A 57164-nucleotide genomic window follows, 5' to 3' on the forward strand; every position below is an offset into this window, starting at 1 on the left:
AGGCTTCCATTGCCCGCCGCGAACGGCTTCCGGCGCAGGAACGCGCTCATGTTGACGCCTAGACCGCCCCTCGAGCTGCAACTCGAAGCGTGGTCTACAAGGCAGCTTAGGACCGGCGGGAGCCGACCCAGCTCAGCGCTTGGTGCGGATCACGTAGTCCTTGGGATCGGCGTATCCAAGGAGCGAACGCGCACGTTCCTCCAGAAGATCGGCCGACAAGCTGCCGCTGCGTAATAGACGAGCCCGGGCCTCCAGGTCCATCCTCTCAGCGCGGATCTTCTTAAGTTCCATCGTCTTGGCGGCCAAGTCCGCGTTGCGTTGAGACGAGGAAAGCAGGCCTCTCTCGCCCGTCAGAGCGTGAAAGACGAAGTACGTGATCAGGAGAAGAAGCGCCGCGGTCGGCAGGTAGGGTTGCAGTCGAGCGAACATCGGCGAATCCCGGACAGGGAGCTTCAGACTGTCAGAACGTGCTTAACACGGTCTAAATCCCCAACGCCGCAAAGGGCTTGCAAGTGCCTCGCGACCGGCGGGAAAATACTTTCAAGTGAGACCGTTTCAGGGGCATCGAGATACCGCATCGCGGCATTTCCTTCGCACCCGCGAGAGCAGTGAAAACCTATGTTTTTCTAAGTGCGGCCACGCTTATAGAAAAAATGTGGTCGAACTTTTTTGGCCAAGGACCGGACAAGCCTGTTTTCCGGGCGCCCACGCCTCAGAATCGCCGCCGTCGCGGCGGTCGAATGCTCCGCATCGGTTGATCGACAGGCGCGATACTCGCTAAGCATGCCGAAAATCGACGCACCTCGGGGGAGGAAAAGACATGCTTCGACGCACTATCCTGGCCGGCCTGGCGGGAACCGCCCTCGCCTCTCCGGCGGGCGCCGAACCGCGCGGCGACAGCGGGATCGTGAAAGGACGCCGAGGTGGCCCGAACATGATCAAGGGCGACCCGCCCCGGCTCGACTTCGGCGGCGGACTGATCATCCCCATGAACGCCTCGATCTTCCGCACGCTGTGGGAGGGCGAGGATCGTTGGGTGACCTACGGCCGCGCGGTGTCGCGGCTGGAGGTCAAGGCCATGCAGCAGGCCGAGATCGCGGCCACGGGCACGATGAAGCTGATGCTGCTGACCCAGGCCTTCGCGCCCGAGCGCCTGGTGCGCTTCGAGACCTGCGGCTGGCGCAACCGCACCAGCGACGCCAACGACCTGGTGCTGGGCGAGATCGCCCTGCCCGGCAAGCCGGTCATGCCGACCACGGACCGGGTCACGGGCTCGGTCACCGACGGTGACACTGGCGGGGTCGGCGAGGACGGCTGGCACGCCGTGACCGGCTACATGGTCATGAAGAAGGACATCACCCTGGCCGATGTGAAGGCCCGGGCTCAGTTGCTGAAGAGCTGATTGGGGCGGACCCGGGAAAGGCGGCGAGGATGAGCTCGAACTGGAACAGGCGACGGCTGCTGGCCGCCAGCGGCGCGATGGCGGTGGCGGGCGCGACGTCGGTCAGGGCCGAGGCCGAGCCGGAGACCCTGGAGCTGTGGCCGGGCGGCGCGCCGGGCGGCGAGCGCGTCGGCGTCGAGGAGCGCCGCGTGGCCTATAACTGGCCGGACGGCCGGGTGGACTATTCGATCGAGGGCGTCAGGCGCCCTACCCTGGCGCTCTATCCGCCGGCGAAGGGGCGTCGGCCCAAGGCGGCGGTGCTGGTGGCGCCTGGCGGCGGCTTCAGCAAGGTCGTGATCGGCAAGGAGGGCGACGAGATCGCCCGCTGGCTGGCGGCCAACGGCGTTCTTGCGGGCGTGCTGCTCTATCGCCTGCCGCGCGACGGCTGGGCGGCCGGGGCCGACGCTCCGCTGCAGGACGCCCAGCGCGCCCTGCGGCTGCTGCGCAGCAGGGCCGGCGGAGCCAGGACCGGGGCCCTGGGCTTTTCGGCCGGCGGCACGATCGCCGCGGCCCTGGCCTCGCGAGGCGGCGGCGCCCTCTACCCGATCGTCGACGAACTGGACACGCGCCCCACCCTGCCCGACTTCGTCGGACTGGGCTATCCGTGGCTGACCCATCCGCAGGCGCCGCCGCGCGCCACGCCGTTCCACGGCTTCAACGGTCCGACCAAGGCCTTCCTGTTCCATGCCGAGGACGATCCCAAGGTCGACGTCCGCAACAGCCGCGAGGCGGCGACGGCCATTATCGCGGCCGGTGGCAAAGCCGAGCTGAAGATCTTCCCGACGGGCGGCCACGGCTTCGCGCTGCGCTCGCGCCCGCCGGCGCCGGAGGCGGCCTGGTCCGAGGACTTCCTGCGCTGGCTGGACCAGCTGGACGGCTGAGCCCAAACAAAAAGCGCGCCGGGCGAACCCGGCGCGCTCTTGTTCATCCGAAGATGATGAGGATCAGCGGCCCTTGAGGGCGGCGCGACCGGCGTAGACGCCCTGGTCTTCCAGCTGCTGCTCGATGCGCAGGAGCTGGTTGTACTTGGCGAGCCGGTCCGAACGGGCCAGCGAGCCGGTCTTGATCTGACCGCAGTTCAGGGCCACGGCCAGGTCGGCGATGGTGCTGTCCTCGGTCTCGCCCGAGCGGTGGCTCATGACGCTGGTGTAGCCGTGACGGTGAGCCAGTTCGACGGCGTCGATGGTTTCCGACAGCGTGCCGATCTGGTTGACCTTCACCAGGATCGAGTTGGCCAGCCCCTTGTCGAGGCCCATCTGCAGGCGGGCCGGGTTGGTCACGAACAGGTCGTCGCCGACCAGCTGGACCTTCTTGCCCAGGGTGTCGGTCAGGAGCTTCCAGCCGTCGAAGTCGTCTTCGGCCATACCGTCTTCGATCGAGGCGATCGGGAACTTGGCGACCAGGCCGGCCAGGTAGTCGACCATCTGGGCCGGGTCGAGCGACTTGCCCTCGCCTTCCAGCTCGTACTTGCCGTTCTTGAAGAACTCGGTCGAGGCGACGTCGAGGCCGAGCAGGAAGTCGTCACCGGCCTTGTAGCCCGCGGCTTCACCGGCCTTGACGATGAACTCGAGCGCGGCTTCGGCCGAGGCGAGGTTGGGAGCAAAGCCGCCTTCGTCGCCGACGTTGGTGTTGTGGCCGGCGTCCTTCAGGGCCTTCTTCAGGCCGTGGAAGATCTCGGCGCCCATGCGCAGGGCTTCGGAGAAGCTGGCCGCGCCGGTCGGCAGGATCATGAATTCCTGGATGTCGATCGGGTTGTCGGCGTGGGCGCCGCCGTTGATGATGTTCATCATCGGGGTCGGCAGGACGCGGGCGTTCACGCCGCCGATGTAGCGGTGCAGCGGCAGGCCGGCCGACTCGGCGGCGGCCTTGGCGACGGCCAGCGAGACGCCGAGGATGGCGTTGGCGCCCAGGCGCGACTTGTTGGGCGTGCCGTCCAGGCCGATCAGCAGGCTGTCGATGCGGCGCTGGTCTTCGGCGTCGACGCCCGACAGGGCGTCGAAGATCTCGGTGTTGACGGCGTCGACGGCCTGACGGACGCCCTTGCCCAGGTAGCGCGACTTGTCGCCGTCACGCTTTTCCACGGCTTCGTGGGCGCCGGTCGAGGCGCCCGACGGCACCGCGGCGCGACCAAAGGCGCCGTCCTCGAGGACGACGTCGACCTCGACCGTCGGATTGCCGCGGCTGTCGAGGATTTCGCGGGCGATGATGTCGACGATCTCGGTCATGGGAGCTCCCGAAAGAAAAGGCGCTTCCCCTTAGCCGCGCCGCCGCGCCGCCGCAACCGCGACCGACGTTCGTCGAGGCTGAAGTTCCGTGACGTCAGGCCTGCAGCGTCGGCCTTTCCGCGCCCAGCCGGAAAAGCAGCTGGTCGGAACCGAAGTCCAGCTCGACCCGGGCGAACAGCTTGAGCACGTCGACGCCCAGCAGAATCGCGGGTTTGTCGCTGATCTTCCAGTGATCGAAGATGTGAAGGTCGGCGAAGACCACGGCCAGGTTGGTCATCCGCAGGTCGCCCATGCTCATCGACTTGAGGATCCGGTACTCGCCGATCGTCTCACTGCCGGCGACGCCCAGCAGTCGCACCGCCAGCGCCGGATCGGCGCCCTTGCGGGCCTTGGCCTGAATGGCGCGCGACAGGGCCATGTTGCCGATCGACGAGCCCGCCCCGGAATCGATGAAGGCCAGGGTGCGGATGTTGTTGATCCGGCAGTTGACGATGGTCAGGCGGCCGAACTTCTGATCGGCGACGACCTGCACCTCCTGCGGCCGGCGGAACATGCGGTATTCGGGCGTGCTCTGGCGCAGTTCGAGCTTCTTATGCTTGAAGTCCATGACCACGGCGCGGTTCTGGAGGATGTCGACCCCCAGCAGTCCGTCGCCGCCGACCCGGTCCGGCGGCAGGACCGGAAGCTCGACGCCGCTGAGCCGGGCATCCCCGGAGATCAGATGGTCGATATGGGCGGTCGGGGTCACCGCCGAGCCGCCGATGCCGTGCACCATGACGTCGCGCCCCCGGGGCAAGGCCAGGCTGGTGGCGAGGGTCTCGGAGACGACGGAGCGGTCGGCGCCCGAATCGACGATGAAGCGATAGGGCCCGCGGCCGTTGATCATGGTCTCGACGGTCATCCGCTCGGACTCGTCCATCGCCGTGTCGATGACGTAGAGCGGCAGGGTCGGATCGGTCGGCGGCGGGGGCTGGGCGGCCGGCGCGCCCTGAGGAACCGGTCCTGGCGAGAAGGCGTGCGCCGGGAACGGCGCGGCGCCAAGGGCCAGAGACGCGCCCAGGCCGGACGCAAGCGCACGACGCGTGAACATGGCGAACCTCCCAGTCCGCCGGAGTCTCGATCGCGCCTTATGGGCGCTGACCGCGCTCCTGGCTTTGTTGGGATCGTCCCTATGGCGACCCGGCGGTCATTCTAGCACCGCCCGGACCCCGAAACGACGAAAAGCGCCGCCCGGGCGAACCGAGCGGCGCTTTCGAAACGTCATACGCGAATCCCGGCACGGCGGACCGTGCGCGGAAGAAAGACCTTAGTCTTCCTTCGGGGTCAGGATCTGCTTGCCGTTGTACAGGCCGGTCTTCAGGTCGACGTGGTGCGGACGACGCAGTTCGCCCGAGTCCTTGTCTTCCACGAAGGAGTTGGCGCCCAGGGCGTGGTGCGACCGGCGCATGTTCCGGCGAGAAGGCGAAGTTTTTCTTTTAGGAACGGCCATCGGAGTGACTCTGCTCGCTGAGCGTGAAAATCGAAAGCGGCGACTCGGGTTCGACCCTAGCCGCCGCGTGAGGGCGCGCTTATGCCTGAATCTCTCCAGACATGCAACTCGCCAGTTCAGACCAGTCGTCCGTGCTCCTTGGCCGCCGCGATGAAGCTGGCGAACAGGGGGTGCGGAGCGAACGGACGGCTCTTCAGTTCCGGGTGGAACTGAACGCCGATGAACCACGGATGGTCGTCGCGTTCGACGATCTCGGGCAGCACGCCGTCCGGAGAGCGGCCGGTCAGCTTGAGACCCGCCTCCTCCATCTTGTGGCTGTAGCCGATGTTGACCTCGTAGCGGTGACGGTGACGCTCGACGATGTCGGTGTCGCCGTAGATCTCGGCGACCTTCGATCCCGGCTGCAGCACGGCGTCGTAGGCGCCCAGGCGCATGGTGCCGCCCAGGTCGTCGCCGGCCTTGCGCGAGACCGTCTCGTTGCCCTTGATCCACTCGGTCATCAGGCCCACGACCGGACGATCGGTGGGGCCGAACTCGCTGGAGCTGGCGTCGGCGATGCCGGCGACGTTGCGCAGGGTCTCGATGACGGCCATCTGCATGCCGAAGCAGATGCCGAAGTACGGCACCTTGCGCTCGCGGGCGAACTGGGCCGCGCGGATCTTGCCTTCCGCGCCGCGCTCGCCGAAGCCGCCCGGCACCATGATGGCGTGGGCGTTCTCGAGACGGGCCGCGGCAGCGTTCTCGTCGCCCTCGAAGGTCTCGCTCTCGACCCAGTCCAGGTTGACCTTGACCTTGTTGGCCAGGCCGCCGTGGTGCAGGGCCTCGATGAGGGACTTATAGGCGTCCTTCAGCACGGTGTACTTGCCGACGACCGCGATCGTGACCTCGCCGTCCGGATGCTGGACGGTGTTGTCGATGGCTTCCCAGCGCGACAGGTCGGGCTTGGGCGCGTCGTGCATGCCGAAGACGTCGAGCACTTCGGCGTCGAGGCCTTCCTTGTGATAGTCGATCGGCACCGCGTAGATCGACGAGCTGTCCAGCGCCTGAATCACGGCGCTCGGGCGCACGTTGCAGAACTGGGCGATCTTGCGCTTTTCCTCGACCGGGATTTCCTGCTCGCAACGGCACAGCAGGATGTCCGGCTGGATGCCGATGGAGCGCAGTTCCTTGACCGAGTGCTGGGTCGGCTTGGTCTTCATCTCGCCGGCCGTCTTGATGAACGGCAGCAAGGTGAGGTGCACGTAGCAGCTCTGGCCGCGCGGCAGGTCCTGGCGCAGCTGGCGGATGGCTTCGAAGAACGGCAGGCCTTCGATGTCGCCGACGGTGCCGCCGATCTCGACCAGCACGAAGTCGACCGGCTTCTGGCCCGTCTCGTCCATGGCGGGCGAGAGGACGAAGTCCTTGATCTCGTTGGTGACGTGCGGAATCACCTGGACGGTCGCGCCCAGATAGTCGCCGCGGCGTTCCTTCTCGATGATCGTCTTGTAGATCTGGCCGGTCGTGATGTTGTCGGCCTTCTTGGCCGACACGCCGGTGAAGCGCTCGTAGTGCCCCAGATCCAGGTCGGTTTCGGCCCCGTCATCGGTGACGAACACCTCGCCGTGCTGATACGGGCTCATGGTGCCCGGATCGACGTTGAGATAGGGGTCGAGCTTACGCAGGCGAACCGTGTAGCCACGAGCCTGCAGGAGAGCGCCCAGCGCTGCGGAGGCGAGGCCTTTTCCCAAAGAGGAAACCACGCCGCCGGTGATGAAGATGTACCGCGTCATGGGCGCTCAGATTACCCGCGATTCGGCGATCGCGGCGAAAAGACCGATGTTCATAAACAAGTTTCGATCCCCGCCCTTACTGAGCGGGGGTCTGGGCCGGAGCCGCCGGCGCCGGAGCGGCCGGAGCCGGAACGCTGAGTTGCGGAGCCGGAACGGCGCTCGGAGCGGTCGAGCCGGGGGCCGGAACGGCCGAGCCCGGCGCCGGGACGGTCGGCGCGGCGGGCGCGCTCAGGGTCTTGGTGTCGAGGTTGTCGATCTTCAGCTTGTCGACCACCGAGTCGGCGCCGCCGATGCGGCCGGTCAGGACGGTCAGCACCAGGCTGATGACCAGGAACACCGAGAACAGGATCCAGGTCATGCGGGTCATGAAGTCGCCCGCGCCGCGCGCGGTCATGAAGCTGCCGGCGCCGCCGCCGCCCATGCCCAGGGCTCCGCCCTCCGAACGCTGGAGCAGCACGAAGCCGATCAGCGCGATGCAGACGATGATGTTGATGGCCAGCAGGATGCCGATGAGCATGACGAAACAGTTCTCGATCCGGGCAGCCGGCGAACCGACTGTGAAAAACGAAGCGGCCCCTCTACCACTACCGGCGCGCGCACGCCATAGGTGGGGCGACGGCCGGCCAACTCAAGTTCCCAATTCAAGTTCCCTCATCCAGGTTTTAGGGCGCGCATGATTCTCGAGACCGAACGCCTGACGCTGAAGCCGCTGGTCGCCGAAGACGCTCCGCTCATCTATCCGTTCCTCAGTGATCCGGAGCTGATGGCCCACTGGGACCGCGCGCCGCTGGAGGATCCCGACGAGGTCGCCGCCTGCGTCGTCGGCCAGGTCGAGGACATGCAGGCCGGCGCGGCGCTCTATTGGACCATCCGGCTGACCGCGACCGGCGACTTCGTCGGCGCCTGCGAGTTCGTCGAGATCGACGAGCGCCGCCACCGGGCCGAGCTGCGCTTCATCGTCGCCCGCGACAGCTGGGGCCGCGGCTACGCCCACGAAGCGGTCACCGCCCTCCTCGCCCACGCCGCCGCCAGCGAGCTCAAGCACATCATCGCCCGCACCCAGGTCGGCGACGCCCGCGCCGAGAAGCTGCTGGAGCGGCTTGGCTTCAAGGGCGCGGCCTATCTGAAGGGCCAGGTCGACCGCGACGGCGAGCGCCGGGATGGACGGCTGTTCGACCTGGAGCTTTGAGTCCTTCTCCCCTTGCGGGAGAAGGTGGCGGCCGAAGGCCGACGGATGAGGGGTCTCTCAGAAATGAAAGACCGCAGCCGGTCGGACCGCTGCCGCGCGGACGGTTCTGAGAGACCCCTCACCCGACCTGCTTCGCAGGCCCCCCTCTCCCGCAAGGGGAGAGGGAACAGGTTTGCGATCTCACGCGGCTTGCCGCTGAGTTGATGGAGAGGGCGCGGGGCGTCCGGGCTTCGCCCGGATGTGTGAGTTTCAAATACCGTTTCGACGAAGCTTAAACGCCCCGCGCGATCGTTTGTCCTCAGGCCGGGGCGCGCAGGCCTCTTCCGCCTTTTGCCCCTTCCCCATGCAGTGCGCCCCGTTTCTTGGCGGCCAGGCGTGCATGGCGGCGCGGCCCCTTGGACGGGCGGGAAGCCATAGGTCGGCAGCTTCCCGATGGATGGGTTTACGTCCCCCATCCTCATTTAAGCCTTCAGGCCCGGCTCACGCCGCTCCTTCAGCCCCGCTCGATCGCATCCACGTCGCCGCTTCGGGCCGGATCCTTGCGCCCTCTCCCTGCGACGGGACAGCTGTGATTATGCGGCGGGATTCAGCGCGTCTGATCCAGGCGCGTGAGAAAGTTGCAAGCGGTTGAGTTTGTGGGACTCTTTTCGGGAAGCGCCGGGGATACGCGATGCTCTATCCCCGCCCGGCTGTCTTCTCCCTTCCCCCTCGATGGGGGAAGGGCCGGGGTTGAGGGTGGTTGCGGCGGTCGGACTTGAAGCGGCGGTGCAAGCGGAACGGCCAGCGTCACCCCCATCCCAACCCTTCCCCCATCGAGGGGGAAGGGCTTTGAGACCTCTAAGCCGCCGCGATGATGGCCAGGAAGTCCTTGGCCTTCAGCGAGGCGCCGCCGACCAGGGCGCCGCCAACCTCGGGCGTGGCCAGGATCTCGGCGGCGTTCTCGGGCTTCACCGAACCGCCGTAGAGAATCGGGATCGTCGCGCCGTGGTCGCCGAAGCGCTCGACCAGCACGGCGCGGATCGCCGCGTGGATAGCGCCGATGTCGGCGATGGTGGGCGTGTGGCCCGTACCGATGGCCCACACGGGCTCATAGGCCACCGCGAAGGCCTGGCCGGCCAGTTCGTCGGGCAGGGAGTTGCGGGCCTGGCCGGTGACGATCGCTTCGGCCTGGCCGGCCTCGCGCTGGGCCAGGGTCTCGCCCAGGCAGATCACCGGTTCGAGCCCGGCGGCCAGGGCGGCCAGAACCTTGGCCGACACTTCCTCGCAGGTCTCGTCATAACTGCCGCGACGCTCGGAGTGACCGAGAATCACCAGGGTGGCGCCGGCGTCGGCCAGCATGGGCGCCGAGATGTCGCCGGTGTAGGCCCCTTGCGGCGCGGCGTGACAGTCCTGGCCGCCGACGATCACCGACTCGCCCGAGAGCGCCTCGGACATGCGGTGCAGCAAGGTGGCGGGCGGACAGATGGCGACACGCGCCGCGGGCGGGGCTTGCGCCACCGCGGCGGCCACGGCTCTGGCCTCGTCCAGCGAGGCCTCAAGGCCGAACATCTTCCAGTTCCCGGCGATCAACGGCCGGGGCGTCGTAAGAGAAACGGTCATGAGGTTGGCTTTGGGGACGCGCTCCCTTGGTAAGTCAAGTCCGCTTCGGCTTGCTCACGCACCTTGGCCTCTACTATACCCGCTTGCTCGCACTGGATGCGTCGCCCCTGAGCGGCCGTGCAGGCGCACGCAATCGGGCGGAATCGAAGAAGGTAGTCTCAAACGTCATGCTCGCCGGCTTTCGCTCTTTCGCCAAATCGCCCTTCGCGATCGTCCTTTTCGGTCTGCTGATCGTCAGCTTCGCCGTCTTCGGCATCAGCGACGTCTTCAGTCAGCCCAGCAGCAGCAAGGTGATCGTCGTCGGTTCGCGCTCGCTGTCGCCCGAGGACTTCAAGGCCCGCTTCGACAATTACCGCGAGCAGATGCAGAAGCAGGGCGAGACCCTGACCCCCGACGGCGCGGTCGCCGCCGGCGTGGATCGCGGCATGCTGCAGGAACTGGCCCTGCAGGAATCGATGGCCGAGCTGATCAAGAAGATGGGCGTGCGCCCGTCGGAAGCCCTGGTCGGCGAAGTGCTGCACAAGCAGCTGAGCGCCCTGCCCGCCGGCGTGCGCCCGTTCGATCCGGTCACCGGCAAGTTCGACAAGCAGATGTACCAGGCCCTGCTGGCGCAGAACAACCTGACCCCGGCCTCGTACGAAGCCTCGCTGCGCGACGAGATCGCCCAGTCGCAATACTTCGCCAGCGTCGCCAACGGCCTGCGCACCCCGCGCATCTATTCGGCCCTGCAGGCCGTCTACGGCTATGAGAACCGCGACCTGTCGGCCTTCCTCCTGACCCCGGCCAACGTCGCCCAGCCGGCCCTGCCGACCGACGCCCAGCTGCAGGCGTTCATGACCGAGAACGCCGCCCGCCTGACCCTGCCCGAGACCCGGGTCCTGTCGGTCGTGCGTTTCAGCGCCAAGGCCCTGGAGTCCTCGGTGACCGTCGATCCGGCCGAGGTTCAGAAGACCTTCGACTTCCGCAAGGACACCCTGGCCCAGCCGGAAACCCGTTCGCTGGTGCAGATCGTCGCCCCGGACGCCAAGGCCGCCGCCGCCATCGCCGAGCGCCTGCGCAAGGGCGAGGCCCCGGCCGACGTGGCCAAGGCCTACGGCAAGCAGCCGGTGATGATCCTCGACAAGCCCAAGACCGCCCTGCCCGACCGCAAGGTGGCCGACGCCGCCTTCGGCCTGGGCGAAGGCCAGGTCAGCGCGCCGATCGCCGGCGAGCTGGGCCAGTCGGTCATCAAGGTTCTGAAGATCAACGCCGCCAAGGCCGCCTCGCTGGAAGCCGCCCGTCCGCAGATCGAAGCCGACCTGCGCGTGCAGGCCGCCCAGACCAAGGCCTATGACCAGACCCAGGCCTTCCAGGACGCCCGTGACGCCGGCGCCAACGTCGTCGACGCCGCCGGCAAGGCCGGCGCCCTGGTGGTCACGACCGCCCCGCTGACGGCCCAGGGCACGGACCTCGGCGGCCAGCCGGCCGCGGGCCTGACCCCCGACGTGCTGAAGGCCGCCTTCGCCCTGCCGGCCGGCGGCGAGAGCGAGCTGATCGAAGCGGGCAAGGGCGAATACTTCGCCGTCCGCGTCGAGAAGGTGAACAAGGCCGCCCTGCCGCCGCTGGCCGAGGTCAAGCCGATGCTGACCCAGCAGTGGATGCTCAACGAGATGGTCAAGCGCCTCAAGGCCAAGGCCGACGAACTGGTCGCCCGCGTCCGCAAGGGCGAATCGATCGACGCCGTGGCCGCCTCGGTGAACACCAAGGTCGAGAAGGTCGCGGGCCTGTCGCGCGAAAACGCCCAGCAGCACCAGGCCCTGGGCCGAGACCTGCTGATCGCCTCGTTCAACGCCAAGCCCGGCGAAACCTTCGCCGCCCGCGCCCCGCAGATCGGCTACTTCGTCGGCCGCATCGACACCGTCCGCCCCGGCGACACGGCCGAGATCGCCCGCGCCGCCGAAGGCATGCGCCCGCAGACCAGCATGGCCTACATGCGCGATATCGGTCAGGCCGGCCGCGCCGCCGCCCGCGACAAGCTGAAGCCGAAGCTGAACCTCAACCTGGCCCGCCAGGCGATCGGCGTCGACACCGAAGCCCTGGCCAAGGCCGAGAAGGACGCCGGCGCCAAGGGCGGCGCCAAGAAGGCCGCGGCTCAATGAGCCTGGAGCCTGGCTACGACGCCTTCGCGGCCGGCTACGACGCCGGCCTCCCGCAGCTGGTCTGGACGCGGCTGATCGACGACCTGGAAACCCCGGTCTCGGCCTATCTGAAGATCGGCCACGGCCGTCCGTACGCCTTCCTGTTCGAAAGCGTCGAGGGCGGCGCCTGGCGCGGCCGCTATTCGATCGTGGCCATGAAGCCCGACGTCGTCTGGCGCTGCCGCGGCGACAAGGCCGAGATCGCGCGCGGCGACGACATCGCCGCCGGCAAGTTCGCTCCGCTGGACGGCGGCGCGCTGGATAGCCTGCGCGACCTGATCGCCCAATCGAAGATGGACCTGCCCGCCGGCCTGCCGCCGATGGCGGCGGGGATCTTCGGCGCGCTTGGCTACGACACCGTGCGCCTGGTCGAGAAGCTGCCGGACATCAATCCGGACGCCCTGGGCCTGCCCGACGGCATCATGACCCGTCCGTCGATCGTGGCGGTGTTCGACGCCATCGCCCAGGAGATCATCCTGACCACGACGGCGCGTCCGACGCCCGGCGTGTCGGCCAAGGAAGCCTATGCGGCGGCCCGCGAGCGCATCGAGACGGTGATGGCCGACCTGCGTCGTCCGCTGGCTCACGACGCCCCCCGCGCGCCCCAGGGGCCGATGGAGTTCACCACCCCGGTCAGCCGCGAGGACTATCGGGACGTCGTCGAGAAGGCCAAGGAGTACATCCGGGCCGGCGATATCTTCCAGGTGGTGCCCAGCCACCGCTTCCGCGCGCCTTTCGGCCTGGACGCCTTCGCCCTCTACCGCTCGCTGCGCCGGACCAACCCGTCGCCGTTCCTGTTCTTCCTGGACCTGGACGGCTTCAACCTGGTGGGCTCCAGCCCCGAGATCCTGGTGCGCCTGCGCGACGGCAAGATCACCATCCGCCCGATCGCCGGCACCCGCCCGCGCGGCGCCACGCCGGAAGAAGACCTGGCGCTGGAAAAAGAGCTGCTGGCCGATCCGAAGGAACGGTCCGAGCACCTGATGCTGCTGGATCTGGGCCGCAACGACGTGGGCCGGGTGGCCATGCTGGGCCAGACGGGTTCGAACGAGAAGCCCAAGGCCGGCAAGCACGCCAATGTGCGGGTCACCGACAGCTTCACGATCGAGCGCTACAGCCACGTGATGCACATCGTCTCGAACGTCGAGGGCGACGCGCCGCAGAACGTCGATCCGGTGGACGTGCTGATGGCCGCCCTGCCCGCCGGCACGCTGTCGGGCGCGCCGAAGGTGCGGGCGATGGAGATCATCGACGAGCTGGAAGTCGAAAAGCGCGGCATCGGCTACGCCGGCGCGGTGGGCTATATCGGCGCCGACGGCTCGGTGGACACCTGCATCGTGCTGCGCACCGCCCTGGTCAAGGACGGCATGATGTACGTCCAGGCCGGCGGCGGCGTGGTGGCCGACAGCGACCCGGACGCCGAATACGACGAGACCCTGCACAAGTCCCGCGCCCTCAAGCGCGCCGCCGAGGAAGCCTGGCGCTTCGCCTGATCGGCGGCTTTTGCGGAAAAGAGGAAGGGGCGGCCCATCGGCCGCCCCTTCTGCGTTCTAGTGCCCGGTGTGCGGCCGGGCCGCGCCTTCGGGGCCGACCGCGTCGGTCAGGCCGTGACCCAGGGCCATGGGCTTGCCGTCCGGACCGCGGTCGGCGATGCGGACCATCTCCATCATGCCGGCGTCCTCGTGGTTGAGGATGTGGCAGTGCAGGACGAAATCGCCGATGTAGCGCTCGTAGTGAGTGCGCACGTTCACCTTGACCTCGGGCTCGACGAAGACGGTGTCCTTGAAGACGCCCTTCATGCCGAAATACTGCGAACCGGCCTGCTGGGTCAGGTCCACGCCGTTCTTGTCGATCACCGACTCGATCTCGAACGGATTGACGTGAATGTGGAACGGGTGGCCGACGTCGGCGGTCTCCAGCGTCCAGCGGTCGGTGTCGCCCAGCACCAGGGTGCGCGAGAAGTCGTTGGGATCGAAGCGGCGGGCGGTCGCCATGGTGCGGCCAAGGCCGGGGCCCTCGCCGCCGTCCGGTGACTTGACCTTCAGCCAGAAGATCAGCGGCTGGTCGTTGTCGGGCTTGGTCGCCAGCAGGCTGGCGTGCGGCTTGAAGGCGGCCAGCGACAGGTCTCGCTCCAGGCCGGCCACGACGCTTTCGGCCAGGGCCGGATCGGTGATCGGCAGGTTGCGGGCGGCCTCGACCAGCAGCGTCTTGACCTGGTCGCGCGGCGTGGCGGCCTTGGGCTGGCCGGCGACGACGTCGACGAGGAACAGCAACTGGCGACGGTCCGAGCTGCCCTCGATGGCGTCCTTCTTCACGTCGACCTGTTCGTCGATCACGCAGTAGGAGCCGGTTTCGGGGAAGCTGACCAGGATGTCGCTGCGATAGCCGGGCTGCAGCACCGTCGAGGTCCGCTCCAGCACTGCCTCGCGGGTCAGGCCGTCGGCGGCGATCTCGAACTGGGCGATGGCCTGGCTGGAGGGAGCGCACTCCTTGGCGATCAGGGCGTCCTGCGAAATGGCGCCGGCCTTGGCGATGGCCTCCAGTGACTTCTTGCCGGTGCGCTTGCGGATCGAGACCTTCACCGTGTCGGCGACGCCGCCGTGGACGAAGCGCCAGCGCTCGGGCGCGCCGGCCACGGCCTTCTGCTCGAGCACCTCGACGGTGGCGCCGTTGACCGTGGTGAAGCGTCCGGAGTTCTTCCAGCGCGGACCGCCGAACAGGTCGTAGCCGTCGAGCTTGCCCACCTGGCCGGCATCGCAGCGCCAGGTGCCGTCGGCATTGGTCTTCACCTTCCCGGCGGCGTCGCGGCAGGCGTACTGGATCTGTTGCAGCACGAAGACGTGGTCAGGCGCCTTGCGCAGCAGGAGGTCGACGTCGCCCGGGATCACCGCCTTGGTCGCCGCGTCCACGCGCGGCAGGCGGTCGCCCTTGATCACCAGCGCGCCGGCCAGGCCGCTGGCCACCTGGATCGCCGTCGAGCCGTGGACGTGCGGATGGTACCAGAAGGTGCCGGCCGGGTGGTCGCCCGGGATGTTGTACTCGTACTCGTAGGTGAAGTCGGGGTTGGGCGGCAGCTGACGCAGTACGTTGTCGCTGATGCCGGCCGGGCTGACCCACAGCCCGTGGCTGTGCAGGTTGGTGGTGTTGAAGCAGTGCGGGACGTTGATGTCCTTGGGGTGGCCAGGGCAGTTGGCCTCGGGCGGCAGCAGGTTGCGGATCTTGACCCGCACGGTCTGGCCCGGACGCGAGACCAGGGTCGGGGCGACGTAGGGACGGCCGGGCGCGGCCGGATGCAGGGCGTCGCGATAGGCCCGCAGTTCCACGTCGTCGGTCATGCCGCTGTTGGCGTTCCAGATCTTCGACGGCAGCAGCACCACGTCGAGCCTGGCCACGACCTCGTCGCCGGACGGCGGCGGGGCTGGCAGCTCGCCGAACATCTCCGGCCGCTCCTCGGGCGCGGCCGCGCCCGGCGCCACGGTGGTCAGGACCGGCGGATCCGAGAACGGCGCATCCTGAGCCGCCGCCGCGCCCGCCATGAAGCCCAGGGCGACAGCCGCGCCGCCCAGCAATCCGAGTTTTCGCATGAAGCACCCCCTGCGTCCGAAAATCGCAGGAGGGTGAGAGCGCCGCCAGAGTCGTTCAAGTTGAATTTACAACCTTAGGAACTCATTTTGGGGCGACAAGGCCGCTCAGTCGCCCAGGCGTTCCTTGGGCAGGTGCTGGGTGGTCAACGGCGGAGCCAGCACCATGACGGTCGCGAAACTGACCGCGGCCACCGCGGCGAAGGCCGCCGCCAGCAGCACCGGCAGCATCTTCTGGCGCCGGCGCGGCGCGCGAAGCAGCGCGCGGGCGTAGGCGATGGCGGCGGTGTCGATGGCGGAATCAGCGACGGGCATGCGGCAGATTGTTATTCAAACGCCCCTTATACGCGAGGTCACAGATGTCGCACCTCCAGCGCGCCCCCCCACTTTCCGTTCAGATACTCGCACACGAGCCGCCGATGACAGTTGTGCGGCGTCGCTTCGGAACACAGTAGGCAGCCTTCTTCGAAGGTCGCGAGCTTCAACCGGTCCTCGATCTTTCGTCCAGCCATCAACGCCATGAAACTGGTCTCGAAGACACGCCAGTCCCCTTTGTCCTTCTTGAAGGCCTTCAAGATCTGGTCCGTCGGCGCCAGTAGAGGCTCATGACGGTAGACGATACCGTCGATGGCCTTCAGGAAGTAAGACAGATCATCCGATTTAGCAAAGCCCGCCAGTTGGGAGGTATTGTGCAGACGCACATCGATAACCGTCCTCACCCCTGCTGCTTTCAGGCGCTCGAAAAAGCTCTTCGCACTCGTTTGGGTGAAGCCGATCGTGGCCAATTTGACGCCACTACTCATACGGCAACCGATGGATCTTCGGTGTCGGCCATGGCTTCAGCGTAAGCGACTTTTCGCGCTCTCTGTGCGTAAGCCCTAGCAATGCGGGCTTCTTCACTTTCAAATATGTCCTCGTGCTCCAGTCCTTCGCTGGCCAACAGCCTACGTACTGTAGCCTCATGAGGCTCCACGGTGCCGTCTGAGCGAATGTGAGCTATGAGAAGTCCACGCTCCTGCAAGCGTCGCGACACCAGCAGGCAGCGATGGCAGTCCAACGGTTCCTGTTCCGAACACATCAGAGCCACGACATGCGAGCGGACCCCTTTGGCCACTCGGTTCAGTCCTTCCCGAAACTTGGGCTCTACCGCCATCGCCTCGTAGTCGGCAACGCCGTGATCGAACAGCCGCGCCGCCGCCGGTCGCCCTCCTAGTTCCGCACCAAGAAATACATAGGCGACGCCCTCCAACATCAATCGCTCAGCCAAGCTATCTCGATTGAAATGAGGTGTGTGACGCGACCAAGGACTAGTTCGCACATCCGCCACCGCCGTCACTCCTGCGCCGCGCAGCAGTTGTGAGAACCTTTCCCAACTGTGGTTGGAATGGCCGATGGTCAGGACACGAGCTTCAGAGGGCATGGATTCCATTGACCTGAAGATAGCATCGGTCAGGCGCGGCGTCGAAGGGACGAGCCAAGCCAAGGCGAACCTGGCAAAGTCCACTTCTTGGTAGCAACTTACTGGCAGCTTCAATGCCGTCATTCCTGAAGGCTTGTTTCAGGTCCTTCGCACCAACCGGCAAGCTGAGCGGTCGATCATTCACGACGACGGCCAACCGCAGTTGGTGCTCGCCTCGATAAGGCCTGTCGTTTAGCCTCAAGCGCTCCGCTCCCACGTTTACAGAGGCGAGGGATCCACATTGCGAGCCTGCGGGAACATAGGCCTTCAGTCCTTCAAAAACTAAGTTTCTCGCGAACACCTTGGCCGCCGTCTCACCTCCCGCACGAGAAAGAACTTTCTTGAACTCAGCCTCACCCAAAATTGCGGTGCGATCGGGAGTTCCGTGAACAACGACGTCCTCCGTGCGATGAGGAAACGGCGTTTCTGGTGTCGCGCCGAGAAACTTAACCACATGCCCAGGATGGAAAATCGTTCTTGGGCCACAGAAAACTGCCGGCCAGAAATCACCGGCGCTCGGCTCCGGTCGGATCATCCGACCACGTTGCAAATCAAACCCCGCCACGCAGCGCAACTTGCCATACAGTGTCACTTCCGTGACGACGATTTCATACGACAAACGCCACCCCCAGACGCACAGAAACAACAACTCACCCTTCGCGTGAGTCTTGGCGGCCATGCAAGCATTCCCCGACTTGGCGCAGCGGGCGGTTAGCCCTAGAAGCGAGGCTCGAAAGGCGGCGTCATGATCCTGGTCATCGATAACTACGACAGCTTCACCTACAACCTCGTGCATTACCTGAACGAGCTGGGGGCAGAGACGGTCGTCCATCGCAACGACGATCTGACGGTGCAGGAGGCCCTGGGCCTGAAGCCGCAGGCCGTGCTGCTGTCGCCGGGCCCCAAGGCCCCCGACCAGGCCGGTATCTGCCTGCCGCTGCTGCGCGGCGCCCCCGACGACCTGGCGATCCTCGGCGTGTGCCTGGGCCACCAGGCCATTGGCCAGGCCTACGGCGGCGAAGTGATCCGGGCCAAGGAGGTCATGCACGGCAAGACCAGCCCGATCCGCCACAGCAACAAGGGCATCTTCAAGGACCTGCCCGACCCGTTCACCGCCACGCGCTATCACAGCCTGGCGGTGCGCCGCGAAAACCTGCCGGAAGAGCTGGAAGTGACCGCCTGGACCGCCGACGGCGAGATCATGGGCGTGCAGCACAAGACCCGTCCCGTGCACGGCGTGCAGTTCCACCCCGAATCCATCGCCACCGAGGGCGGCCACCAGCTCTTGGCCAACTTCCTCGACCTGGCCGGCGTCAAGCGCGACGCCCAGATCTGGGTCTAGGGCGGGGCTTTAGACATGTCCGACGCTTTCAAGCCCCTGCTGGCCAAGCTGGCCGACGGCCAGACCCTTTCGGAAGACGACGCCGAGGTCTTCTTCAGCGCCTGCCTGCGCGGCGAGCCCACTCCGGCTCAGGTGGCCGCGGCGGTCACCGCCATGCGCCTGCGCGGCGAGACCGTGGGCGAGATCGCCGCCTGCGCCCGCGCCATGCGCCGCGCCGCCGTGCACCTGGAGCATCCGTACGACGTGGTCGACGTCTGCGGCACCGGCGGCGATGGCCTGCACACCCTGAACATCTCGACTGCGGTCGGCTTCGTCGCCGCCGGCGGCGGGCTGAAGGTGGCCAAGCACGGCAACCGCGCGGTGACCTCCAAGTCGGGCACCGCCGACGTGCTGGCGGCTCTGGGCGTCAATATCGACGCCAGCCTGGCCCAGCAGCGCGCCGCACTGGACAGCGCCGGCATCTGCTTCCTGTTCGCCCAGTCGCACCACGGGGCGATGAAGCACGTAGCGCCGATCCGCCAGCAGCTGGGCTTCCGCACGATCTTCAATCTGCTGGGTCCGCTGACCAATCCGGCCGGCGCTAGGCGCCAGGTGGTCGGCGTTTCGGCCCCGCGCTTCGTCGAGCCGATCGCCCGCGCCCTGGGAGCCCTGGGCGCCGAGCGGGCCTGGTCGGTGCACGGCGGCGGCATGGACGAGCTGACCATCACCGGCGAGACCGAGGTGGCCGAATGGCGCGAGGGCGCGATGCGCCTCTTCACCATCACGCCGGAAGCCGTGGGCCTGCAGCGCGCCTCTCTGGCCGAGATCACCGGCGGCGACCCGGCCTTCAACGCCGCGGCCCTGACCCGCCTGCTCGACGGCGAGACCGGCGCCTATCGCGACATCGTGTTGCTCAACGCCGCCGCCGCCTTCCTGGTGGCCGACAAGGTCGAGACCCTGCGCGAAGGCGTGGAACTGGCCGGGGCCGTGCTCGACGACGGCCGCGCCAAGGCCGCCCTCGCCGGCCTGGTGGCCGCCACCAATTCCGAAGTTCAGACGGCATGACCGACATTCTCGCCAAGATCGCCGACTACAAGCGCCAGGACGTCGCCGGCCGTAAAGCCGCGCGCTCGCAAGGCCAGGTGGAGGCCGCCGCCAAGACCGCCTCGGCGCCGCGCGGCTTCAAGGCGGCGCTGGAAGCCAGGCACGCGCCCGGCAAGCTCTCCCTGATCGCCGAGATCAAGAAGGCCTCGCCTTCGAAGGGCCTGATCCGCGCCGACTTCGATCCGCCGGCGCTCGCCAAGGCCTACGAGGCCGGCGGCGCGGCCTGTCTTTCCGTGCTGACGGATGGTCCCAGCTTCCAGGGCGCCGACGAGTATCTCGTGGCCGCCCGGGCGGCGACCGCCCTGCCCTGCATCCGCAAGGATTTCCTGGTCGATCCCTGGCAGGTGGCCGAGAGCCGCGCCCTGGGCGCCGACGCCATCCTGGTCATCCTGGCGATGATCGACGACGCCCTGGCGGCCGAGCTGATGGCCGAGGCCGCGCGCCTTGGCATGGACGCCCTGGTCGAGGTGCACGACGAGGCCGAGACCGAGCGCGCCGGCAAGCTGGGCGCGACGCTGTTCGGCGTCAACAACCGCGACCTCAAGAGCTTCGTGGTCGACCTGGCGGTGACCGAGCGCCTGTCGAAGCTGGCGCCGGAGGGCTCGCTGCTGGTCACCGAAAGCGGCCTCTTCACCCATGCCGACGTGGTGCGGATGGAAGCGACCGGCGCCAAGGCCATGCTGGTGGGCGAAAGCCTGATGCGCCAGGCCGACGTGACGGCCGCGACGCGTGAGCTGATCGGTTAGGCGATCATTCGCCAAGGTAACTGCGTTCGCGGGAGTTGCCCGCGCCGTACGAGCCGTGAAACCTTCGTCTGATCCCTTCAGTGGAATAGACGAGGAAAGCCAATGCGCACGCTCGAGATCGCATTTTTCGCAGCCCTGGGGCTCGCGCCGACGGCGGCGTTCGCCCAGGTCGTTCCACCTCCGCCTCCCATATCCGGCTTCGAGGGCGCCACAAGGCCCGGCATCGCCGTCTGCTATACCGGCCCGGGCCAGGCCAACTGCCCGGCCCTGGGAGGCGGTTTCGCCGGCTCGGGCATCGACACCTATTTCGTTCCGCTCTCTTCCCTGGCCTATGCCTCCACCACCGACGCCCTGGCGGCGGGTCAGCGCAAGGCCCGGAACGTGCTTTCGGGCGGGGTCGCCATGGCCACGGCGCTAGACACGATCGCTCCCGCCGACGGCCGCCAGAACCGAATCGGCGGCGGCCTCAGCACCTTCGACGACCAGTCAGGGCTGGCCCTGACCTATACCCGCCGCACCGACCAATGGGACGCAGGCCTGGGTCTGGCGACCTCGCGCTACCAATCGATGGCCAAGGCAACCATCGGTTTTTCTTGGTAAATCGCCGTTTTCCAACCGCGCCGCCGAAGGCCTTGGTCGAGGCAAGAAGGCCTCCGGCGGCGCGTCAGCTTGACATCAGGCGGGAACACCTGGAGAACATTCGAAAGGTTTGCGGTTTGTTCCGCGACGACTTGCGAGGCCGCCATGCTCACCCGCAAGCAGCACGAGCTGCTGATGTTCATCCACGAACGGATCAAGGAGACCGGCGTCTCCCCCTCCTTCGACGAGATGAAGGAGGCCCTGGACCTGGCGTCCAAGTCGGGCATCCACCGGCTGATCACGGCGCTTGAGGAGCGCGGCTTCATCCGCCGCCTGGCCCATAGGGCGCGGGCTCTGGAGGTGGTGAAGCTGCCGCAGCAGGCCACGACGGCCGCTCCGCCCAAGGGGCGCGGCGCCTTCCGTCCGCAGGTGCTGGAAGGCGGCGGTCCCGCGCCGTCGGCCCCCGCTCCCGCTGCGATCGTGGCCAACGACAGCCGAGAGCTGCCGATCCTGGGCCGCATCGCCGCCGGCACGCCGATCGACGCCATACAGCACGAGCGCGACCGCCTGCCGGTGCCCGAAACCATGCTGGGCGGCGGCGAGCACTACGTCCTCGAGGTGCAGGGCGACTCGATGATCGAGGCCGGCATTCTCGACGGCGACTACGTCATCATCCGCAAGGGCGACACGGCCAACAGCGGCGAGATCGTCGTTGCTCTGGTCGGCGAGGAAGCCACGCTCAAGCGCCTGCGCAAGAAGGGCGGCTCGATCGCCCTGGAAGCGGCCAATCCCAAGTACGAGACCCGTATCTTCGGTCCCGACCAGGTCGAGGTGCAGGGCAAGCTGGTGGGCCTGATCCGCCGCTACCACTGACGGCGGTCGTCGCCGAAACAAGCACGCGAGGCGCGGGTGTCGAAAGACCCCCGCGTCTTTCTTGCCTCTAGGGCGCGCCTCAAGGCCCCTAATGGGGTCGCGCTGGACCAGAACACATATTTGTCTGAGTTAATCGAAGCTGCTACTCCAGACCCAAGGCCGTGCGGCGTGTCATGCAGGACACGCCGCGCCATCGGCCGGTCGGAGGAGCTCCTATGTCCCACGCATCCGTCGCGGCCCTCGGCCTGGCGATCGGCCTCTCGCTCGGCCTCAGCGCCGGCGCCCAGCCGATCACCCAGCGGTTCAGCGCCGATCCCTCGCCGCACGTGTTCGGCGACACGGTCTATGTCTACGCCACCGACGATGCGTCGAACTCGGGCAAGTACTGGGACTCGACGTCCTGGCGGCTCTACAGCTCCAAGGACCTGAAGACCTGGAGTGACGACGGGGCGTTCCTGGACGTGACGGTGTTCAAGTGGGCCAGGCCCGACGCCAAGGCCTGGGCGCCGGGCGCGATCGAGCGCGGCGGCAAGTTCTATTTCTATGCGCCCGTAGGCGGCGACAAGATCGGCGTGGCGGTGGCCGACCGGCCGCAGGGCCCGTTCAAGGACGCCATCGGCGCCCCACTGGTCGACAAGGCCCGCGACGCCAACGCCGGCGACGAGCCGATCGACCCGCAGGTGCTGATCGACGACGACGGCCAGGCCTACATGCTGTTTGGCACCCGCGTGCCCAAGATCGTGCGGCTGGGCGCCGACATGGCCTCGCTGGCCGGGCCGATCGAGAACCTGGTGGTCACCGGCTATCCGGCAAGCGACCCGAAGAAGAAATACGGCGAGGCGCCGTTCCTGCACAAACGGGACGGCCTCTACTATTTCAGCTTCTCGACCGGCTGGCCGGGCCAGATCGTCTATGCGACCGCCAGATCGCCGATGGGGCCGTACGCCTATCGCGGCGTGATCCTCGACTACCTGCCGATCTCGACCAACCACCAGGCCATCATAGAACGCGACGGCCGGTGGTGGTTCTTCTATCACGACAAGCTGTTGCCTGGCGGCGGAGACCATCGGCGCTCGATCACCCTGGCGCCGCTGAGCTATGGCGACGACGGCGCGATCCTGCCGATCAAGCGGGCGCCGGTTCCCTAGAGCGCAGCTTGGGTCCCCGCCTTCGCGGGGATGCTCGGTGAAAAAACGAAGTTGCTGAATGTCGGCCTAGCCTAGAGCACCAGTTCCTTGGCCGCCGTCTCGAAGCCCGTCCAGGCGGCCGCGGCCAGGGCCGCCCCGGTGCTGGCCCGGCGCACGCCCAGTCCCGGCAGGTCGGCGACCTTCATGTCGGGGCCCCACAGCAGCACGTTGACCGGCTTGGGCGCCACCGCCGCGACGATGGCGGCGATGTCGTCGTACTTGGTCACGCCCGGCGCATGGAGGCAGTCGGCGCCGGCCTCGGCATAGGCCACGAGGCGCTCGATGGTCGGCGCAAGGTCGTCGCGGCCGATCAGGAAGCCTTCGGTGCGGCCCACCAGCATGACGTCCTGGCCAGAGGCGTCGATGGCCGCGCGGGCGGCGGCAAGGCGCTCGACGGCGGTGTCGAGGTCGTAGAGATCCTTGCCGACCCGGTCCTCGATGGAGAGGCCCGCGATACCGGTCTCGACCGCGCGGGCGACATTGGCGGCGACGCCCTCGGCGCTGTCGGCGAAGCCGGCCTCGAAGTCGGCGTTGACCGGCAGGTCGGTGGCGGCGACCAGCAGGGCCAGGTGCTCGATCACCTCGTCGACGCTGACCTCGCCGTCCGCGCGGCCCCAGGACCAGGCCATGCCGGCGCTGGTCGAGGCCAAGGCCTTGAAGCCCAGCTTTTGCAGGCGAACCGCGCCGCCGGCGTCCCACGGGTTGGGCAGAACGAAGAAGCCGTCCTGGTGCAGGGCGCGGAACGCGGCGCGGCGGGCGGCGAAGGGCGTGGCGTCAGTCATCGGCCTTATATCTCCAAACGAGTCGTCACCCGGACATAGCCGCGGCGGCGCGGCATCATCCGCCCGGATCTTGCGCAATCGTGTCAGCAGTCGTCGTCCATGGGCGACGGCCGCGGCCGGGCGCCGTCCACACGATCCACCAGCCGTCGGGCCGACGCCAGAGCTCGGCCGCGCCGCCGGCGGCGAAATCCTCTCCCGCCAGCACGACGGCGTCGTGACAGGCAGCCGGGAGGACGGCGGGCCTGGATCCGCGCAGGATCACGACCTCGGCGCCGGCGCAGAGCCGCTGGAGGGCCTCAAAGTCCGGCGTGCGGCGGGTCCAGGACAGGCTGGCGGCGACGGGCGCGCCCTGCCCCGGCCGGCACGAGACGCGATCGCATGCGAAGCCGCCGCCGTCGACGGGCGTCATGCCCCGGCGGCGAGCCCAGAGCTCGGCCCCGAAGCGGCGGGCGTCGGGGCGCAGCAGCACCGCCTCCGCGCCCCGACGGGCGACGGCCGTGGTTCCGTCGGCGGCGATCCAGAGATCCGGCGCGGCCGGGCGTGGCCACAGGGCCACGGCCAGGAACAGCGGGACGCCCAGCCAGCGCAGGCGGCCCTTCCACAGGCACAGCAGCATGATGCCGAGGAACGACAGCACCAGGGTGAAGCCCGGCGCGCTGGCCACGGTCTGCTGGGCGCCGTGGGCGCTGGCGAACCAGCGGGCGACGGCGGTCATGGCCTCGATGCCCCAGCCGGCCACGGCCAGGAACGGACCGCCCAGGCCCAGCGGTTCCAGCGCCGCGCCGACCGCCAGGAACGGCATGATCACGAAGGACGACAGCGGCGAGACCACCAGATTGGCCGGCAGGCCCCAGATGGCCACGCGGTTGAAGTGCTGCATGGCGAAAGGGCCCGTCGCCAGGCCCGCCACGAAGCTGGCCCCGACGCTGATCGCCAGCCAGGCCAGGGCGCCCTGCGTGAAGCGGATCGGCCAGGGCACCGAAATCTCGCGTGGCTGGCGGGGCCACGCCTCGGCCAGCGCCACAAGGGCGGCGGTGGCGGCGAACGACATCTGGAAGCCCGCCGCGCCGGCCTGCTCGGGCTGGGCGACGAGAATGATCAGGGCGGCCAGGGCCAGGCCGTGCAGGCTGACAGCCTGGCGGTCGGCGAGGATGGCCAGGAACGCCACGCCCGCCGTGATCGCTGCGCGCAGGGCCGGCGGCGGGGCGCCGGAGACGATCAGATAGGCGCCGACGGCCGCCAGACCCGCCAGGGCGGCGATCTTCTTGCCTGGAAAGCGCAGCGCCGCCCACGGCCAGGCGGCCACGAGAAGGCGCACGGCTGCGAACACGAAGCCGCCGACGATGGCCATGTGCAGGCCGGATATGGAGAGGATGTGCGCCAGGCCCGAGGCGCGCATGGCCTCGGTCTGCTCGGCCGTGACCCAGGCCTCGTGGCCGGTGACCATGGCCGCGGCGATGCCGCCGCTTTCGGGGCCCAGGCGCTCGACGATGCGCGAGGCCAGGCTCCAGCGCATGGCGTTGATGGCCATCGCCAGGCGCAATCGCCAGGGCGGCGGGTCGAGGGCTGCGTCCTCGATCTCGCCCACCGTGAATCCGACGCCGCCGATGCCGTTGAACCAGGCGTCGCGGGCGAAGTCGTGCGAGCCGGGCGCGGCCGGCGGCGGAGGGGCCGACAGCATGGCCCGCAGGCGCACGGCCGATCCGGGCGGCGGGGCCTCCATACCTTCGGGCAGGCTGACGCGGATCCGTGTCGGGGTGGCGGCCGGCGCGAGGCGCGAGACCGAAGCCGGCGCGATCAGCAGGCGCGGCCCGGCCGCGCCCGGCGAGACCACGTCGACGACGAATCCGTCGACCACCCGCACGCCGCGCTCGACGGGCATGACCGGGGCGGCGACGCGGTCGCAGCGCACCTTGCCGGCCAAGGCGCCGGCGGCGGCGAAGGCCATGAGGGTCAGCGGCACGGGCAGGCCGCTCCAGCGCGTCCAGCCCCGGCTCCAGACCGCCAGGACGCCCAGCGCCAGGGCCACGAGGGCCAGCAGCGACCAGCTGGGCTCGGTCTTCAGCCCCAGATAGGCGGCCGCGCCCAGCGCGAAGGCCACCGGGCTCCACAGCATCCATCGGGCGGCGTTGGCGCGCGCCTCGTCGATCAGTTGTGTGACAAAGGTTGCGGGACTAGGACACCTTCGAACGGCCGTGCTAAGACGCGCCGCCCAACGGCCGGCGCGTGCGTCGCGCGCCGTCGGGCCTCCCGCCGCCCCCGCGGCCTCCAGACCGTCAGCTTCGAAGCCTATGTCCAGTTCCTCCCCCGCCCCCAGCGGCGTCGTCACCCGCTTCGCCCCGTCGCCGACCGGCTTCCTGCATATCGGCGGCGCCCGTACGGCGCTGTTCAACTGGTTATATGCACGCCATACGGGAGGGAAGTTCCTTATTCGCGTCGAGGACACCGACCGCGAGCGCTCGACCGAAGCCGCCGTGGCCGCGATCTTCGAGGGCCTGGACTGGCTGGGCCTGAAGTCGGACGAGGAACCGATCTTCCAATACAGCCGCGCCGACCGTCACCGCGAAGTGGTGCAGGAGCTGCTGGCCAAGGGCCGCGCCTATCGCTGCTGGATGACCGTCGAAGAGCTGGAAGCCGCCCGCGAGAAGGCCCGCGCCGAAGGCCGCGCCATCCGCTCGCCCTGGCGCGACGCACCGCCGCCGGCCGATCCGTCCGCGCCGCACGTCATCCGCTTCAAGGGCCCGCTGGAAGGCGAGACCCTGGTCGACGACATGGTCAAGGGTCCGGTGACCTTCCGCAACATCGAGCTCGACGACCTGGTGCTGCTGCGCAACGACGGCGCGCCGACCTACAACCTCGCCGTGGTGGTCGACGACCACGACATGGGCGTGACCCACGTCATCCGTGGCGACGACCACCTGAACAACGCCGCCCGCCAGAGCCTGATCTACCAGGCGATGGAGTGGAACGTGCCGTCGTTCGCCCACATCCCGCTGATTCACGGCCCGGACGGCGCCAAGCTGTCGAAGCGTCACGGCGCTCAGGCCGTCGGCGAGTTCGCCGACATGGGCTACATCCCCGAGGGCCTGCGCAACTACCTGGCGCGCCTGGGCTGGGGCCACGGCGACGACGAGGTGTTCAACGACGCCCAGGCCATCGAGTGGTTCGACGTCAAGGACGTCGTGAAGGCCCCTGCCCGCCTGGACTGGGCCAAGCTGAACTTCATCAACAGCCAGCACCTGCGCCAGGCCGACGACGCGCGCCTGACCGCCCTGACCCTGAAGGCCCTGACGGCCGCCGGCGCCGACCTGCCGGCCGACGCCGAGGCGCGCATCGCTTCGACCGTTCCGCAGGTCAAGGAAGGCGCCAAGACCATCCTGGAGTTGGGCGAGCACGTGGCCTTCGCGCTGAAGGTGCGCCCGCTGACGCTCGAGGAAAAAACCGCCAAGCAGCTTTCCGAGGAAACGGTCGCGCGCCTCGCACGACTTCGTGAACATCTCGCGGCCGCCCCGGTGTGGGGCGTCGCGGAACTCGAGGCGCTGTTGAAATCGTTTGCTGAATCCGAGGCCGTAGGCTTTGGAAAGTTCGGTCCGCCGCTGCGTGGGATCCTCACCGGCGGGGCCCAGGCGCCTGACCTGAACAAGATCATGGCGGCCCTGGGACGAGACGAGTCTCTCGGCCGGCTTGACGATGCGCTGGCGTCGCGCGCATGAGGCGCTATAACGCACCCGCGAAATGCAAAACTGGACTGATCGTACCACTATTGAAAGGGTCTCTCGCATGACCGACAAAGCCACGCTGACGATCGGCGACAAGAGCTACGAGCTGCCGATCCTCAAGGGCAGCACGGGTCCGGACGTTCTGGACATCCGAAAGGTCTACGGCGAAAGCGACCATTTCACCTTCGACCCGGGCTTCACCTCGACCGCCTCGTGCGAGAGCAAGATCACCTATATCGACGGTGACGCCGGCGTTTTGCTGCACCGCGGTTATCCGATCGACCAGCTCGCCGAGAAGTCGTCGTTCCTCGAAGTCTGCCACCTGCTGCTGAACGGCGAACTGCCGACGGCCGCCGAACTGGCCAAGTTCGAGAACAACATCACCTACCACACGATGCTGCACGCGCAGTTCGACCGGTTCTTCGAAGGCTTCCGTCGCGACGCCCACCCGATGGCCGTCATGACCGGCGCCGTGGGCGCCCTGTCGGCCTTCTACGCCGACAGCATGAACGTCGACGACGCCCGCGAGCGTGAGATCAGCGCCCATCGCCTGATCGCCAAGATGCCGACGATCGCCGCCCGCGCCTACAAGTACACGATCGGCCAGCCGTTCGTGTCGCCGCGCAACGACCTGTCGTACTCGGAAAACTTCCTGCGCATGTGCTTCTCGGTCCCGGCCGAGGACTGGAAGCCGAACCCGGTCCTGACCCGCGCCATGGACCGCATCTTCATCCTGCACGCCGACCACGAGCAGAACGCCTCGACCTCGACCGTCCGTCTGGCCGGTTCGTCGGGCGCTCACCCGTTCGCCTGCATCGCCGCCGGCATCGCCTGCCTGTGGGGCCCGTCGCACGGCGGCGCCAACCAGGAAGCTCTGGAGATGCTCGAGCAGATCGGCACGGTCGACAAGATCCCCGAGTTCATCGAGGGCGTGAAGGCTCGCAAGCACAAGCTGATGGGCTTCGGTCACCGCGTGTACAAGAACTTCGACCCGCGCGCGAAGGTCATGCAGAAGACCTGCCACGAGGTCCTCGGCCAGCTGGGCATCAACGACCCGCTGCTCGAAGTGGCCATGGAGCTGGAAAAGATCGCGCTGAGCGATCCGTTCTTCATCGAGCGCAAGCTATACCCGAACATCGACTTCTACTCGGGCATCACCCTGCGTGCGATGGGCTTCCCGACCAACATGTTCACCGTGCTGTTCGCCCTGGCCCGCACCGTCGGCTGGATCAGCCAGTGGAAGGAAATGTTCGAGGATCCGACCCGCAAGATCGGTCGTCCGCGTCAGCTCTACACGGGCTCGACCCAGCGCGACTACATCGACGTCGAGAAGCGCGGCTAAGCGCTTTTCCGGCTTCGAGATACGGCAAAGGCCCCGGGAAACCGGGGCCTTTTTCGTTGTGGGGCTGACTAAACTCCTCCCCGTGAAACGGGGGAGGTGGCGCGGCGCCATCGGCGACGTGACGGAGGGGGCGAGTGACAAAGCTCAGCGCCCCGTCTCGCCCCCTCCACCGCTTCGCGGTCCCCCTCCCCCGTTTCACGGGGGAGGAGTTGTCTTAGAACCGCAACCCCACGATCAGGCCCGCATAGGTCTGGTCGTCGGCCATGCCGGTCTGCTTGAGGAACGTGCCCGAGGTGGTGTGGTTGAGGATGCCGGTCACGGTCACGAACGGCGAGACGGCGTAGCTGGCGAAGGCCGCCTGGCGCCAGCCGACATAGTGGGCCGTGCCTTCCAGCCCGCCGCGCAGAACCTGGCCGCCCAGGCCGTAGAGGCCGTCCTCGTCGCTCTGGCGCCACAGCCCCGCCACCTGCAGGCCGGCGGTCAGCTTGGGCGTGGGCTTGAAGGTCAGTTGCGGCTGGATCGCCACCATGTTGGTGATGCCGAAGTCGGTGCGCAGCGAGATCGGCTGCGGGAACATCTGGGCGTACGAGTTCAGCTTGCCGTCGTTGCGGCTCTTGTCGCCGGAGGCGGCCTCGAGGCGCAGGCCCAGGCGCGGCGACCACGGGGCCTTGAAGGTGTAGCCGCCCATGGCCGAGACGTACCAGGCCGAGACGTCGAGATCGCGATAGGTGCCGCCTTGGTAGACGCCTTCCAGGTCGTAGTCCCAGGCGCCATAGCGGCCCGCCAGGCGAGCTGAGTACGAGCCCCGGCGATCGCGGCCGCCGGTGACGCTGTCATAGACGGCGCCGCGCTTGTCGCTGTTGACGTAAAGCAGCTCCAGCTTGGGCGCCGTCGGCCCCTGCCCCAGCGTGCGCGAGGCCGTCACGCCGGCCAGGCGGTAGTCGAGGTTGGTGGCGTCGTCCCACGAGGTCTTGGCCTCGCGCAGGGCGTAGCCGTAGAAGGCGCCGCCGCTCCAGCCGGTCTTCCGGTCGACCAGCACGCGGGCCATGTCGAACGAGGTGCGGCTGTTGGCGCCCTCGCGCATGTCGAAGATGCGATAGGCGCCCAGGCCCAGCTCCTGGCGACCGACGCGTAGGCGCACCTTGGCGTCGCCGACCTCGGCGTTGGTTTCCAGGAAGGCCTGGTGCAGGTCCCAGCGGCTGACCTCGATCGGCGGCTCGCCGCTGTCAAGATCGATGCTGCGGGCGTCCTGCACGTCGACGAAGGCGCGCAGGCGCGATCCCATGTGCAGGTCGGCCCACAGCCGGGTGCGGGTCTGGGCGTTGCCGTCCTCGTCCTGGGCGCCGCGGCCGAAGCGCTCGTTGCCCCGGTCTTCGAGGCGTAGGCGGAACTCGCCGCCGAGGCTGAGATAGCTGGTCTCGCCGACGGGGATGTATTTCAGCTTCGACCAGGGCATGGTGCGCTTGGCCGGGTCGGCCAGATAGCTCCAGTCCTCGTCGTGGTTGATCAGCTTGAAGGCCGGCGCCTTGGTCGCGGCCGGCGGCGGCACGTTGCCGGGCGACGGGGCGTTCTGGGCGGGGATCGGGACGACGCGGTCCTGGGCCTGGGCTTGAGCCTGGGTGGCGATCGGGGCGTCGGCTACGGGCGCAAGCAAGGCGGCCGCGGCCACAGTGGTCAGCAGCATCAGGTTTCCTCCAGAGGGCGCGGTTGGCTCCGCGCTCTTTGGTTCTTGGCTTTAGGGGATGGGGTTATTCGGCGTCGGGCTGGGCCGACGGGACGGCGGACTTGAAGGCGTCGAGCTCCAGGCAGGCGGCCTCGATGTCGGTCAGGCGGTTCCAGCGCAGCTCGACGCCGAAGCGGCGAGCGTTGCCCAGCTGCGGCACGAGCACCAGGTCGGCCAGGCCCGGCGCGTCGCCGAAGGCGAAACGACCAGACTGTCCGGCCAGAAGCTTGTCGACCGCGTCGAGACCCTCCTCGATCACGCCGGCCGCCCAGCCCTGGACGGCGGGCTCGTCGAGGCCGAGGTCGCGCAGGCGGGCCAGGACTTTCAGGTTCTGCACCGGATGGATGTCGCAGGCGATGGCCTGGGCGACGGCGCGGACCTGAGCCCTGGCGAACGGATCGGACGGCAGCAGCGGCGGCTCGGGATGGGTCTCGTCGAGATATTCGACAATGGCCAGGGACTGGGTCAGCACCCGGCCGTCGTCGATGGCGAGCGCGGGGAGCAGGCCCTGCGGGTTGATCGCCAGATAGTCCGGCGCCCGCTGCTCGCCCCGACGCAGGTGGTGGAACACCTGGTCGACGGGCAGGCCCTTGAGGCCCAGGGCGATCCGCACGCGCCACGACGCGGTCGAACGAAAATAGCCGTGCAGGATCATGATGGTGTCAGACTCCGGACTTCTTGCGCACGCCGCCGAGGATGAAGACGGCGAGCGAGGCGATGAGGGCGGGAACCACGGCGGTCAGGATGATCGAACCGGGGGCCCACTTGTTGGCGAGAAGCGCGCCGCCCACGAGCGGGCCGACGATGGCGCCGACGCGGCCCACGCCCAGGGCCCAGCCCACGCCGGTGGCGCGGATGGCGGTGGGATAGACCGATGCGGCCAGGGCGTTGCAGCCGATCTGGGCGCCGACGACGCCGAAGCCCGACAGAGCCGCCCCGACCAGAAGCGTGGTCAGGTGGGTGCCGCCCAGGGCGATGAGGGCGATGAAGGCGGCCGAGGCCGCATAGGCCGCGCCGAGCACGATGTAGGGGCTGAAGCGGTCGATCAGGCGGCCCAGGGCGATGGCCCCGACCACGCCGCCGAGGTTCAGGGTGGCGGTCGACAGGATGGCCATCGACAGCGGCAGGCCCGCGCCCTTCAGCAGGGTCGGCAGCCAGTTCACCAGGAAGTACATGACGAGCAGGTTCATGAAGAACGCCACCCACAGCAGGCCCGTGACCGGCGCCCGGCCTTGGGTGAAGAGCTGGGCGACCGAGAAGCCCTTGGGGGCCTCGGCCTGCTCGCTGCGCAGGTGCGAGACGAACTCGGCGGTCGAGGCGTTGGCGTCGATCCGGCGGACGATCGGGGCGATCTTGCTCTCGGGCGCGCCCTTGGCGACCAGGAAGCGCACCGACTCCGGCAGCAGGGCCATCAGCACCGGCACCAGCAGCAGCGGCAGCACGCCGCCGACCACGAACACCGAGTGCCAGCCGAACTGTTCGATCAGGCCGGTCGACAGCACCCCGCCCAGGGTCGAACCCAGCGGGAAGCCGCAGAACATCACCGTCACCAGGGTGGCGCGCAGGCGCTCGGGCGCATACTCGCTGGTCAGGGCGATGATGTTGGGCATGGCCGCGCCCAGGCCGATGCCGGTGAGGAAGCGGTACATCAGAAGCTCGTTCATCGTGCCCGAGGTCGCCGTCAGCAGGGCGAACAGGCCGAAGATCACGGTCGAGATCAGGATGATGGTCTTGCGGCCGAACTTGTCGGCGGCGGGGCTGAGCAGGAAGGCGCCGACGGTCAGGCCCAGGAGGCCCACGGCGAAGATCGGGCCGAAGGCGGCCGGGGTCAGGCCCCAGTCCTCGGCGATGCGTGGGGCCACGTAGGCGATGGCCTGCGTGTCGAACCCGTCGAGCATGGCGATGACGGCGCAGAGGGCGGTGACGCCGAACTGCAGGGAGCCGAACTTCGCCCGGTCGACGACGGCGTTGCCCGCCGTCGCTTCAAGAGTAGCCATTGTCGTTTCCTCAAAGAGGGGGCGGCTCTGTTGGCCGCTCCCCTCGTCCCTAGTCTTGGTGTGTCGCAGGTCAGGCCGCGGGCGGCCCGACCGTGATGTTCAGCGGGGCCAGGCCCTCGATGGTGACGACCATGGCGTCGCCCTCGACCACGGCGCCGACGCCGGCCGGAGTGCCGGTGTAGATCAGGTCGCCCGGCTCGATGCGGTAGAGGCCCGAGAGGTAGGCGACGATGTCGGCCACCGGCCAGATCAGGTCGGCGAGGTCGGCCTGCTGCTTGGTCTCACCGTTCACCGTCAGCTTGATCTCGCCTTTGGTCGGATCAAAGCCTTCACCGGCCTTCTGGATCAGGCCCAGCGGCGAGGACTGCTCGACGTTCTTCCCGGTGTCCCAGGGGCGGCCCTGGGCGCGGGCTTCCAGCTGCAGGTCGCGGCGGGTCATGTCGAGACCGGTGGCGTAGCCCCAGACGTGGTCGAGCGCGTCTTCAACGGCGATGTCGCGGCCGGTCTTGCCGATGGCGACGACCAGTTCGGCCTCGTAGTGGAAGTCCTTGGTCTTCTGCGGATAGGCGATCGTCGCGCCGTCCGGCACGACCGTCTCGGCCCAGGCGGTGAAGAAGAACGGCGGCTCGCGATCGGGATCGCGGCCCATCTCGCGGGCGTGGGCGGCGTAGTTGCGGCCGACGCAGAAAATGCGGCGAACCGGGAACTGCTCGCCGGTGGAGGTGGCGGCCAGGACCGGCGCCTGGGGTTCGAAGATCAGGCTCACAGGTTTTCTTCCTTGTAGAGGTTCAGCTTTTCCTGGCAGGCCTTGTCGGAGTAGCCGAACAGGACGAGCTGGCTTTGGGCCTTGAAACGGACCGTCTTCCACGACGGGACGACGAGGATCTCGCGGGGGGCAAGGGCGATGGTCTCGCCCTCGACGACCGCCTCGCCCTCACCTTCCACGACCACGAAGATCGTGCCGTCGGTCGAGCGGCGATCCCGGGTCTCGAACCCGGCCGGCATCAGCCGCACATGCGCCGAGATGGTCGACATGATCGGCCCGCCGTTGACGGGGTTGAGGAACTCCAGCGCGTGGCCCAGATGCGGATCGATCTCCGCCCCCTTGGCCATGGCGTCCAGCGCCGGCCGCCACTCCGCATAGGGATAATGGAACAGCGGCTGGTGGGCCGGGCGGCGGTCGGCCGTATGCCCCTTGAGCGGACGCATGTTGCGGCCGTAGCGGTTGAGGCTGTCGCCGGCCGGGACCTGCTCGGGAAACTGGTCCTCGCTATAACCTTCGGCGAAGCTGGCGTCGAAGTGGCGGACCGTGGGGATGTCCAGCCCGTCGAGCCAGATCATCGGCTTGGCCGTCGGGTTGCCGTGGTCGTGCCACTGGCCGCCCGGGGTCAAAACGAGATCGAAGGGCCGCATCACGGCTTTCTCGCCGTCCACCGAGGTGTAGGCGTCCTCGCCTTCCAGCACGAAGCGCAGCGCGCACTGGGCGTGGCGGTGGGCGGGCGCGATCTCGCCCGGCAGGATCAGCTGCAGGCCGGCGTAGAGGCTCGGCGTGATGCTCGACAATCCGCCGAGCCCCGGGTTTTCCAGGATCAGCACACGCCTTTCGGCCTGCTTGGCGCTGATCAGGTCGCCGGCCCGCATCAGGTAGTCCCGGGCGCTGTCATAGGACCACTTGTGGACCTTGGCCGGCGAGTCCGGCTGGGGCAGCACCAGGGCGCTCAACTTCTCCCAGAGCGGATAGAGGCCTTCCGGCTCCATCTGCTCGTACAGCGCCTCGAGCTGGCTGCGCTGGTCGTTGCGAAGCACCGTCTCCATCAGGCGGCTCCCGGCAGGCCGACGTGCAGCAGGCCGCCTTCCAGCTTCACCGGGAAGGTGCGCACGGCCACCGAGCACGGCGCGCCGACGGCGGCGCCGGTCTTGACGTTGAACGTGCCCTGGTGGAGCGGGCACTCGATCAGCTCGCCGTCGAGGAAGCCGTCGGCGAGGCTGGCCGCGCCGTGGGTGCAGAGGTCGGCGGTGGCGTAGTACTCGCCGTCGACGGCGTAGAGGGCCACTTTCAGGCCGCCCACATTGGCGGCGGCGACGCCGAACTCTTCCAGGTCGGACGGGGGAACGGCGGGCGCCCAGGTCAGCGCCGCGTTGTCGATGACGTCGGTCATACGGGGTACACCAAGCTGTTGGGGAGCATTTCGGAGTCGAAGACCACCACGCGCTCGGCGAAGCGCAGGCGGCCTTCGTCGGCCACGATCAGGTCGTGGCAGACCGCCGACAGGACGATCTCCGAAGGCTTGTCGATCAGGGTCTGGACGAGCAGCAGGTTGTGGCGCGTGCGCACCCCGCCGTTCTCCTCTCCGACGATCCGGGGAGCCGTCGGGAAGCGGCGGTAGTAGCGCGGCGCATACATCTGGGTGCGGGTCAGGCCCGTCACCCGGTCCTTCAGCATGCCGCGGCTTTCGGCCTGCATGGTGCTGAGGGTGTAGCCGGCCTCGAAGTTCTCGCGCGGGATCACCCGATAGAGGCAGTCCTGTGTGAAGAACTCGGGCCAGTCGTGCAGCCGCACCTCGTCCAGGGTTGCGTAGTAGTCGTCATAGAGGTCGCGGATCGCATCACGCGTGATCGCGGCCGGACGGCCGATCAGGGTCGTGCTCACAGGCCCATCACCTTTCGCCAGTAGCGGTACATGCCGCGCACGGCCGTCTCGGTGACCTGGTGGTCGGTGCTCTCGATGGCCCGCCCGCCCATCTGCAGGATCATGTGCGCGTCGGGAGACGGCGTGGCGCCCTGCTGGGTCATCTCCAGCACCTCGCCGTCGTCGGCCGAGACGAAGCCGGCCGGGCCGAAAAGGTTGGCCTGGCGCGTGCGGCGCAGGCGCATCTCCGGCGTGTCGTCGGCGTAGCACCAGTGGGTCCAGTGGAAGTCGAACCCGTCCGGCCCCTTGGGCACGATCTGCCGCGTGGTCAGCGAATTGACCTGCTGTTGCAGGATCACGCTGGGGAAGATGGTGATCATCCCCACGGTCTCTTCGCCCGGGAACTCCTGCACCACGTCCATGACGCGGGGATCCTCGAGCACCAGGTCGCCCTGGAAGTTGCGGATGTCGGCCATGGCCTCGGTCTTTTCCTGCTCGCCCTTGCGCGAGATCAGGATGCCGTGGCGGCCCTCGTCGTCGATATCGACCGCCGACTTCTGGTCGGCGCGGAACAGGCCGAAGGTGGCGAAGAACACGTGCAGCAGGCCCGCGTGGTACGGGTCCTTGATGTTCTCCTGCATCTGCTTCCAGTTGGCCGGAATGTGCTGGCGGTTGTAGCCCAGTACCTCGAGCTTCCGGCCGTCATAGACGCGCGTGTAGTGCTTCCAGAACTTCTCGCCGAGATAGTCGCGGAAGGCCGGGGTCTCTTCGGAGAAGGTGGCCCACACGACGCCGTTGACTTCCTCGATGCGCAGCTTGGTCAGGCCGTTCTGCGCAAGATCGAAGTCGGCCGGCATGCCGCCCTGGCGCTTGACGCCCCGGCGGAACGGCACGCCCTGCAGGTCGCCGTTCAGCGCGTACGACCACTGGTGATACGGGCAGATCAGTTCTTCGGAATGGCCGAAGCGCGCCTGGCAGAACTTCACGCCCTTGTGGGCGCAGCGGTTCTCGACGACCGAGATCTCGTTCTCGGCGCTGCGCACCATGACGACCGGACGCTCGCCGAGGGTGGCGGTCTTCCAGTCGCCGACATTGGGGATTTCGCACTCCAGGCCGACGTACAGCCAGTGCGGGCCGTACCAGATCTTGCGCAGTTCCTCGGCGTAGATCTCGGGGTCCGAATAGACCCAGTACGGAACGGCGGCGTCCGCATCGACGGGCCACAGGCGGCCTTCCGGGGGGCGAACGGGGATGGTCATGGGCAGCTCCCAGACGGTGATCGAACCGGCGATCTCATGTCGCCATTGACCCTCACCCTGTCGTGGGTTTTGATCCATGTCAAATGCATTGCATAATATGCAACGCGAGAGGAAGCACACGCCATGGAACAACGCATCGTCGTAGTCGGCGCCGGACATGCCGGCGGAGCCGCCGCCATCACCTTGAGGGAATTGGGTTTTTCGGGATCGATCACGCTGGTCGGCGAGGAAGCCGAGCATCCGTACGAGCGGCCCAGCCTGTCCAAGGAGTACCTGTCGGGCAAGGACGCCGCCCCCGTCTACCTCGCCGAGGAATCCCGCTGGGCCGAGCTGGGCGTCGACCTGCGGCTAGGAGTCGCGGCCGCTTCGATCGACCGTGAAAGCCGCACCGTGATGCTCTCGGATGGAAGCGCCCTGCCCTATGACCAGCTGATCCTGGCCACCGGCGGCGCGCCCCGAGAGCTGCCCTTCCCGGCCCATCCCAGGATCTTCCCGCTGCGCACCACGGGCGACGCCAAGGCCATCGCGGCGGCGGCGAAGCCCGGCGGCCGCGCCGTGGTGATCGGCGGCGGGGTGATCGGGCTGGAGACGGCCTCGACGCTTCAGGAGCTCGGCCTCACGGCCATCGTCATCGAGGCGGGAGAGCGCCTTCTAGGCCGTAATGTGCCGGGCGACGCCGCCGGCTGGCTGGCCGCCGCCCACGCCCGGGTCGGGGTTGAGATTCGCCTCGGCCGTTCGGTGGCCGCCATCGAGCCGGGCGACGAGGCGCTAATCCTGCGGCTCGACGACGGCGCGACGCTGGAGGCCGACCTCGTGGTCGTCGGCATCGGCATCGTGCCGCGCGCGGGCCTGGCCGAGGCCGCCGGCCTGCCGGTCGGCGCGGGCGTGCTGGTCGAAGAGACCTACCGCTCGATCGGCGACGAGCACGTCTACGCCATCGGGGACCTAGCCCTGCGCCGGTTCGGCGACGCGGCCGCGCCGCAGCGGATGGAGACCTGGGCCCACGCGCAAAGCTCGGCCCGAGCGGCGGCCCTGGCGATCCTGGGTCAACCGGCGGAAGCGGAACCCGCCCCGTGGTTCTGGACCGCCCAGTGCGGCCACAACCTTCAGATCCTGGGCGATCCGGCCGCCGGCGACACGGTGGTGGCGCGCGGCGAGGCCGTGAGGCTCTACCTGCGCGACGGGGTGCTGGTGGGGGCCGCGTGCCTGGACCAGCCGCGCGATTTCGCCTCGGCCCGCAGGCTGATCGGCAAGGTGCTGAAGGCGGACCTGGCGGGGGATCCTGGGACGGACCTGCGCAGGGCGGCGGCTTAGGCCGCCTAACCCGCTTCCCGATCCTCGCGAGGGCGGGGAGCCAAGCCGCCTCGGGGACACCGCAGGGCCATAGCGACCCCCGCGGACTCGGCTTGGGTCCCCGCCTTCGCGGGGAAACTCGGATTAGGGGTCAGACCGCCGGGCGGCGGCCGCCGATGGTGGTCGTCACCTGGTCGCAGACGGCGGCCAGGGCCTGGCGGACCTCGTCGTCGCGGTCGGGCACGAAGGCGTCGGTGGCCAGGACCGTGGCGGTGACGACAGCCTCGCCCTGCAGGTCGAAGATCGGCAGGGCCGTGGCCCGCAGCCCCGGGATCAGCGAGCCGCTGATGGCCGAGTAGCCGGTCTGGCGCACCCTTTGGCGCAAAGCCTCGACGTCGACGGGCGCGAGGCCGCGCTCGGCCTGCGTCTCGCGCTCGACCATGTGGCGGGTGTGGCTTTCGGGACGGAAGGCCAGGAACACGTGGCCCGTGGCCGACCGCAACAGCGGCAACGATGAGCCGACCATCAGCGAGGTGGCCACGGGCGGCGAGCCCATGGCCCAGCGCACGACGATCGGGCCGCTCGGCCCCAAGGCGGCGATCTGCACCGTGCGGCCGGTCTCGCGCGAAAAGGCCGTGATGGCCTCGTCGGCCTCGCGGAAGGCGTCGACCCGCGCCAGGGCGCCCAGACCCAGGCGCAGGGCGCCGGGGCCCAGATCGTAACGGCCGGTCGCCGCGTCCTGCCTGGCCATGCCCGAAGCGACCAGGCTGGCGAGATAACGGTGAGCCTGCGAGGCCGAAAGGTCCGAGGCCTGGGCGATCACGCCCAGGGCGGCCGGGCCGTCCAGCGTCGCCAGCACGTCCAGCACCCGCAGGCCGATGCCGACCGACTGGATGCCTGAACGCTGCTTGGAATCCTGGTCGGTCACTGGCTGGGTCCTGCGCTGGGAAGCGATTGAACCCGATGATGAAACGCCGAGACCCCGACTCGCAAGGCGTCGGGGCCCCTTAGGTGTTCATAGATGCGAGACGCTCGCAGAAACTACTTCGCCAGCGGGACCCGCATCGCCAGGACCTCGCGGCTGCGGCGGGTGATGCCGTAGAGCATGCCCTTGTCGCTTTCGTCCCAATCGATCGCCTGGCCCTCGGCCTCCATGCCGATGGTGTCGAGGTGGTCGAGCACCCCGCCGCCCATCGGCAGCTGCATGACATAGAGCTCAGGCAAATCGTGGCCGCTGAGATAGAGGCGGCCGTCCGGGCCCCAGCCGCCGCCGGAGATGCTCATCGGCTTGATCTTCTCCAGCACGCTGGCCGGCAAGGCCCAGGCCTCGAGCCGCCGCCACTGGTCGTCGAACTTCACCAGCGTGGTGTGGCGGTGGTCGCGCGGGGGCTCGCCGCCCTTGGCGTCGTAGTTGGCGAACATCGCCCACCAGGCGCCGTCATGACGATCGACCCAGGTGATCGAGCCCGTACCCAGGCCCAGGGAGATGCTGCGCTTGTGGGCCAGGGTCATCGGATCGAAGATCTCGACCGTGCTGACATGCGGCGTGGCGGGGAAGTTGGAGCTGGCGCAGACCAGCTCCCTGGCGATCACCGCGCACGAATTGATGTGCGGAAAGCGGGCCTTGTCGCCGGTCCACTCGGCGCGCTTCTCGCCGGTCTTCTTGTCGAAGCGGACGATGCGCCAGTTGCTGACCGAATAGACGTCGTTCGGTCCGGCGGCGGCGCCCTGGCTGGCGCCGGCGTCGTAGCGGCGGATTGTTTCGGCCTTGCGGGCCGGAGCGGAGGCCGCGGGAGCCTCGGCCTGCATGGCCAGGGCCGCGATGAGTTCCAGGATCATGATCGGTCTCCCTGCCCTCTATCCTAGAAGCTGACCGCCGCGCCGACCCAGTAGGTGCGGCCGTAATTGGCCCATTCCTGAAGGTAGCCGCGCCCCGGGCCGGTGACTTCCTGGCGGCCGGTGTTGGAGAGGTTCTGCCCCTCGACGAACACGGTGTAGTGGTCGGCGAAGCGCCAGGACAGGCTGGCGTCGAACACGTGGCGGCCCTTCCAGTACTGGTCGGAATTGGGGTTGGCGTCGTTGATCGTCTCCAGCTGGCCGCCGATGTAGTTGTGCGAGATCCGGGCCTCGAACGGGCCGCGCTGGTAGTAGATCGACTCGTTGGTGGTGATCTCGGGCTGCTGGAACAGGCCCGTGACGCGCGGGCCGGCCGAGGTCAGGAACGTGAACTCGGTGTCCAGCCAGGTGATGTTGCCGTTGAAGCCGAAGCCGTCGAACGGCGCGGGCAGGAAGGTGAAGGCCTGCTGCACGGCGAACTCGACGCCGTTGATCTTGGCCGTCTCGGCGTTGCGCGGCGTGGAGACCAGCACGGTTTCGGGGCCACGACCGACGTCCAGCGTCTCGGTCGAGCTCAGCGTGAAGATCTCGTTCTTGATGTCCTTGCTGAACACCGCCAGCGAGACCATGCCGTCGGTCGGATAGAACTCGACCGACAGGTCCAGGCCCTTGCTCTCGCGGGCCTTCAGACCGGGATTGCCGCGCGACAGGGTCGGCTGGCTGCCGTCGAAGTTCAGCGTCTCGGTGGCGGCCAGCGAGCCGTAGTCCGGGCGGCCGATGGTGTTGGTCCAGGCGGCGCGGACGATCCAGTTCTCGGCCGGCTTCCACTGCACGTGAACGCTGGGCAGCCAGTTGTCGTAAGAGCCCTCGTTGCTGGTCGGGGTCAGCACGCCGCCGGTGTTGCGGATGGCGCTGGACGAGACCTTGGTGTGCTCGTAGCGCAGGCCGCCCAGCACGGTGACGTCGCCGAACGTGTAGCTGGCCTGGGCGTAGCCGGCGTAGATGTCCTCGTCGACGCCGTAGTTGCCGGTGGGCGCCGTGACCGTGGTGGTGAAGCGGTCGCGGTTGGCCTTGAAGAAGGCCATGGCCTCGGCCGCGCCGATGCGCGGGTTCAGACGGTAGCGGCCGGCGATCAGTTGGTCGGGACCGGCGGTGTCGACCTCGGCCAGGGTGTAGGTGAAGCCCGTTCCGGCGCGATAGTTGACCTGGCTGCTGGTGAAGTCGCGCTTGGTCGAGCGCAGCACGCCGCCGACCTTGGCCTTCCAGGCGCCGTCGTCGTCGAAGGCCAGGTTGAAGCGGGCCTGGCTGGTCTTCTCGTCGGTCTTGGTCAGGGCGTCGCGGTGCTGTTGCAGCACATAGTTGGCCGGGTTGCGCATCGCCGCCTCGTTGGTCGAGGTGAAGATCGGGAACAGCGGGTTCGAGGTATCGTAGGTGAAGCCGTAGTTGGCGCCCTGGGCGTCGACGGTGCGGAACTCGACCGAGTGGTTGGGCACCTCAAGGCCCGCCTGCGAGTAGACGAGGTCGCCGTCGAGCTTCCACTGCGGGGCGAAGCTCCAGGCGAAGCCGGTGCGGGCCATGCCGATCTCGCGCTTGGTGATCGGCTGGTTCAGCTGGATGATGCCGCGGCCGCGGGCGAAGCTGCCGCTGGTGGCGGTCTGATTGGCGACGTTGCCCAGCGGCTCGATGCGGTACTCGATGCGCTCTTCGTCGTCCTCCATGCGCGAGAACAGCGCCGAGGCCTCCCAGCGGAAGTCGTCGGTGGGGCGGTACTCGACCTTGCCGTTCACGCCGCTGCGCTGCTTGGTGTTGTTGTACCAGAACAGGCGCAGCTGGGTCGGCACCTGGATGCCGTTGCCATTGGCGGCGCCCGACAGCACCGGCGCGCCGGCGGCGGTGTATTCGCGCACGCTGGGATCGGCGGCCTCGACCTGCGGGATGTCGTAGTCGAGCTGCTCGTGCGAGGCGCCGATGACCACGCCCCACTGGTCTTCCGAACCGAAGGTGCGGCCGGCGGCGAAGGCCAGACGGTAGGACGGCTTGTCGTTGCGCACGTCGCCGTGACGCTCGTAGCTGCCGTAGGAGGCCATGCCGTTGAAGAACGGCCGGCCGGCGTCGAAGGCGCTGCGGGTGGTGACGTTGATGACGCCGCCGATGGCGTTGCCGTCGTTCTCGGGCGTGACGGTCTTGATGACTTCCAGGCGGCCGGCCATCACCGAGGGCACGATGTCCATCGGCACGGTGCGGCCGCTCTCGTCGACCGAGGCCACCAGGGCGCCGTCGATGGTGGTGCGGTTGTAGGTCGAGCGCAGGCCGCGGATGACCGGGAAGCGCGGCTCGCCCTGGTCTTCCATCACCGAGATGCCGGGGATGCGGCGCAGGGCGGCGGCGGTGTTGTGGTCGGGCAGCTTGCCGATGTCGTCGGCCGAGACGACGTCCGACACCACGAAGGCGTCGCGCTTGACGGCGATGGCGGCGCGCTGGGCTTCGCGCTGGCCGGTGACGATCACCTCTTCGACGGCGCTGGGCGCCTCGTCCTCGGCGGCGTGGGCGATGAGTGGCGCCGACAGGGCGCTGGTGGCGAGCAGGCCGGCGATCAGGCGGCTGGCGGCGTACGGCTTGGACATCGGGACCCCTCTTGCAAACGCGAGGGGCGCTTAGGGCCACGCCATGACACGGGCGCTACATTTGGATGTCAGCCGGAAACACGAAAGACGACAATGCGGTGACGTCGCACGCCTGGGCAGCCTGGAAACCGCTTTCCGTAAGGGTCACGCGCTGCTGGAGCGAGCGTGGCCCGGCGGCATCGGTCCCAGCCCATTTTTTGCCGGAAGAGAGCGCCGCCCGCCGAGCGCACAACCTATTCGCGGCTCCCCGCCCGTGACAGCCCGAGGCTGCACGGCGGGAATCACCACTCGGAGTGGTCTGGAGGACCGGCGCGGGCCGGCCCTCCGAAGGTCTCACCAGCTGTAGCGCAGCGTCGCCGTCACGGTGCGGGCGGAGCCGAAGTAGCAGCTGTTGTTGAACGGACAGGCCGAGATGTGGCGCTTGTCGAACAGGTTGGCCGCGTTCAGCGCCGCGTCCCAGCCCTTCAGCTCGGCGGAGACCACGCCGAGGTCATAGCCGACCAGGGCGTCGACCAGGATGAAGCCGTCGGTGTGGAAGCGCTGGAAGGTGGTGACGTTGTTGATCACCGCATAGGTCGTCGTGCCGTCCGAACCGCCGACATAGCGCAGGCCGCCGCCCAGGCGCAGGCCCGCCGCCGCCCCCGTGGCCCGGCCGGCGCGACCCAGGTCGTAGGAGACGAAGGTCGAGGCGCCCCACTCCGGCACGCCCAGCTGGCGGGTGCCCGTGGTGGTGGGCGTGCCGCTGTTGGTGGCGGTGGCCGCGATGGCCGGCGCGCCCTGGGTGATGATCGCGTCGGTGTAGCTGAGCGCCGCCACCACGTTCAGGCCGCGCGAGACCTCGCCCCGGCCTTCCAGCTCGACGCCGCGCACGCGAACCTCGCCGATCTGGATCTGCGAGTTGGCCGGGATGCCGTTCGTGCCGGCCTGCGGGTCGGCGACCGGAACCTTGCGGCGCTCCAGCTCGTAGGCGGCCAGGGTGAACAGCGCCGAGGTGCCCTTGGGCTGGTACTTCAGACCGGCCTCGAGCTGACGGCCGGTGACGGGCACGAAGGCCTCGCCCTGCCAGGTCGTGCCGGCCTGGGGCTCGAACGATTCAGAATAGCTGACATAGGGCGCCAGGCCCGTGCCCAGCTCGTAGAGACCGCCCAGCCGCATGGTGAAGGCGTTCTGCTCCAGCGTGCTGGAGGTGTTGTTCTTCTTGTTGTCGGTGACCTGCTCGTACCAGTCGTAGCGACCGCTGGCGATCAGTTGCAGGCGGCCGATGGTCATCTGGTCCTGGGCGTAGAGGCCCTTCTGCTCGCGGCGGCTGTAAGTGTTCACATAGGCCGACGACAGGACCGTCAGGTCCATGCTCGGCAGCGTGCCGCCATAGGTCGGCGCGAACAGCGACAGGTTGGGGATGCTGGTCAGCGGATTGCTGGTCTGGCCGGTGTTGAACTGCTGGACGTTCTCGCCGGTGATCTTCTGATAGTCGAAGCCGGCCAGCACCTGGTGCTTGACCGCGCCGGTCTCGAAGCGAGCGCTGACCTGGTTGTCGAGGGTGAGGGTGTCGAAGTCCTCGTCGGCGCCGCCGCCGCCGCGGATGATCGTCGAGTAGTCGGTGTTGCGGGCCGCGCCCACGCCGGTGGTGGCGAAGCCGCCCACATAGAGCTGGCGGTAGGACAGCTTGTTGTTCTGGAAGCGGGCGTTCGAGCGGAAGGTCAGGTGCTCGTTGAAGTCGTGGCGGAAGAAGGCCGCCACCGACCCGGCCTTGTGGTCGTAGCGCTCATAGCCCGGATCGCCGGTGTTGATCTCGCGCGGCAGCTTGCCGAACGGGTTGGGCAGCACCGAGCCATAGGCCGGAACGCCCGAATAGCCGCCGCCGCTGGGCGAGCGCTGGTAGGCGCCCACCAGCGTCAGGCTGGTGTCGGCCGTCGGCTCGAACGTCACCATCGGGCTGACGTGATAGCGCTCGCTGAAGGTGCCGTCGGTCATGCCGTCACCCTTCTGCCAGCCTGCCAAGACGCGACCGAGCCACTTGCCCTGGCTGTCGAGCGGGGCGTTGACGTCCACAGCCGCGCGGCGGGTGTCGAAGTTGCCAAGCTGGCCTTCGATGCGTCCGAAGCTGCCCTCCTCCGGCAGCTTGCTGGCCAGGTTCACGAGGCCGCCGGGCGTGGAGTTGCCGTAGAGCACCGAGGCCGGACCCTTGACGATGTCGATGTGGTCGATCCGGTTGAAGTCGATCTGCGGCGTCGAATACGGTCCGGCGATCAGGCGCATGCCGTCCAGGAACACGCCCGGCGCGAAGCCGCGCACGACCAGCTGGTCATAGCGGGTGACCATGCCGCCGCGCTGGTTGGGCGAGACGCCGGCGACGAAGCCCAAAGCCTGGTTGATCGACTGCACGTTGCGGCGCGAAAGCTCGTCGCCGTCGATGACGGTGATGCTCTGCGGCGTCTCGATCAGGGCTGTCTCGGTCTTGGTGCCGGCGGCGGCGCGGCGCGCCTTCAGGCCGGTAACCTCGACCCGCTCGACGGTGTTGGAGTCGTTATCGGCATCCTCGGCCCAGGCGGCGGTCGCACCCATCCCCTGCAGGGCCGCCGCGGCGGCGACGGTCATGGCCAGCCCTCGCAAGACCCCGGCGTTGGCGTTCGCGCCACGCGCGGTTTTGGAACGGATGACCATGAGGACTCCTCGTCAAGATAGTCGATGGGATTGATAATGAGTTGCAACTATCGAAACGAGTTGTTAGGCGCAAGCCAACTTTCGGAGGTTGCGTGAACAACGATCGATCAGCGAAACAGGCGGCGGTGTGGCCCGTCGTGGCGCGGATGACCGCCCGCGCCCTCACCGCCCTGTTTGGCGGCTACGCGGCCGCCGCGGCCCTGGCTTCGCTGCTGGCCCGCCTGCTGCCGATCGCGCCGGCCGAAGCCTCGGCCTGGGGTATGATCCTGTCGTTCCTGGTCTTCGCGGGCCTTGCCCTGTGGGCCTTCCACGAACGGCGCCTTACGATCGTGGCGGCCGCTATCTGGGGCTCGGCGCTGATCGCCGGCGCGGCGGTTGTGCTGATGGGAGCCCGAGCGTGAACGTGCGCCCGACCTTCCCCGCCCCTGCCCCGCCGGCTCGCGCCCTGCGCCAGTCGATGGCCTGGATCCATGCGTGGCTCGGCCTGCTGGCCGGCTGGATCCTGTTCGCCATGTTCCTGACCGGCACGGCCAGCTACTTCCGCCCGGAGATCACCCAGTGGATGCAGCCGGAGCTGCGCTCGGCCTCGGTGCCCGCCGAGCAGGCCGCCCAGGCCGCGATCGCCCACATGCAGGCGACCACGCCCGACGACCAGCAGTGGTTCATCTATCTGCCCGACGACCGCACGGCCGTGACCCGGGTGTTCGCCCGGGCCAAGCCCAATCCCGAAAAGCCGCCGGCCCGTCGTCCGGAACTGAAGCTGGACCCGGCCACCGGCCAGTCGCTGGAGGCCCGCGACACGCGCGGCGGCGAGCACTTCTATCGCTTTCACTTCCAGCTCCAGATTCCGCACCCGTGGGGTCGCTGGCTGGCCGGGGTCTGCGCGATGTTCATGCTGGCGGCGATCGTCTCGGGCGTGATCACCCACAAGCGGATCTTCGTGGACTTCTTCACCCTGCGCTGGAGCAAGGGCCAGCGCAGCTGGCTGGACGCGCACAACGCCTCGGCGGTGCTGGCGCTGCCGTTCCACGCCATGATCACCTACACCGGCCTGATCACGCTGGTGGCGATGTACATGCCCTGGCCGGTGAAGGCCAATTTCGACAAGCCCGACGCCTTCACGGCCGCCGCCTACGGCGCGCCGGCCGAGGCCAAGGCCACGGGAACGCCCGCGCCGCTGCTGCCGGTCGGCCCGATGATCGAGGCGGCCGGACGGGCCTGGAGCGGCGACGCCCCGCGCACGGTGGTCATCCGCAATCCGGGCGACGCGGCCTCGACCGTCACCCTGCTGCGCGCCACGGCCGGCCGGCTGAACGCGCGGCCGGACTCGATCACCTTCTCCGGCGCGACCGGCAAGGAGCTGTCGCGCTCGCCCTCGCCGGGCCCGGCGATCGCCACGGCCGGCGTGATGCTGGGCCTGCATCTGGGCCATTTCGCCGGACCCGCCCTGCGCTGGGTCTATTTCTTCCTCGGCCTGACGGGCGCGGCCATGGTCGGGACGGGCCTCGTGCTCTGGGTGGTCAAGCGCCGCAAGCCGAACGCCGCGCCGTTCTTCGGGCTGAAGCTGGTCGAGCGGCTGAACATCGGCGCCATCGCCTGCCTGCCCAGCGGCATGGCCGCCTACCTGCTGGCCAATCGCCTGATCCCCGCCGACCTGCCCGGCCGCGCGGAGCTGGAGGTCAAGGCGATGTTCTGGACCTGGTTCGGCCTGGCCGTGGTCTCGCTGCTGCGTCCGGCCCGCCGCGCCTGGATCGAGACCCTGGGCCTGGCCACCGTGGCCTTCGCCGCCCTGCCGGTGGTCAACGCCTTGACGACCGATCGCGGACTGGTCGCCAGCCTGCGCACCGGCGACTGGCTGTTCGCCGGCTTCGACCTGGCCATGCTGGCCATCGCCGCGCTGTGCGGCCTGGCCGCCCTGAAGGCCTCGGCCAAGCCCAAGCCGCCCAAGAAAGCCGCTCGCGCGACGGCGCCCGTCAAGGCAAGCCCCGCCCCGGCGCCGGCAAGGGAGAACGTCGATGCCCTATGAGAGCGGCCTGATCAGCTTCGCGGCCTTCACCTGCCTGGCGCTGTCGATGAAGAAGCACAGGTCCGGCCTGGAGCCGTTGGCGCTGCCCTCGCCGGGCGTGCTGCGGGTGCTGGGCTGGGGACTGCTGGCGCTGTCGGCCGGCGTGGCCGTGTTCCGGCTGGGCGGCGCGCTGGGCGTCACCAGCTGGATCGGCCAGATGTGCGTGGCGGCCGCCCTGCTGGTGCTGCTGATGTCCTGGCGACCCCGCGCCGCGACGGTGCTGGCGGGGGTCGGCCTGATCTGCACGCCGTTCCTGGCGTTTCTCTAGCCCCTGACGGGCCAAGGCGACGCGCGGATCTGGCCGCGCGTCGCCGGCTCGCGGTCGCCTACTTGCCCCCGTCGGCGACCGGCAAGGTCTTCACCCGCGTGACGCCCTTGGCGTCCTTGGTCAGCCGGAAGGCGTCCAGCTCGCGCCCCGTCGCGGTGTAGGCGCGATAGGTCACGGCGTCCTGCGAGACATCCAGGGTCTGGAAGGTCTGGGTGCGCGACGCCGAGCGCGTGGCCCAGCTGAGCGGGGCGACCGGATACATCTTGGGCCCGGCGACCGACACGACATAGGTCGAGCCCTTGTCCGAGGTATGACCCGGCCCCGCATTGGTCATCGCCCCAGCCCCGATGGCGCCGCGCGCGTAACCGTGGTCGTGGGCCTGCAGCACCAGGTCGACCTTGTACTTGTCGATCAGGGGCTTGAGGGCGTCGCGCACCCGTTCGTTGTCGCGATCGGGATCGATCGAGAACAGCGGGAAGTGCAGGAACAGCGCCGTCCAGCGGTTGGGGTTGTTCGCCAGCAGGCCGTCCAGCCAGCGCACCATCTCGCCGCGCATGGCCTCGTCGCCGTGGAACAGCGGCGCATCGACCGAGATCAGGCGCAGGCCCTGGTAGTCGACGGTCCAAGCCGTCTCCTTCAGCTTCTCGACGCCCGCGGGACCGGTCTCCGGCAGGGTGTACTGGCGCCGCCATTGCGGGTTCAGCACCGGCCCCCGGCCGTACTCGTGGTTCCCCGGCGTCGGCATCTGCGGGGTCTGGGCGTAGAGGAAGCCGCCGGCGGCGAACCACTCGCCCCACTCGTTGTCGCTGTCGTGGCGATTGATCAGGTCGCCGGCGTGGATGACGAAGGCCGCGTCGCCGGCCTTGCGGAACGCCATCCTCATCGTGCGCGAGGCCTCGCTGAGGATGTTGTTCTGCATGTCGCCCATGTAGAGGAAGGTGAACGGCTTGGCCGTGGCGGCGGCGGTGCGGAACTGCAGCCATTCCGACCAGCGCCGGCCGTCGCCGACCCGATAGACATAGACCGTCTCCGGCTTCAGCCCCTTGAGCACCGCCGAATGATAGGCCGCCTTGAACGCCGGGTCCTCGCGCACGGCGATGGTGGCGTCGTCGGTGAGGGCCGCGACGCGCACGGCCTTCTGGACGAAGTCGGGACCGTCCTCGGCCTGCGCGCACTCCACATGGCCTTCCTGCCCCGGCGCGGTGCGCCAGGTCACGGCCATCTCGTGGGCGGGATCGGCGGTGAGGTTCAGGATGATCCGCTCGGGCTGGACCGTCGGCGCAGCCGCCGGCAGGTCCGAGGCCTGCACCGGCGCGGGTTCGGGACGCAGCGGGCGCTCGGCCTTCTGCGCGAAGGCGGGTCCGCCCAGGGCCGCGAGCGCGGCCCCGAGCATCAGGATCTGACTGGGTTTCATGCCGGCTCCGCTCAGAACACGTAGTTCAGGCCGAACGAGATCGAGCGCCCGTTCTTGATGTAGGCGCGGCTGGAGCTGGTGCTGTCGCCGGCGGTGTACCAGTAGGTGTGGTTGTCGAAGAGGTTCTGGACCTGCATCGAGGCCGTCGCGCCCTTCCACAGCTTGCGCCGCAGGTTCAGGTCCACGAACTCGTAGTCCTGTTCGTACGGGTTGTTGCCGAAGTCCTGGATGCCTTCGAGGAACTCCGACTGGTAGCTGTAGGCGGCGTAGGCTTCCCAGCCCTTGTACTCCCAGAACAGCTGCACGTTAGCCACCCGCTCGGGCGTCTCCATCAGCGGCAGGGTGTAGCCGGCCGGATGCCAGGATATGCCGGTCTCGGCCTCGGACTTCTGCAGAGTCAGGTTCACGCTGGCGCCCAGCTTGGACAGCGGACCCGGCAGCCAGTGGAACACCTGCTGGGCGCTCAGCTCTATGCCGTAGACCTTGGCCCACTTGCCGTTGTTGGGCATCGAGACGGTCACGCCGTCGGGGCTGACATTGGTCCCGGCCGTCCCGTCGCGGATGTTCGACGACGAGGAGCGGTACAGGAAGTTCTTGATGTCCTTGTAGAACAGGCCCAGCGAATAGGCCCCGGTGTCGCCGTTGTAGCGCTCGATCGACAGGTCGTAGTTGACCGCCTTCATCGGCTTCAGGTCCGGATTGCCCTGCTCGATGGCGACCAGCACCCACTGGCTGGTCGGATTGACCTTGCCGTCGCCGTCCGGATCGCTGTCGTAGCCGTACTCGCGGGCCGACGACATGCGGGCGATGTCGGGCCGGGCGAAGCTGGTCCAGATCGCCGCCCGCATCTTGGTGCGATCGTTCAGGCTGTAGTTCAGGTGGATCGACGGCAGGATGTTGGTGAAGTCGCTCTTGTCGGTCGAGTAGCGCCCGCCCTGCACCTCGTCGAGGATGTAGGCGTCGATGGTGTTGTTGGTGCGCTCGACCCGAACGCCGCCGATGACCTGGGCCCGGTCGAAACGGGCGGTGGCCATCAGGTAGCCGGCGAAGATGTCCTCCTTGAAAGTGAAGCTGTCCTCGCCGCTCAGTTCGGCGTTACCCGGATCGGTGGCGAAGCCCTCGAAGAAGGTGCTGTCGCCCGCCATGGCCCGCTGCAGTTCGGCCAGCATGGCCTTGTTGTCGATGACCGTGCCCAGGCGGTAGAGGCCCGAGTACTCGCCGTCGAACAGGCTGGTCACTTCCTTGCCGTAGAAGCGCGAGAAGTCGGCCAGCGTGCCGTCGGCGTCCAGGTCCATGAACTCGCCGCTGTAGGTCGAGCGCTTGGAGCTGTAGACCTTGCCGCCGGTCTTGACCGCTTCCAGCCAGGTCCCGGCCGGACGCCATTCCAGATTGACCTGGCCCTGCCACAGCCGCTCCTGGGCGCCGCCGATCTCACCCGAAAGGCCCGAAAAGTCGTACTGGCTGTTGTCGTGGATCGCCGCCATGCCCGCGTCGTTCAGCACCCATTTGGGAAATCGGCTGTCGCCGAAATTGGTGACCTTGACGCCCTTGTTGCCCAGCCAGCCGTACTTGTCGCTGCGGAACTCCATCTCGTAGCTGTCGTCGATGTTGTCCTCGGACTTGGCGTAGGACAGGTCGTAGTCGGCGGTGAAGTCTTTCCAGCGGCTGACGCCGCCCAGGTTCACCGAGGCCAGCGAGCCGGTCTCGCGCGAACCTTCCCAGAAGCGGCGCAGGCGGAAGCCCTGCGGATCCCAGGTCCCCGAGGCGCCGTCCAGCGAGTAGTACGACTTGGTCGACCGGTCGGCGTCGGTGATCCGGCCGTCGCGGTCGCGGTCGACGATCTGGGCGGTGGTGTAGCTGTAGATCCGGCCCAGCTTTGCGTCCGTGCCGATGATCGAGGCCTCGGGCGAGGCCAGGTTCGTCAGGGACTTGTCGACCTGGGTCAGGCGGGCTGAATTCTTCCCCGTGTCGTTGCGAAAGTTCAGCCGGTTGCTGAACTCGTCCTTGGTGTACTCGTTGAACTGGCCGCGAAGGTGAAAGTCGTGCCGGGCGCCGCGATAGTCGAGGCTGGTGTTGACGCCGCGCCGTTCGACCTCGGTCTCGCCGACGGCCAGGTCCATGCCGCGCATGACGAAGGTCTCGGGATCCCAGCCCAGGGTTTCGCTGTCGGCGTACCAGACCGAGGGCTGGTTATCGCCGTCCACGCCGTTCTGCTCGAACTGCGACTTGCGGCGCGACCAGCTGCCCGTCGCGAACACGCCCCAGTTGCTGTTGAACTGGCGGCCGAACGAACCGGCGATCTCGCCCGACTTCTTGTTGTCGAACTTGTCCAGCATGCCGGCCGACACCGACAGGACGCCGTAGGTCTTGCCGTGGTCGAAGGCCGTCGGCGTACGGATGTCGATCGAACCGCCCAGGGCGTCGCCGTCGCGGTCGGGCGTCAGGCTCTTGATGACGGTGATCGAGTCGATGCCTTCCGGCGGCAGGAAGCTGAGGCGGACGCCGCGATAGAAGTTGTCGTCGCGCGAGCCCGTACCGCCCATGCGCACGCCGTTCATGGTGTAGTTGTTCAGCTCGGTCGACAGGCCGCGGATGGTGATGCGATCGCCCTCGCCCGTCGTGTGGTTGCGCACGGCGTTGACGCCCGGCAGGCGCGACAGCGATTCGGCGACGTTGTTGGCCGGCAGGTCGCCCATGTCGTCGGCGCTGATCACGTCCGAGATGAAATCGGCCTTGCGCTTGGCGTCCAGCGACCGGCGCAGGCCCGCCGCATAGCCCACGACCACGCCGTCGACCTCGACCGCGTCCGGAGTCGCGACCTCGGCCTGGGCCGACTGGCGCTCCAGCATCAGCACGCCGCGCACCTCGCGGGCCTCGATGCCCGACCCGGCGATCATCCGGCGCAGGGCCTCGCGCGCCGTCATTGCCCCCGAGACGGCGTTGGAGGTCCGCCCCCGGGTCAGCGCCGGATCGAAGACGATCGACAGCCCGGTGTCGCGCGACAGGGTCTGCAGCGCCCGGCCCAGGTCCTGGGCGGGGATGGCGACGGTGACCCGCGCCTCGGCGGTCTTGGACGCCTGCACGGCGTGGGCGGGCGCGGCGACCGAGGCCAGCACCGCGACGGCGGCCGCTGTAAGCAGCCCGCTCTTGTGGATACGCATTCGATAAATCCCCTCCGATCGAACTGATCGTTACGGGGTTAGACGGCGGCCGACGGGGTCCTGACACCTGTCATAAAAACTTGTTCCACGACCGGCTAACCGCCTGAAATCTCGAATTGATCCGCCCCCTGACGGGTGAGCTTGAAGCCGTGCAACCGGGCCATCGCGGCCAGGGCGTTCTCCGGATCGTCATAGGCGAAACGGCCGCTGACCAGCACGCGCCCGATCGCCGGGTCGGCCAGCTTCACCTCGACGCCGGTCGCCCGTTCGAGGTCCTCGACCACGCTGCCCAGGGTCGCCTCGTCGAATTCCAGCCAGCCCTTGGCCCAGGACGGCACGTCCGTCTCGAGTTCGGGTCGCGCCAGCGCCGCGCGCCGGACGAGGCCCTTGGCCACGGTCGCCCGCTCGCCGGCGTGCAGGTTCACCGGAGCGCCCTGCCCGGTGACCCTGACGATCCCCTCGAACACCTGGACCTCGACGACCGCGCCATCGGCGCCGTCGCGCTGGTCGACGTTGAAGCGAGTGCCGACGGCGGTCACGCGCACGCCGTCGACCTCCACGGAGAACGGCCGACTCTTGTCGGGCGCCACTTCGAAGAAGCCTTCGCCCTTCAGATGCAGGCGGCGCTCGTGTTCGCCCAACTGGACCCGCACCTGGCTCTGACCGTTCAGCCGGACCGACGAGCCGTCCGCCAGCGCGATCGGCCGCGGAGTCACGCCGCGGGTCCCCTCGATGAGGTCGCCGCGGGTCGCCAGCCCCCCGCCCAACGCGACCAGCACCCCGACGACGCCGGCGAAGGCCGCGCCGGCGATCACCGCGCGCGGAGCGGCCGGAAGGCGTCGCGCCTTGGCACGTGCGTTGGCCATCCGCTGGGTGGCCCAGATCACCGCGGCGTCGTCGATCAGAGCCTCGTGCCGCGCCAGCAGGTCCTCGCGATCCGGGCGGCCTTCCAGCCACTGCTCCAGGCGCGCCTGCATCTTAGGAGACCAGGCCGCATCGCGGCGCGCGTCGGCCCACAGCGCGGCCTCGCGATCGTCCCTGTCGTTCACGGACCTAGTCGACATGGCGGCCCTCCGCCGTGCGGCGCAGCGTCTGGGCGGCGCGGCTGTAATGCTTCTGCACCGCCTCGATCGACAGCTTGAGGTCGCGGGCGATCGCCTCGTACGACTCTTCGCCCGCCCGGCGGCGGATGAAGACCTCCCGCCGCAGGGGCGGCATCGCCTCCAGCGCCCTCTGGCACAGCCTCGATCGCTCGCTCATGTCCAGCGCCTCCAGAGGCGTCGCCCCGCCATGGATGGGAAGGTCGGCGGCTTCCAGCTCGTCGATCTGGACGCCCGCCGCCCGCCTGGCGCGATCGACCAGGATGTTGCGCGCCGCGCGCATGGCGTAGACCAGCGGATCGGTGATCAGGGTGTCGCGAGCCCGGGCCAGGACCCGCATGATGGCCTCCTGGGCCACGTCCTCGGCGTCGACCGCCGTAGCCAACCGGCGACGGACATAGGCCAGCAGGACGCGGTTCTGCGTCGCGAGCGCCTGCCCCACCTCCTGCTCGTTCCCGATCAAACGCTACGCCTCCCTCGACGGAGCGTGGCTATAGGAGCGCCTCGTGACGGATCCGATTAGGTTCGATGTCGGTTTGATGGCGGCGACCGGCGCCGAGATCCGCGCCCGCCAGAAGCGGGTCGTGGAGATGAGCGAACTGGGCTTCTGATCGACGATCAGAGCGGCGGGCCGGGCAGCGTGTCTTCCCGGTCCATCCTCACGCCTAAGCTTTTGACAAAACGGCCGACGCCCGCGACCATCCAATTAATAAGATAAATATCCGCATATTGGGAGGACGGTCATGGCGCTCGCGCTTTCGTATCCGCATGGGCGCCTGTCGGGCGCGCGTGGGATGGCCCGATGAGATCGCGCATGACGGCTGCGTCCATTCGTGCGCGCCTGCTAGGGGCGTCTGCGGTGATGATCGGCGCCTTGGCGGCCCTGCCTGCATCCGCCGGGCAGGACCCGCTCTGGAGCGGATTCGTCACGCCGCCGGCCGACGCCCGCCCGATGATGCGCTGGTGGTGGTTCGGTCCGGCGGTGTCGGAGGCTGAACTGGATCGCGAACTGGCGGCGATGAAGGCCGGCGGGATCGGCGGTGTGGAGGTTCAGCCCGTCTATCCCCTGGCTCCTGACGGCGCGGCCGCCAACACCCCTTATCTTTCCGACAGCTTCCAGGCCGCCCTACGCCATGCGGCGCGGACGGCGCGGACCGAAGGCCTGCGCTTCGACGTCACCCTGGGCAGCGGCTGGCCGTTCGGCGGCCCGCACGTCGCCATCGACCACGCCTCGTCTGACGTCCGCATGCGCAAGCTGGCCGTGCCCGCCGGCGCGACCGAGATCGTGCTGCCCGCCCTCGGCCCCGGCGAGACCTGGCTCGACGTGCGGGTCGGCGAGCCGGGCACGGACGCCGCCGCCTGGCCTCGCCTCCCGGCTTCTGGATCAAGGGTCGGCATCCAGTCCGTCCCCGCGCCACGCGAGGCCCTGGTGTTCATCGCCGGACGGACGGGGCAGCAGGTCAAGCGCGCGGCTATCGGGGCCGAGGGCTATGTGATCGACCACCTGGATCGCGCCGCCGTCGACAATCATCTAGCCAAGGTGGGCGACCGGCTGATGGAGGCCTTCGACGGCCTGCCCCCGCCCGACGCGGTTTTCTCCGACAGCCTCGAGGCCTACGGCGCCAGTTGGACCGGCGACTTCGCGGCCGAGTTCCGCAAGCGGCGCGGCTACGACCTGCTGGATCATCTGCCGGCCCTGTTCCTCGAGACCGACGGCTACGCGGAGATCCGCTACGACTGGGCGCGCACCCTGTCGGAGTTGGTGGACGAGCGTTACCTCGCGCCCGTAGACGCCTGGGCCAAGCGACGCGGGACGCGCTTCCGCGGCCAGATCTACGGCTTCCCCGCGCCTACCCTGTCGAGCAACGCCCTGGTCGCCCTGCCCGAGGGCGAGGGCGACAACTGGCGCGGCTTCACGTCAACGCGCTGGGCGACCTCGGCGGCGCATCTCTACGCCCGGCCGGTGGTCTCGTCCGAGGTCTGGACCTGGCTGCATTCGCCGTCCTGGGCGGCCACGCCCCTCGACATGAAGATGGAGGCCGACCGCCACTTCCTGCAGGGGGTGAACCAGCTGGTCGGGCACGGCTGGCCCTACAGCCCGCCTGAGGCCGGCGCGCCGGGCCAGGCGTTCTACGCCGCCGCCGCGCTGAGCGACCGCAATCCGTGGTACGGCGCCATGCCGGAGGTCAGCCGCTACCTGCAGCGCGCCTCGCACCTGCTGCGCCAGGGCCAGCCCGGCGACCGGGTCGCCATCTACCTGCCGATCGAAGACGCCTTCGCGGCCATGACGCCGGCCAGGACCTCGGCCAACGAGGCCATGCCGCATCGACTGCCCGAGGGCCTGGTCGCCCGCGTGCTGGACGCCGGTTACGGCTTCGACTTCATCGACGCCGAGGCGGTCAAGGCCGGCAGGCTGAAGCACCGCGTCCTGGTGCTGCCGCCGATGACCCGGATCGACGCCAAGGCCTATGCGGCGATCTCGGCCTGGATCGCCAGGGGCGGCCGCGTGGTGGCCCTAGGCCATCTGCCGGCCACGGCTGGCGGGCGGCTCGACCACGGCGAGCGCAAGACGGCCGCCGCCCTGGCCAGGCGGCTTGCAAGCAACCGTTCGGTGTCGATCGTGGCGGAGAATGACGTCGGCACGGCGCTGCACAAGGTCCTGCCGCCTGACCTGAGCCTGGCTGCGCCGACGCCGGAGCTCGGCTTCGTCCGTCGGAGCGTGGACGGGCGCGATCTCTATTTCCTGGTCAATACGGGCAACCGCCCGATCAAGGTTGAGGCGCGCTTCGAGACCGCCCATGCGCGCGGCGAGTGGTGGGATCCGATGACCGCTCGCCGGGGCCCGGCGGGCAACCGTGATCACATCCTGGTCGATCTGGCCCCGTATGAAAGCCGGTTCCTGGTTTTCGCCCCGGATGCGACGGGAGCCATCCCAGCCCCCTCCCTAACCTCGACGAGGCGGGCGCTGGGCGATGGCTGGAGCCTGGCGATCGACGGCCACGCGCCGCGCCCGCTCGCGACGCTGTCGTCGTGGACCGACGAGCCGGCGCTCGCTCACTTCTCCGGGGTCGGGGTCTATCGACGCGGATTACGGCTGGAGCCGCAGGAAAGCGGCCGCTGCCTCACCCTCGACTTCGGCGCAGGTGTGCAGACGACGCCCCCCAAGGGCGCACGACCGCAGGCGGCGCTGGCCGCACCGGTGCGAGAGGCGGCCGTGGTCAGCGTCAACGGGGCCCGGATCGGCGCCGTCTGGGCTCCGCCCTACCGGATCGACCTTGGCCGGTCGCTGAAGCCCGGCGACAACCTGATCGAGGTGGCGGTCGGCAACACCAATCTGAACCTGCTGGCCGGCCGCGCGCCCGCAGACTTCAAGCTGCTCAACGCGCGCTACGGAGAACGCTTCAAGATGCAGGACCAGGATCGCATCGCGGTCCAGCCGTCCGGCCTGCTCGCAGCGCCGACGCTGGAGGAACGCGCGTGCGACTGACCCCTGGCCCCGCTAGCCGCGGGCCTTGAGCAGGTCCAGGCGGACCTGCTGCATTCTTGCCATGGTCAGCCTCACGGCCCCGCTGATCACGGCGATCAACAGGCAAGCCGCCGCTGGACCCAGCCCGAAGACCACGGCGATGCCGTGCATCGCGTGCTGGGTCTGGACGGCGTTGGCCACGTAGCCGTACCAGCCCAGCAGCCAGGCCGCCAAGGCGCCGCCGACCGCTACGCCCATCTTCAGAGCGAACAGGATGGTCGAGAAGTTCAAGCCCGTGATCCGGCGGCCGGTCTTCCAGTGACCGTAGTCGACGCTGTCGGACATCAGGGCCCAGAGCACCGGCACCGCCGCCTGGTTCAGCAGCATCACCAGCACGAAGACCCCCGCGCTGACGGCGACGCCGGCGCCGCCTGTGAAGAACAGCGCCACCTGGGCCGCCGCCTGCAGCACCATCAGCACGCCGAAGGCCCGCACCCGGTCAAGCCAGGCTCCCGACAGCTTGGCCAGGACATAGCCTCCGGCCACCGCAGCCGTCGCCGGCGCCATCAGGTCGACCGGAATCAGGCCCGCGACGCCCAGGACGGCCAGCAGCCCGCCGTGGGCGACCGCCATCAGCAGCAGTTCCCTGGGCTTCGGCGCGCCGTGCAGATTGCCCGCGAACAGACTTCCGATCACGCCGCCCAGGGTGCCCAGGGTAAGGTATGCGGTCGACAGATCGGGCTCGCGCAGCACGTAGCGCACGAAGTACAGCGCCGCTGTCCCGCGCATGACCACGGCGATCAGCAGCACGAAGTTGACCATCGCAAGCACCCGCCATTGGTCGTTGGCCCAAAGCGCCTTCAGGTCGCCGGCCAGCGAGCCGCCTTGCGCAGCCGCAACGGGTCTGGCTTGCTCCCGCGTCGTGGCGAAACAGGCCAGCAGCATGACCACGGCCAGCACCGCGAAGACGACCATGGTCCAGAGATAGCCCTTGGCGCGATCGCCGTGACCGAACAGCTCGATCAGCGGCAGGGTCGCGCCCGAGACGATCATATTGCCGACCATGGCCAGGGCGAAGCGCCA

Annotated in this window: 48 protein-coding genes and 1 pseudogene (1 of these 49 running past the window's edge); 18 read left to right on the top strand and 31 right to left on the bottom strand. The window is 68.5% G+C overall.

Annotation, left to right across the window (positions count from 1 at the left end; all coding sequences use genetic code 11):
- Positions 1-132 precede the first annotated feature (132 nt).
- On the bottom strand, positions 133-429 hold the full coding sequence (locus P7A99_RS00255; protein ID WP_058348879.1) for an FtsB family cell division protein: 297 nt from the start codon (positions 427-429) through the stop codon (positions 133-135).
- A 391-nt stretch (positions 430-820) separates the two neighbouring features.
- Here P7A99_RS00255 and P7A99_RS00260 point away from each other — a divergent pair, with 391 nt between their 5' ends.
- Together P7A99_RS00260 and P7A99_RS00265 are read left to right on the top strand one after the other, a co-directional pair.
- Positions 821-1402: a hypothetical protein gene (locus P7A99_RS00260; protein WP_277791954.1), complete on the top strand. Its 582-nt coding sequence runs from the start codon at positions 821-823 to the stop codon at positions 1400-1402.
- A gap of 29 nt (positions 1403-1431) precedes the next feature.
- Positions 1432-2322 (top strand): alpha/beta hydrolase, encoded by an 891-nt coding sequence (locus P7A99_RS00265; protein WP_277791955.1) that lies wholly within the window; start codon positions 1432-1434, stop codon positions 2320-2322.
- Positions 2323-2385: 63 nt separating this feature from the next.
- Here the strand turns inward: P7A99_RS00265 and eno are convergent, their stop codons facing one another.
- The 5 genes from eno to secG all read right to left on the bottom strand — a co-directional run bounded on the left by eno (position 2386) and on the right by secG (position 7441).
- Entirely contained in the window at positions 2386-3666 is a 1281-nt protein-coding gene (eno, locus tag P7A99_RS00270) for a phosphopyruvate hydratase (protein WP_165255623.1), read from the bottom strand.
- A gap of 94 nt (positions 3667-3760) precedes the next feature.
- On the bottom strand, positions 3761-4756 hold the full coding sequence (locus P7A99_RS00275) for a retroviral-like aspartic protease family protein (RefSeq protein ID WP_277791956.1): 996 nt from the start codon (positions 4754-4756) through the stop codon (positions 3761-3763).
- 216 nt (positions 4757-4972) lie between these two features.
- Complete coding sequence (gene rpmF, locus P7A99_RS00280; protein WP_007671126.1) at positions 4973-5155, bottom strand: 50S ribosomal protein L32; 183 nt, start codon at positions 5153-5155, stop codon at positions 4973-4975.
- 116 nt (positions 5156-5271) lie between these two features.
- Entirely contained in the window at positions 5272-6924 is a 1653-nt protein-coding gene (locus P7A99_RS00285) for a CTP synthase (RefSeq protein ID WP_277791957.1), read from the bottom strand.
- Between the two features lie 76 nt (positions 6925-7000).
- Positions 7001-7441 carry a preprotein translocase subunit SecG gene (secG, locus tag P7A99_RS00290; protein ID WP_277791958.1) on the bottom strand — a complete coding sequence of 147 codons (441 nt, stop codon included), beginning with the start codon at positions 7439-7441 and terminating at the stop codon, positions 7001-7003.
- Positions 7442-7597: 156 nt separating this feature from the next.
- On the opposite strand from secG, the gene P7A99_RS00295 reads away from it, so the two are divergent.
- Positions 7598-8113, top strand: a complete 516-nt coding sequence (locus P7A99_RS00295) for a GNAT family N-acetyltransferase (RefSeq protein ID WP_277791959.1) — start codon at positions 7598-7600, stop codon at positions 8111-8113.
- A gap of 837 nt (positions 8114-8950) precedes the next feature.
- Here P7A99_RS00295 and tpiA read toward each other — a convergent pair.
- Entirely contained in the window at positions 8951-9712 is a 762-nt protein-coding gene (tpiA, locus tag P7A99_RS00300) for a triose-phosphate isomerase (protein ID WP_277791960.1), read from the bottom strand.
- A 167-nt stretch (positions 9713-9879) separates the two neighbouring features.
- On the opposite strand from tpiA, the gene P7A99_RS00305 reads away from it, so the two are divergent.
- Both P7A99_RS00305 and trpE read left to right on the top strand, forming a co-directional pair.
- Positions 9880-11850 carry a peptidylprolyl isomerase gene (locus tag P7A99_RS00305; protein ID WP_277791961.1) on the top strand — a complete coding sequence of 657 codons (1971 nt, stop codon included), beginning with the start codon at positions 9880-9882 and terminating at the stop codon, positions 11848-11850.
- On the top strand, positions 11847-13382 hold the full coding sequence (gene trpE / locus P7A99_RS00310) for an anthranilate synthase component I (RefSeq protein ID WP_277791962.1): 1536 nt from the start codon (positions 11847-11849) through the stop codon (positions 13380-13382). Before P7A99_RS00305 ends, trpE begins: the two co-directional genes overlap by 4 nt.
- Positions 13383-13439: 57 nt before the next feature.
- Here the strand turns inward: trpE and P7A99_RS00315 are convergent, their stop codons facing one another.
- From P7A99_RS00315 to P7A99_RS00335, 5 genes are all read right to left on the bottom strand, one after another.
- A complete protein-coding gene (locus P7A99_RS00315) occupies positions 13440-15473 on the bottom strand; it encodes a multicopper oxidase family protein (RefSeq protein ID WP_277791963.1) in 2034 nt (677 codons plus the stop codon).
- A gap of 105 nt (positions 15474-15578) precedes the next feature.
- Positions 15579-15785, bottom strand: a complete 207-nt coding sequence (locus P7A99_RS00320; RefSeq protein ID WP_277791964.1) for a hypothetical protein — start codon at positions 15783-15785, stop codon at positions 15579-15581.
- A 38-nt stretch (positions 15786-15823) separates the two neighbouring features.
- Positions 15824-16255 (bottom strand): DUF488 domain-containing protein, encoded by a 432-nt coding sequence (locus P7A99_RS00325; RefSeq protein ID WP_277791965.1) that lies wholly within the window; start codon positions 16253-16255, stop codon positions 15824-15826.
- Positions 16256-16269: 14 nt separating this feature from the next.
- Complete coding sequence (locus P7A99_RS00330) at positions 16270-16899, bottom strand: DUF488 domain-containing protein (RefSeq protein WP_277791966.1); 630 nt, start codon at positions 16897-16899, stop codon at positions 16270-16272.
- Complete coding sequence (locus tag P7A99_RS00335; protein ID WP_277791967.1) at positions 16880-17608, bottom strand: dual OB domain-containing protein; 729 nt, start codon at positions 17606-17608, stop codon at positions 16880-16882. Before P7A99_RS00335 ends, P7A99_RS00330 begins: the two co-directional genes overlap by 20 nt.
- Positions 17609-17674: 66 nt before the next feature.
- On the opposite strand from P7A99_RS00335, the gene P7A99_RS00340 reads away from it, so the two are divergent.
- From P7A99_RS00340 to P7A99_RS00365, 6 genes are all read left to right on the top strand, one after another.
- Entirely contained in the window at positions 17675-18271 is a 597-nt protein-coding gene (locus P7A99_RS00340) for an anthranilate synthase component II (protein ID WP_277791968.1), read from the top strand.
- Between the two features lie 15 nt (positions 18272-18286).
- Entirely contained in the window at positions 18287-19315 is a 1029-nt protein-coding gene (gene trpD / locus P7A99_RS00345; RefSeq protein ID WP_277791969.1) for an anthranilate phosphoribosyltransferase, read from the top strand.
- Positions 19312-20100 carry an indole-3-glycerol phosphate synthase TrpC gene (gene trpC / locus P7A99_RS00350; protein ID WP_277791970.1) on the top strand — a complete coding sequence of 263 codons (789 nt, stop codon included), beginning with the start codon at positions 19312-19314 and terminating at the stop codon, positions 20098-20100. Before trpD ends, trpC begins: the two co-directional genes overlap by 4 nt.
- A 102-nt stretch (positions 20101-20202) precedes the next feature.
- Positions 20203-20700 carry a hypothetical protein gene (locus P7A99_RS00355; RefSeq protein WP_277791971.1) on the top strand — a complete coding sequence of 166 codons (498 nt, stop codon included), beginning with the start codon at positions 20203-20205 and terminating at the stop codon, positions 20698-20700.
- 144 nt (positions 20701-20844) lie between these two features.
- A complete protein-coding gene (gene lexA / locus P7A99_RS00360) occupies positions 20845-21552 on the top strand; it encodes a transcriptional repressor LexA (RefSeq protein ID WP_277791972.1) in 708 nt (235 codons plus the stop codon).
- A gap of 215 nt (positions 21553-21767) precedes the next feature.
- Entirely contained in the window at positions 21768-22700 is a 933-nt protein-coding gene (locus tag P7A99_RS00365; protein ID WP_277791973.1) for a family 43 glycosylhydrolase, read from the top strand.
- 71 nt (positions 22701-22771) lie between these two features.
- Here P7A99_RS00365 and P7A99_RS00370 read toward each other — a convergent pair whose 3' ends face one another.
- Positions 22772-23521, bottom strand: coding sequence for an isocitrate lyase/PEP mutase family protein (locus P7A99_RS00370; protein WP_277791974.1), 750 nt, complete (start codon positions 23519-23521; stop codon positions 22772-22774).
- 55 nt (positions 23522-23576) lie between these two features.
- The gene (locus tag P7A99_RS00375) at positions 23577-25637 is read right to left on the bottom strand and encodes a ComEC/Rec2 family competence protein (protein ID WP_277791975.1); all 2061 of its coding nucleotides are present in this window, start codon (positions 25635-25637) and stop codon (positions 23577-23579) included.
- A 175-nt stretch (positions 25638-25812) separates the two neighbouring features.
- On the opposite strand from P7A99_RS00375, the gene gltX reads away from it, so the two are divergent.
- A complete protein-coding gene (gltX, locus tag P7A99_RS00380) occupies positions 25813-27234 on the top strand; it encodes a glutamate--tRNA ligase (RefSeq protein ID WP_277791976.1) in 1422 nt (473 codons plus the stop codon).
- Positions 27235-27301: 67 nt separating this feature from the next.
- Complete coding sequence (gene gltA / locus P7A99_RS00385; RefSeq protein WP_101717855.1) at positions 27302-28582, top strand: citrate synthase; 1281 nt, start codon at positions 27302-27304, stop codon at positions 28580-28582.
- Between the two features lie 214 nt (positions 28583-28796).
- Here the strand turns inward: gltA and P7A99_RS00390 are convergent, their stop codons facing one another.
- From P7A99_RS00390 to P7A99_RS00425, 8 genes are all read right to left on the bottom strand, one after another.
- The gene (locus P7A99_RS00390; protein ID WP_277791977.1) at positions 28797-30266 is read right to left on the bottom strand and encodes an alginate export family protein; all 1470 of its coding nucleotides are present in this window, start codon (positions 30264-30266) and stop codon (positions 28797-28799) included.
- 64 nt (positions 30267-30330) lie between these two features.
- Complete coding sequence (gene maiA, locus P7A99_RS00395) at positions 30331-30960, bottom strand: maleylacetoacetate isomerase (RefSeq protein ID WP_277791978.1); 630 nt, start codon at positions 30958-30960, stop codon at positions 30331-30333.
- A 7-nt stretch (positions 30961-30967) separates the two neighbouring features.
- Positions 30968-32302 carry an MFS transporter gene (locus tag P7A99_RS00400; RefSeq protein WP_277791979.1) on the bottom strand — a complete coding sequence of 445 codons (1335 nt, stop codon included), beginning with the start codon at positions 32300-32302 and terminating at the stop codon, positions 30968-30970.
- Between the two features lie 70 nt (positions 32303-32372).
- Complete coding sequence (locus P7A99_RS00405; protein ID WP_277791980.1) at positions 32373-33068, bottom strand: fumarylacetoacetate hydrolase family protein; 696 nt, start codon at positions 33066-33068, stop codon at positions 32373-32375.
- Entirely contained in the window at positions 33065-34117 is a 1053-nt protein-coding gene (gtdA, locus tag P7A99_RS00410) for a gentisate 1,2-dioxygenase (protein WP_277791981.1), read from the bottom strand. Before gtdA ends, P7A99_RS00405 begins: the two co-directional genes overlap by 4 nt.
- Positions 34117-34461, bottom strand: a complete 345-nt coding sequence (locus P7A99_RS00415) for a non-heme iron oxygenase ferredoxin subunit (protein WP_277791982.1) — start codon at positions 34459-34461, stop codon at positions 34117-34119. The genes gtdA and P7A99_RS00415 overlap by 1 nt, the downstream gene beginning before the upstream one ends.
- A complete protein-coding gene (locus tag P7A99_RS00420) occupies positions 34458-34952 on the bottom strand; it encodes an aromatic-ring-hydroxylating dioxygenase subunit beta (protein WP_277791983.1) in 495 nt (164 codons plus the stop codon). The genes P7A99_RS00415 and P7A99_RS00420 overlap by 4 nt, the downstream gene beginning before the upstream one ends.
- Positions 34949-36190, bottom strand: a complete 1242-nt coding sequence (locus P7A99_RS00425; protein ID WP_277791984.1) for an aromatic ring-hydroxylating dioxygenase subunit alpha — start codon at positions 36188-36190, stop codon at positions 34949-34951. Before P7A99_RS00425 ends, P7A99_RS00420 begins: the two co-directional genes overlap by 4 nt.
- A 123-nt stretch (positions 36191-36313) precedes the next feature.
- Between P7A99_RS00425 and P7A99_RS00430 the strand changes: the two genes are divergently transcribed.
- Positions 36314-37504 carry an NAD(P)/FAD-dependent oxidoreductase gene (locus tag P7A99_RS00430; RefSeq protein WP_277791985.1) on the top strand — a complete coding sequence of 397 codons (1191 nt, stop codon included), beginning with the start codon at positions 36314-36316 and terminating at the stop codon, positions 37502-37504.
- A 130-nt stretch (positions 37505-37634) separates the two neighbouring features.
- Here the strand turns inward: P7A99_RS00430 and P7A99_RS00435 are convergent, their stop codons facing one another.
- The 4 genes and pseudogenes from P7A99_RS00435 to P7A99_RS00450 all read right to left on the bottom strand — a co-directional run bounded on the left by P7A99_RS00435 (position 37635) and on the right by P7A99_RS00450 (position 44541).
- Positions 37635-38411 carry an IclR family transcriptional regulator gene (locus tag P7A99_RS00435; protein WP_277791986.1) on the bottom strand — a complete coding sequence of 259 codons (777 nt, stop codon included), beginning with the start codon at positions 38409-38411 and terminating at the stop codon, positions 37635-37637.
- 113 nt (positions 38412-38524) lie between these two features.
- Positions 38525-39322: a hypothetical protein gene (locus P7A99_RS00440; RefSeq protein ID WP_277791987.1), complete on the bottom strand. Its 798-nt coding sequence runs from the start codon at positions 39320-39322 to the stop codon at positions 38525-38527.
- A gap of 23 nt (positions 39323-39345) precedes the next feature.
- Positions 39346-41916, bottom strand: a pseudogene (locus P7A99_RS00445) (TonB-dependent receptor); the annotation flags it as partial.
- 360 nt (positions 41917-42276) lie between these two features.
- Positions 42277-44541 (bottom strand): TonB-dependent siderophore receptor, encoded by a 2265-nt coding sequence (locus P7A99_RS00450; RefSeq protein WP_277791988.1) that lies wholly within the window; start codon positions 44539-44541, stop codon positions 42277-42279.
- A gap of 158 nt (positions 44542-44699) precedes the next feature.
- On the opposite strand from P7A99_RS00450, the gene P7A99_RS00455 reads away from it, so the two are divergent.
- Genes P7A99_RS00455 through P7A99_RS00465 form a run of 3 tightly spaced genes read left to right on the top strand, consistent with a single transcriptional unit; the run spans position 44700 to position 46940 of the window.
- A complete protein-coding gene (locus tag P7A99_RS00455; RefSeq protein WP_277791989.1) occupies positions 44700-45008 on the top strand; it encodes a hypothetical protein in 309 nt (102 codons plus the stop codon).
- Positions 45005-46633, top strand: a complete 1629-nt coding sequence (locus tag P7A99_RS00460; protein ID WP_277791990.1) for a PepSY-associated TM helix domain-containing protein — start codon at positions 45005-45007, stop codon at positions 46631-46633. The genes P7A99_RS00455 and P7A99_RS00460 overlap by 4 nt, the downstream gene beginning before the upstream one ends.
- Positions 46623-46940 (top strand): DUF3325 domain-containing protein, encoded by a 318-nt coding sequence (locus P7A99_RS00465; protein WP_277791991.1) that lies wholly within the window; start codon positions 46623-46625, stop codon positions 46938-46940. Before P7A99_RS00460 ends, P7A99_RS00465 begins: the two co-directional genes overlap by 11 nt.
- 58 nt (positions 46941-46998) lie before the next feature.
- Here the strand turns inward: P7A99_RS00465 and P7A99_RS00470 are convergent, their stop codons facing one another.
- The 4 genes from P7A99_RS00470 to P7A99_RS00485 form a co-directional block, all read right to left on the bottom strand.
- Positions 46999-48354 (bottom strand): purple acid phosphatase family protein, encoded by a 1356-nt coding sequence (locus P7A99_RS00470; RefSeq protein ID WP_277791992.1) that lies wholly within the window; start codon positions 48352-48354, stop codon positions 46999-47001.
- Between the two features lie 11 nt (positions 48355-48365).
- Positions 48366-51515, bottom strand: a complete 3150-nt coding sequence (locus P7A99_RS00475) for a TonB-dependent receptor (protein WP_277791993.1) — start codon at positions 51513-51515, stop codon at positions 48366-48368.
- A 95-nt stretch (positions 51516-51610) separates the two neighbouring features.
- Positions 51611-52579 (bottom strand): FecR family protein, encoded by a 969-nt coding sequence (locus P7A99_RS00480; protein WP_277791994.1) that lies wholly within the window; start codon positions 52577-52579, stop codon positions 51611-51613.
- The gene (locus P7A99_RS00485; RefSeq protein ID WP_277791995.1) at positions 52569-53078 is read right to left on the bottom strand and encodes an RNA polymerase sigma factor; all 510 of its coding nucleotides are present in this window, start codon (positions 53076-53078) and stop codon (positions 52569-52571) included. The genes P7A99_RS00480 and P7A99_RS00485 overlap by 11 nt, the downstream gene beginning before the upstream one ends.
- A 351-nt stretch (positions 53079-53429) precedes the next feature.
- Here P7A99_RS00485 and P7A99_RS00490 point away from each other — a divergent pair, with 351 nt between their 5' ends.
- Positions 53430-56102, top strand: a complete 2673-nt coding sequence (locus P7A99_RS00490) for a glycosyl hydrolase (protein ID WP_277791996.1) — start codon at positions 53430-53432, stop codon at positions 56100-56102.
- 12 nt (positions 56103-56114) lie between these two features.
- Here the strand turns inward: P7A99_RS00490 and P7A99_RS00495 are convergent, their stop codons facing one another.
- Positions 56115-57164, bottom strand: partial view of a glycoside-pentoside-hexuronide (GPH):cation symporter gene (locus tag P7A99_RS00495; RefSeq protein WP_277791997.1) — the 3' portion only. 465 nt of this gene lie beyond the right edge of the window; 1050 of the gene's 1515 nt are visible here — the last part of the coding sequence; its start codon lies beyond the right edge, outside the window; it ends in the stop codon at positions 56115-56117.

Source organism: Caulobacter endophyticus (genome assembly GCF_029543245.1).
Classification (GTDB): Bacteria; Pseudomonadota; Alphaproteobacteria; order Caulobacterales; family Caulobacteraceae; genus Caulobacter; species Caulobacter endophyticus_A.

Bases quoted from the DNA above. Each gene is read 5' to 3' on its own strand.
- P7A99_RS00430 (WP_277791985.1), top strand. From the start codon at position 36,314: ATGGAACAACGCATCGTCGTAGTCGGCGCCGGACATGCCGGCGGAGCC.
- P7A99_RS00340 (WP_277791968.1), top strand. From the start codon at position 17,675: ATGATCCTGGTCATCGATAACTACGACAGCTTCACCTACAACCTCGTG.
- P7A99_RS00480 (WP_277791994.1), bottom strand. From the start codon at position 52,579: ATGTCGACTAGGTCCGTGAACGACAGGGACGATCGCGAGGCCGCGCTG.
- P7A99_RS00335 (WP_277791967.1), bottom strand. From the start codon at position 17,608: ATGGCCGCCAAGACTCACGCGAAGGGTGAGTTGTTGTTTCTGTGCGTC.
- P7A99_RS00370 (WP_277791974.1), bottom strand. From the start codon at position 23,521: ATGACTGACGCCACGCCCTTCGCCGCCCGCCGCGCCGCGTTCCGCGCC.
- P7A99_RS00475 (WP_277791993.1), bottom strand. From the start codon at position 51,515: ATGCGTATCCACAAGAGCGGGCTGCTTACAGCGGCCGCCGTCGCGGTG.
- tpiA (WP_277791960.1), bottom strand. From the start codon at position 9,712: ATGACCGTTTCTCTTACGACGCCCCGGCCGTTGATCGCCGGGAACTGG.
- P7A99_RS00415 (WP_277791982.1), bottom strand. From the start codon at position 34,461: ATGACCGACGTCATCGACAACGCGGCGCTGACCTGGGCGCCCGCCGTT.
- P7A99_RS00465 (WP_277791991.1), top strand. From the start codon at position 46,623: ATGCCCTATGAGAGCGGCCTGATCAGCTTCGCGGCCTTCACCTGCCTG.
- maiA (WP_277791978.1), bottom strand. From the start codon at position 30,960: ATGATCCTGCACGGCTATTTTCGTTCGACCGCGTCGTGGCGCGTGCGG.
- trpD (WP_277791969.1), top strand. From the start codon at position 18,287: ATGTCCGACGCTTTCAAGCCCCTGCTGGCCAAGCTGGCCGACGGCCAG.
- P7A99_RS00275 (WP_277791956.1), bottom strand. From the start codon at position 4,756: ATGTTCACGCGTCGTGCGCTTGCGTCCGGCCTGGGCGCGTCTCTGGCC.
- P7A99_RS00375 (WP_277791975.1), bottom strand. From the start codon at position 25,637: ATGCTGTGGAGCCCGGTGGCCTTCGCGCTGGGCGCGGCCGCCTATCTG.
- gltX (WP_277791976.1), top strand. From the start codon at position 25,813: ATGTCCAGTTCCTCCCCCGCCCCCAGCGGCGTCGTCACCCGCTTCGCC.
- P7A99_RS00315 (WP_277791963.1), bottom strand. From the start codon at position 15,473: ATGCGAAAACTCGGATTGCTGGGCGGCGCGGCTGTCGCCCTGGGCTTC.
- P7A99_RS00265 (WP_277791955.1), top strand. From the start codon at position 1,432: ATGAGCTCGAACTGGAACAGGCGACGGCTGCTGGCCGCCAGCGGCGCG.
- P7A99_RS00490 (WP_277791996.1), top strand. From the start codon at position 53,430: ATGACGGCTGCGTCCATTCGTGCGCGCCTGCTAGGGGCGTCTGCGGTG.
- P7A99_RS00440 (WP_277791987.1), bottom strand. From the start codon at position 39,322: ATGATCCTGGAACTCATCGCGGCCCTGGCCATGCAGGCCGAGGCTCCC.
- P7A99_RS00355 (WP_277791971.1), top strand. From the start codon at position 20,203: ATGCGCACGCTCGAGATCGCATTTTTCGCAGCCCTGGGGCTCGCGCCG.
- gltA (WP_101717855.1), top strand. From the start codon at position 27,302: ATGACCGACAAAGCCACGCTGACGATCGGCGACAAGAGCTACGAGCTG.
- secG (WP_277791958.1), bottom strand. From the start codon at position 7,441: ATGCTCATCGGCATCCTGCTGGCCATCAACATCATCGTCTGCATCGCG.
- trpC (WP_277791970.1), top strand. From the start codon at position 19,312: ATGACCGACATTCTCGCCAAGATCGCCGACTACAAGCGCCAGGACGTC.
- P7A99_RS00365 (WP_277791973.1), top strand. From the start codon at position 21,768: ATGTCCCACGCATCCGTCGCGGCCCTCGGCCTGGCGATCGGCCTCTCG.
- eno (WP_165255623.1), bottom strand. From the start codon at position 3,666: ATGACCGAGATCGTCGACATCATCGCCCGCGAAATCCTCGACAGCCGC.
- P7A99_RS00425 (WP_277791984.1), bottom strand. From the start codon at position 36,190: ATGACCATCCCCGTTCGCCCCCCGGAAGGCCGCCTGTGGCCCGTCGAT.
- P7A99_RS00330 (WP_277791966.1), bottom strand. From the start codon at position 16,899: ATGGAATCCATGCCCTCTGAAGCTCGTGTCCTGACCATCGGCCATTCC.
- P7A99_RS00305 (WP_277791961.1), top strand. From the start codon at position 9,880: ATGCTCGCCGGCTTTCGCTCTTTCGCCAAATCGCCCTTCGCGATCGTC.
- P7A99_RS00320 (WP_277791964.1), bottom strand. From the start codon at position 15,785: ATGCCCGTCGCTGATTCCGCCATCGACACCGCCGCCATCGCCTACGCC.
- trpE (WP_277791962.1), top strand. From the start codon at position 11,847: ATGAGCCTGGAGCCTGGCTACGACGCCTTCGCGGCCGGCTACGACGCC.
- P7A99_RS00255 (WP_058348879.1), bottom strand. From the start codon at position 429: ATGTTCGCTCGACTGCAACCCTACCTGCCGACCGCGGCGCTTCTTCTC.
- P7A99_RS00295 (WP_277791959.1), top strand. From the start codon at position 7,598: ATGATTCTCGAGACCGAACGCCTGACGCTGAAGCCGCTGGTCGCCGAA.
- P7A99_RS00390 (WP_277791977.1), bottom strand. From the start codon at position 30,266: ATGCTGCTGACCACTGTGGCCGCGGCCGCCTTGCTTGCGCCCGTAGCC.
- lexA (WP_277791972.1), top strand. From the start codon at position 20,845: ATGCTCACCCGCAAGCAGCACGAGCTGCTGATGTTCATCCACGAACGG.
- P7A99_RS00470 (WP_277791992.1), bottom strand. From the start codon at position 48,354: ATGAAACCCAGTCAGATCCTGATGCTCGGGGCCGCGCTCGCGGCCCTG.
- rpmF (WP_007671126.1), bottom strand. From the start codon at position 5,155: ATGGCCGTTCCTAAAAGAAAAACTTCGCCTTCTCGCCGGAACATGCGC.
- P7A99_RS00400 (WP_277791979.1), bottom strand. From the start codon at position 32,302: ATGGCTACTCTTGAAGCGACGGCGGGCAACGCCGTCGTCGACCGGGCG.
- gtdA (WP_277791981.1), bottom strand. From the start codon at position 34,117: ATGGAGACGGTGCTTCGCAACGACCAGCGCAGCCAGCTCGAGGCGCTG.
- P7A99_RS00450 (WP_277791988.1), bottom strand. From the start codon at position 44,541: ATGACCGTCGCCGCCGCGGCGGCCCTGCAGGGGATGGGTGCGACCGCC.
- P7A99_RS00285 (WP_277791957.1), bottom strand. From the start codon at position 6,924: ATGACGCGGTACATCTTCATCACCGGCGGCGTGGTTTCCTCTTTGGGA.
- P7A99_RS00260 (WP_277791954.1), top strand. From the start codon at position 821: ATGCTTCGACGCACTATCCTGGCCGGCCTGGCGGGAACCGCCCTCGCC.